This is a genomic window from Pedococcus sp. P2_F6 (assembly GCF_056403675.1).
This window is the reverse complement of sequence record NZ_JBFUEZ010000003.1, coordinates 1-55,565: the sequence shown is the minus strand read 5'-3', so window position 1 is coordinate 55,565 and position 55,565 is coordinate 1. Positions and strand designations below refer to the sequence as shown.

Below are 55,565 nucleotides of genomic sequence, written 5' to 3'. Positions count from 1 at the left end.
CCAGCTGGTCGGAGATGGTGTCCAGGTCCTCGTGAAAGGCGTTGCGCATTGCTTCCCTAGGGGTGTTGGGCACGGGTGGGCGTGGTGAGGTGTGCGAGCCGAGGCTCCCACGGGGCAGTGAACGATCGGGTGACCTCAGGTGAACATCTGGGTACGGCCGTGCGTTGGGGTGTCGTTTCGTGCTCGGAAGGGGATGTTCCGCACCGTACATTGATGGGGTGGATGCGACCAGCGCTGCCGTCTTGGCCGGGTTCGCCGGGTTGCTGACCGGCGCCCTTGCCGTCATCGCCGTGCGCTACTCAGAGCGACAGCAGACCAGTGTGCCGCCGACGGTTCCGGTCACGCCGTTGCCGTCGGGGGTGGCCGACGTCCTCGCGGTGCTGCGCTCCAGCGCCATCGTCGTCGACTCGGCCGACGAGGTCATCAACAACTCACCGTCCGCCGCGGCCTACGGCCTGGTCAAGGGCAAGGAGCTGGTCCACCGCGAGCTGCGCCACCTGGCCAGGCAGGTCCGCCGCGACGGCGTCATCCGTGAGTCCCAGCTCGAGCTGGCCCGCGGCCCGCTCGGCCAGGCCCGCTCGATCATGCACGCCCGGGTGGCCCCGCTGGGCAGCAGCCACGTGCTGCTGCTGGTCGAGGACCACACCCAGGCCCAGCGCGTCGAGGAGGTCAGGCGCGACTTCGTGGCCAACGTGAGCCACGAGCTCAAGACCCCGGTGGGCGGGCTGGGCCTGCTGGCCGAGGCGATCCAGGACGCCAAGGACGACCCCGAGGCGGTCGAGCGGTTTGCCTCGCGGATGCAGGTCGAGAGCCATCGGCTGGCCCAGCTCGTCAAGGAGATCGTCGACCTGTCGCGCCTGCAGGTGGCCGACACCCTCCACGAACCCCGGCTGGTCGACGTGACGGCAGCCGTGCACGAGGCGATCGACTACTCGCGCGTCGGCGCCGACGCCAAGCAGATCGACATCGCGGAGGCCTGCGCTGCCGACCTCAAGGTCTTCGGCGACGAGGCCCTGCTCGTCACCGCCGTCCGCAACCTCATCGGCAACGCCGTCGCCTACTCCGAGCCCGGAACCCGGGTCGCCGTCGCCGGTCGCCTCGCGGGCGAGATGGTCGAGATCACCGTCACCGACCAGGGGCAGGGCATCCCGGCGAGCGAGCAGACGCGCATCTTCGAGCGCTTCTACCGCGTCGACGACGCGCGCTCCCGCGCCACCGGCGGGACGGGTCTAGGCCTGGCCATCGTCAAGCACATCTGCGCCAACCACGGCGGCGACGTCGACGTGTGGAGCGAGGAAGGGCGCGGGTCGACCTTCACCATCCGCCTACCCGCCGCGGTCGACCGGACCGGGTCCTCGCGCCCATCGCCCAGCCCTTCAGCAGAGCAGCCGCACCCGACCCGAGGAGACACCCCGGCATGACGCGCATCCTGGTCGTCGAGGACGAGATCTCGTTCTCGGACCCCCTGTCCTACCTGCTCCGCAAGGAGGGCTACGAGGTCGCCGTCGCCGAGACCGGACCCGAGGCGCTCGCCGACTTCGACCGGGCCGGTGCCGACCTCGTGCTCCTGGACCTGATGCTCCCGGGCCTGTCCGGCACCGAGGTATGCCGCGCGATCCGGTCGCGCTCGAACGTCCCCGTCATCATGCTCACCGCCAAGGACAGTGAGATCGACAAGGTCGTGGGTCTCGAGATCGGTGCGGACGACTACGTGACCAAGCCCTACTCGTCCCGCGAGCTGTTGGCCCGGATCAAGGCTGTGCTGCGCAGGCTGTCCGAGCCCGAGGACCTGCTGCCCGCCACGATCGAGGCCGGTCCGGTGCGCATGGACGTCGAGCGGCACATCGTCACCGTCTCGGGGGAGCCGACCCAGCTCCCGTTGAAGGAGTTCGAGCTGCTCGAGATGCTGCTGCGCAACACCGGCCGCGTGCTCACGCGCATGCAGCTCATCGACCGTGTCTGGGGCAGTGACTACGTCGGCGACACCAAGACGCTGGACGTCCACGTGAAGCGCTTGCGCGCCAAGATCGAACCCGACCCGGCCGACCCCCGGCACATCGTGACGGTGCGCGGACTGGGCTACAAGTTCGAGTCCGACTGAGTCAGGGAGTCGCCGTCGCCGTGGGGGTGGCCGCGACGGGCGGGTTGGTCGGGGCGAGCGAGGCGTAGTACCCGCTGGCCGACAGCACCGGCACCACCACGACGACGGCGGGTGCGCTCGGCGACTGCACGCTGAGCGTGACGACGTCGCCGGGGCTGACCGGCACGCCCGGCAGCTGCACCTGGGTCGCGTCGGAGAGGCGACGTTCGGAGTGGGCCGGCGCCTCGGCATACACGGGCTGGCCCTGCGGCAGGGCGAACGCGATGCGCTGCGCCTCGCTGCTGTTGTTGCTGACCGACGCCGACAGCACGCCGGCCTTGTCCTTGCCGCCGCTGACGACGACGAGGTCGCGCAGCTGCACGGCGCCGAGGTCAACGGGGACACCGTCGGCCGCGACGTAGGGGACGTCGGTCTGCATCGGCGACTGCGTCTGGCAGGCCGAGAGCGCGAGGGCGGCACCGACCACCGCGACCGGGAGCAGGCGTCGCAGCAAAGGGCGCGGACTGGTGGAACGGCCTCCGGAACGGCGGGCCAGCGGGGTTCGGCGGGTCACGGGAGACAGCCTACCGGCCGGGTGCCGGCCGCGCGCCGACCCTCTGCACCCGAGTGCGCACCCGTGCGCGTTGCACGGAAGTGACCATTCTGTCAAGACCGAATTCGTTGCCCCGCAAGGCCTTTGCGCGCCCCTGACCTGCGCAAACGCATTCTGGCTGGCTTTCCCGACGTCGGCGTGGCGTGATATTCTGAGAGTCGCGAAAGGGGAAAACAGCACATGGTTTTCAAGGTCGGCGAGACGGTCGTGTACCCCCACCACGGGGCTGCACTCATCGAAGAAATCAATACCCGCACGATCAAGGGCGAGGAGAAGATCTACCTCAAGCTCAAGGTGGCCCAGGGCGACCTGACGATCGAGGTTCCCGCAGACAACTGCGAGGACATCGGCGTCCGGGACGTCGTCGGACAGGAAGGGCTCGACAAGGTCTTCGCAGTCCTTCGCGCTCCCCACACCGAAGAGCCGACCAACTGGTCGCGCCGCTACAAGGCCAACCTCGAGAAGCTCGCCTCCGGCGATGTCATCAAGGTGGCCGAGGTCGTTCGCGACCTGTGGCGTCGTGACAAGGACCGTGGCCTGTCGGCCGGCGAGAAGCGCATGCTCGCCAAGGCTCGTCAGATCCTCGTCTCCGAGCTCGCGCTCGCCGAGAAGACCAACGAGGACAAGGCCGAGGCAATCCTCGACGAGGTGCTCGCCTCCTGAGCGTTGCCGTCGTCCTCGTCGCTGGAGGGCAAGGCACCCGGCTCGGCGCCACCCAGCCCAAGGCCTTCGTGGTCGTGGCGGGTATGCCGTTGCTCGAGCACGCCGTCCAGCGCGCCCTGACGGCGCCTGAGGTTTCACACGTAGTCGTGGTCGCGCCCGCTTCCCACCTGAGGGAGGCGGGCGCGATCGCGTCCCGGAGCAGCCGGCCCGACGACGTGGACGTGGTCGCCGGTGGCGCCGAGCGCACGGACTCCGTGGCAGCAGGTCTCGCGGCGCTGCGCCCCGACGACGGCATCGTGCTGGTCCACGACGCGGCCCGCGCCCTCGCGCCGGCCAGCTTGTTCTCCCGCCTGGTGCACGAGGTGCGGTCGGGGCACCCGGCCGTCGTCCCCGGCATACCCGTCACGGACACCGTCAAGGTCGTCGACGCGGCTGGTCGCGTCACCGCAACGCCTGACCGCACCCAGCTGCGGGCGATCCAGACACCGCAGGCGTTCCTGCGTGAGGTGCTGGTGCACGCCCACTCCTCAGGTGGGCAGGCGACCGACGACGCAGCCCTGGTCGAGCGGATGGGCGGCCACGTGCGCGTGGTCGACGGAGACCGGCTCGCCTTCAAGATCACGACGCCGGACGACTTGGCCCTGGCAGAACGCCACGTCGCGGACTAGGGCGTCAGGGCCGCGACGAACTCGTCCCACGGGGTCATCGGCCCGGCAGGGGCAGGCGCGTGGAGCGTGCTGATCCAGCCGTCGACGAGCCGGCCGCGCTCGATCAACAGATCGGGCACGAAGGCCGGCACCGGGAACCCCGCGCGCCAGACCGCCTTGGCGCTGCCCCAGTTGCCGGCGTGCGCCTCCCAGCGGACGGTCTGCCAGCCGAGGGTGTCGAAGGCGTGGACGACCACGAGCCGGACCGCCTCGGACATCACGCCCCGCCCCCGGAACGCCGGGTGGGTGACGTAGCCGAGATCGCCTGCACCGTCGTCCACGGGCAGCACCCGGAGGTCGATCGTCCCGGCATAGCGGCCCTCGACCTCGATGCCCCACGAGATGAGGACGGGTGAGGGTTCGAGCAGGCCCGAGAGGTAGTCCTGCGCCATCTCGCGGGTGTACTCCAGCGGGATCGTCGTGAAGCGCTTGGTCAGCGGGTCGACGCACCGTTCGTAGATCGCGTCGAGGTCGTCCGACGAGTGCGGCCGAAGGGTCACCAAGTCGCCGGCGAGGACGGGGACGGCCAGCGCCTGCGTCGGGGTGCTCATGCGCGGCAACGCTAACGGCTCGGGCGTGCCCGGCTCACCTCGTTATCCGGGTCCCGGGAGTCCCGGGTGGTTGGATGGACGCCATGGGGACCACCGGTATGCCGCGCACGGGCGTGGGCGTGGACGTGCACGCCTTCGCGCCCGAGGGCTCGGGTCGCGAGCTGTGGCTGGGCGGCCTGCTGTGGCCGGGCCTCACCGGGCTCGAGGGGCACTCCGACGCGGACGTCGCCTGTCACGCGGCGTGCGATGCGCTGTTCTCGGCCGCCGGCCTCGGTGACCTCGGGGTGCACTTCGGCACCGACCGCCCCGAGCTCGCGGGGGCTTCGGGGTTGACCCTGTTGGGCGAGGCGGCCCGGCTCGTGCGCGAGGCGGGTTTCGAGATCGGCAACGTCGCCGTCCAGGTGATCGGCAACCGTCCGAAGATCGGGACACGCCGTGCGGAGGCGCAGGAAGCCATGACAGGGTGCGCACTGGCACCGGTGTCGCTGAGCGGGACGACCACCGATGGCCTGGGGCTCACCGGTCGCGACGAGGGAATCGCCGCGATCGCGACTGCCCTCGTCCGCCCCACCAACTGAGGAGCCCCGCATGCCGCAGACCGTCAAGGGCGTCATCGCCCGCAGCAAGGGCGCCGACGTCGAGCTCGTCGACATCGTCGTCCCCGACCCCGGACCCGGCGAGGCCGTGGTCCAGGTCCACTCCTGCGGGGTCTGCCACACCGACCTGCACTACCGCGAGGGCGGCATCAACGACGAGTTCCCGTTCCTGCTCGGGCACGAGGCGGCGGGCGTCGTGGAGTCCGTCGGCGAGGGCGTCACCGAGGTCGCGCCCGGTGACTTCGTGATCCTCAACTGGCGCGCGGTATGCGGGCAGTGCCGGGCCTGCACCAAGGGCAAGCCCTGGTACTGCTTCAACACCCACAACGCCACGCAGAAGATGACCCTCGAGGACGGCACCGAGCTCAGCCCTGCGCTCGGCATCGGCGCCTTCATCGAGAAGACCCTGGTCGCCGCCGGGCAGTGCACCAAGGTCGACGCCGAGGCCGACGCGGCGGCCGTGGGCCTGCTCGGGTGCGGGGTGATGGCCGGATTCGGTGCCGCCGTCAACACCGGTGGCGTGGGTCGCGGCGACTCGATCGCCGTCATCGGGTGCGGTGGCGTCGGCAACGCCGCCATCGCCGGGGCCTCCGTGGTCGGTGCGACGACGATCATCGCGGTGGACGTCGACGACCGAAAGCTCGAGACTGCCCGGACCTTCGGCGCCACCCACACCGTCAACGGCAGGGACGAGGACGTCGTCGAGCGGATCCGTGAGCTGACGGGCGGGTTCGGCGCGGACGTGGTCGTCGAGGCGGTCGGCCGCCCGGAGACCTACGAGCAGGCCTTCTATGCCCGCGACCTGGCCGGCACGGTGGTGCTCGTCGGCGTTCCCACCCCCGACAAACAGGTCACCCTGCCCATGATCGAGATCTTCGGCCGCGGTGGTGCGCTCAAGTCCAGCTGGTACGGCGACTGCCTGCCCAGCCGTGACTTCCCGATGCTGGTCGACCTCTACCGGCAGGGCCGGTTCGACCTCGACGCGTTCGTGTCGGAGCGGATCGGGCTGGGTGACGTGGAGGGCGCCTTCGACAAGATGGAACGCGGCGAGGTCCTCCGCTCGGTGGTGGTCCTCTGATGGCCGCGGCTGACGACCAGGACCCGGGTATGCCGGTCATCTCGCCCTCCGCGGGTGGCGTGCGCGTCGATCGGATCGTCACCTCCGGGACGTTCGAGCTGGACGGAGGCAGCTGGGAGGTGGACAACAACGTCTGGGTGGTCGGTGACGACAAGGAGTGCGTCATCATCGACGCGGCCCACGACGGCAGGAAGATCGTGAAGTCGATCGACCTCCAGCGCAGGGTCACCGCCGTCATCTCCACCCACGCCCACAACGACCACATCAACGCCGTCGCCGAGGTGTGCGACGGCACACGCGCCCCGGCATACCTGCATCCTGCGGACCGGATGCTCTGGGACCAGGTGTATCCCGTCACCCCCGACCGCGAGCTGGCTGACGGCCAGGTGATCACGGTCGGTGACGTCGACCTGCACGTGATCCACACGCCGGGCCACACTCCGGGGTCGTGCTCGCTCTACGTGCCGGCCCTGGACGTCGTCTTCACGGGGGACACGCTGTTCAACGGCGGGCCCGGCGCGACGGGGCGGTCGTACAGCGACTTCCCGACCATCATCGAGTCGATCCGCGACCGGCTCCTCACCTTGCCCGACGAGACCGTCGTGCTGACCGGACACGGCGACTCGACCGTCATCGGGGCGGAGGCTCCGCACCTGCAGGAGTGGCTCGACCGCGGTCACTGACGACGGGTGCCAGCCCGGGTGTTCCTCGCCCGACCAGGACGGCGGCCACGAGCAGTGCCAGGCCGGCCACCGAGATGAGCCACTCCGCGAGGGTGAAGATCTCCATCCGTCGAACTCGGTAGTACATCGGGAGGGAGCTGTGCAGCAGCCACTGCGTGGTGACGATCGAGCAGACCCTCTCGATGGCGAGGAGCCCGAAGCCGCGCCCGCCCCACCGGGCCCAGCGCTCGCCGCCCCCGCGCTTGCGCACGACGTAGGCCGCGCCGAGCAGGCCGACGATGGTGAGCTCCGTCAGGACACTCACCCCCTCGATGCCGAACAGTCCCAACAGCACGACCAAACCCCCTGGTGCTCGATGTGGGGGCTCAACCTAGCGTTTCGGTGGGTGGTGCTCGCGCAGGTAGCCTTGCGCCGTGAGTCTTCGCCTGTACGACACCGCCGCGCGTGAGCTGCGCGACTTCACCCCTCTGGAACCTGGTCGGGTGGGCATCTACATCTGCGGGCTCACGACCCAGGGCGCACCCCACATCGGTCACGTGCGGTTCGCTGTGGCGTTCGACGTGCTGCGCCGGTGGCTCGAGGGTCGCCACGGCTACGACGTGACGCTCGTCCGCAACGTCACGGACATCGACGACAAGATCCTCGCCAAGTCCGCCGACGCGGGGGAGCAGTGGTTCGCGCTGTCCTACCGCAACGAGGTGGCGACGGCCGCTGCGCTCGACTCGCTCGGGGTGCTGGCCCCGACCTACGAGCCGCGCGCCACCGGCCACATTCCCGAGATGGTCGCCCTGATGGAGACCCTCGTGGACAAGGGCCACGCCTACGCCGCGACGGACGACAGCGGCGACGTCTACTTCGACGTCAAGAGCTTCCCCGAGTACGGCTCCCTGACGCACCAGAAGATCGACGACATGGAGGCCGCGGAGGACGCCGACCCCCGGGGCAAGCGTGACCCCCGTGACTTCGCCCTCTGGAAGGGACGCAAGGAGTCCGAGCCGGTCACCGCGTCCTGGGCCACGCCGTTCGGCACCGGTCGGCCGGGCTGGCACCTCGAGTGCTCGGCCATGGCGCGGAAGTACCTCGGCGACTCCTTCGACATCCACGGTGGTGGCGTCGACCTCCGCTTCCCGCACCACGAGAACGAGCAGGCCCAGTCGCACGCCGCCGGCCTCGGGTTCGCGACCTACTGGCTGCACAACGCCTGGGTCACCGTGGGTGGCGAGAAGATGAGCAAGTCGCTCGGCAACAGCCTGATCGTCTCCGAGGTCACCAAGGTCGCCCGCCCGCTGGCGCTGCGCTACTACCTCACGGCGGCCCACTACCGGTCCACGATCGAGTACCACGAGGGCTCGCTGCGCGAGGCCGAGGCGGCCGTCGAGCGCATCGAGGGCTTCCTCGCCCGCGCCTTGCGCGCCCTCCCCGAGGGAACGTCCACCGCGCCGGACCACACCACCGTGCCTGAGGCGTATGCCGCGGCGATGGACGACGACCTGAACGTCTCGGGCGCGCTCGCCGTCGTCCACGACACCGTCCGGGCGGGCAACACCGCCATCGACGACGGTGACGACGAGGCGTTGGCGACCGCGTTCGGCGCCGTCGTGGCCATGACCGACCTGCTCGGCATCAACCCGCTCGACCCGCACTGGGGCGGCGGCAGCGATGCCGGTGCCGGAGACGCCCACGATGCGCTCGACGCACTGGTCCGCGTGCAGCTGGACGCCCGCGCGGCGGCCCGGGCGGCGCGCGACTTCGCCACGGCGGACGCGATCCGCGACCAGCTGGGCGCGGCCGGCATCGTCATCGAAGACACGGCGTCGGGAGCGAACTGGTCGCTCGCCCGCCGCGAGAGCTGAGAGGAACACCCATGGCTGGCAACTCCCAGCGACGTGGCGCCGTTCGCAAGGGCGCGTCGAAGAAGGGGCCCCAGGTCGGTTCCGGCGGTCAACGTCGTCGCGGCCTCGAGGGCAGGGGCCCGACGCCCAAGGCCGAGGAACGTCCCAAGCACAAGGCCAACCGGATGGCCACCGCCGCCGAGAAGCGAGCCGGCGGATCCAGGTCGGGCGGGCCCAAGCCTGGCGCTCGACCCAGCGCCAGCCGCGGTGGATCCCGCCGGGGCAAGGTCTCGAGCGAGATCGTCGCCGGGCGCAACTCGGTCGTCGAGGCGTTGCGTGCCGAGGTGCCCGTGACCACGATGTACGTCGCCGGCCGGATCGACTCCGACGACCGGGTCCGGGAAGCCCTCAAGATCGCCACCGCCAGGGGCATCGCGATCCTGGAGACCCCGCGCGGCGAGCTGGACCGGCTCACCGACGGTGCGGTCCACCAGGGCCTGGCCCTGCAGGTCCCGCCGTACGAGTACGCGCACCCCCACGACTTCATCGACCCGGAAGCACCCGGCATACCCCTCGTGGTTGCCCTCGACGGCATCACCGACCCCCGCAACCTCGGCGCCATCATCCGCTCGGTGGCGGCGTTCGGCGGCCACGGCGTGGTCGTGCCCGAGCGTCGCTCGGTCGGCATGACCGCCAGCGCCTGGAAGACGTCGGCGGGTGCCGCAGCCCGAGTCCCCGTGGCGCTGGCCGCCAACCTGACGCGCGCGCTGGAGGAGTACCGCAAGGCGGGCTTCTTCATCCTCGGGCTCGACATGGAAGGCGACGTACAGCTGCCCGACCTCGAGCTCGCGACCGAGCCGATCGTCATCGTGACCGGGTCGGAGGGCAAGGGCCTCTCCCGCCTGGTCAGGGAGAACTGCGACCAGATCGTGTCGATCCCCATGTCCTCGGCCGTCGAGTCCCTCAACGCAGGCATCGCCACGGGAGTCGCGCTGTACGAAGTCGCACGACGTCGGGCGATCTGACCACACGAAACGGGACGAATCCGCTAGCGTTTCGCCCTGTCGCGCCCATGGGGGAGCGGCGCTCGAACACTCGAAGGGACCAACCGCATGTCTGACTACGGCACCCCGCCGCCGCCTCCTCCGCCCGCGCCCGGCTTCAACCAGGCGACCGCCGGTGGCACGCCGCCGCCGAACTACCTCGTCTGGGCGATTCTGTCCACCATCTTCTGCTGCCTCCCGCTGGGCATCGCCTCGATCGTCTTCGCGGCCCAGGTCAACGGCAAGTGGCAGGCGGGCGATGCCGCCGGCGCCCGCGCCTCGTCCGAGAAGGCGAAGCGTTTCGCCATGATCGCGGCTGTCGTCGGCGTCGTCGTCAACGGCCTCTACTTCGCCTTCGTCCTGCCGAACCTGAACAAGTAGGTCTCGGTCTCCGAGGCAGCCATGACCGCCGTGGTACCGCAGCGCCCCGCACCACCCGTCGCCGCACGGGGGCTCGGGGCGCTGCGTGTGCCCGGCCTGGTCCTGGCCGCGGCCGCGGCCGTGACCACCCTCGTTGCGGTGGTCGACCCCAACCAGCCGGGTCACTACCCGACGTGCCCCTTCCTGGCGGTGACCGGCTACTACTGCCCGGGGTGCGGCTCGCTGCGCGCCCTGCACGACCTCGCCCACGGTGACGTCGCGGGCGCCTTGGCCCGCAACCCCCTGTTGGTGCTCGCTGCGGGCGGGCTCGTCGTGGCCTTCGTCCTCTGGGCGCGGCGGCTGTGGCGCGGACTGCCGCGGACCTGGGTGGCGCCTCCCCGGCTCCTGTACGCGTTGCTGACGTTGGTGCTGGCGTTCTGGGTGCTCCGCAACGTGCCCGGCTGGACCTGGCTCTCGCCCGTCTGAGCGCGCCCGCCGATCGGTCCGTTTGGCCCTTCCCTACCTGACTCCCGGCGCGAGTCGGGTTGCGTCCGCTAGCGTTTCGCCCTGTCGCGCCCATTGGGGGGAGCGGCGCCCGCACACCCCGAAGGGACGCAATCGCCATGTCTGACTACGGCAACCCGCCGCCTCCGCCGGCCGCGACCGGCTACAACCCCGCTGGAGTGGCTGGCGCCCCGCCGCCGAACTACCTGGTCTGGGCGATCCTGTCGACCATCCTGTGCTGCCTGCCGCTCGGGGTCGCGTCCATCGTCTACGCGGCCCAGGTCAACAGCAAGTGGCAGGCGGGCGATGTCGCCGGCGCAGCCGACGCCTCGGAAAAGGCCAGGAAGTTCGCGATGTGGTCGGCGATCGCTGGCGTGGCGGGCGCCCTGGTGTGGCTCTTCTTCGTCGTCGTGGTCGCCGCCATGAGCAACGGTTCCTGACCCTCAGCCAGGAGCCACCTGGTCATAGGTGCCGGTGGACTTGGTCAGTCAGCCCTTGGGCGTCTCGACCACGACGGTGCTGAGGATCTTGTCCGCGAACGTCTGTCGCTTGTCGTCCCAGAGCGGCCAGAGGTAGCCGACGTAGGCGAACCCGTCCAGCGTGTGCGCCAGGTCCCGCACGAACGACATCCCGGCGCCGATCGGCTGTCCCGTGCCCTCGTCGACCAGCCTGATGCCCATCACCTTCTTGCCCACGCTCTGTCCCGTGCGGCCCTGCTTGAAGGCGCGGTTCCAGATCTGGATGCCGAGCATCAGGAGCAGGCCCGCGAGCACGAGCAGGCCTCCGCCGACCATCAGGCCCGGGTTGCCCTCCGTGGTCGGCGCGTAGTCCGAGTACCTGCTGTCGGACCCGCCTGAGTCCGGCGCGCCGACGACGAACAGGATGAGCCCCACGACGTAGGGCACCAGGCCGAGCAGCTGGAGCAGGCTGTCAAGGAGCATGGCCGCCACCCGGGTGCCCCAGCCGGCGAGCGGCCCCCAGGGCGAGCCGACCCCGTATGCCGTCTGGCCGGCATACCCGTGGGGTGCGCCGTAGGCGGGCGCCTGAGTCCATGGCTGCGCCGGCTGGGGCGGGAGCGGTGCGGTTGGCTGGTCGGGCTGGTCGGGCACTGTTCCCCCTGCGGTCGGCGCACGTCGTGGGTCGTGCGGGCGCCGTCACCCTAGCGGTGCTAGGCCTGGTGCCGAGGCGAAGGGCGCGGGTCGTCGTCGACGGTGTCGTCGAACATCGCCACCACCGGCATCTCGACGGTGTCGACGCCCACCACGGTCGCCTCGTCGGGCTTGCTCGGAAGCACCGTCGACACGTAGTCGCGGATCGCGTCCTCGATCGGCATGTCGCGCCCGGCCCGCTCGGAGAGGTACCAGCGGTGCTCGAGGACCTCGTGGAACAGCTCAGCGGGTTCGAGCTTGCCGGCCAGGTCGCGGGGGACGGTGCGGGTGATGGGTTCATAGATCTTGGCCAGCCAGTCGTGCGCGACGATCTCCTCGTCGTCGTTCTGGCGGTCGGTGTCCGCGCGGTAGGAGTCGAGGTCGTTGAGCAGCCGACGAGCCTGGTTCTCCTCGACGTCGAGGCCGGTGAGCCGCAGCAGGCGCCGCGAGTGGTGGCCGGCGTCGACGACCTTGGGCTGGATCTGGATCGTCGTCCCCCCGATGTCGGTCGAGATCGAGAGCTCGTCGACGTCGAAGCCGAGCTCGTTGAGGCGGCGGATCCTCTCGTCGACGCGCCACCGATCACCGCTCTCGAACCGCTCGAGGCCCGTGAGCTCGGCCCACAGGTCGCCATAGCGGGTGACGATGCGGTTGGACGTGTCGACCGGGTCGACGCCGGCCTCGAGGAAGCCGCCGGCCTCGAGGTCCATCAGCTCGCCGGCGATGTTGACGCGAGCGATGTCGAGGTCGTGCTCGCGCTGCCCTGAGGTCAGCGTCTGGTGCAGCTCACCGGTCTCCGCGTCGACGAGGTATGCCGCGAACGCGCCGGCATCGCGGCGGAACAGCGTGTTGGACAACGACACGTCGCCCCACCAGAAGCCGACGAGGTGCAGCCGGACCAGCAGCACGGCCAACGCGTCGATCAGTCGGGTCGAGGTGTCCGGGCGCAGCGACTGGCTGAACAGGGCGCGGTAGGGCAGCGAGAACTGGAGGTGCCGGGTGATGAGGCAGGCGTCGAGGGGTTCGCCGTCGGTGTCCTCCCGTCCGCTGACGACGCCGAACGGCACGACACACGGCAGGTCGAGCTTCCCCAGCATCCGCAGCATCTGGTACTCGCGCGCCGCGATGTCGGCCTTGATCTCCTTGACGGCCAGGACCCGTCCCGAGAGCTTGACGAACCGCACCACGTGCCGCGAGATGCCGCGGGGAAGGGCAGCGAGGTGCTCCTCCGGCCAGGTCTCGAGGGGGAGCTCCCAGGGGAGGTCCAGCAGGGCCGGGTCAGGTCGTGCCGCGGTGATCTGTAGTGCCACGTCCTCAGCCTCGCTCTGGTGTCGTGGGCAGCGTCAACATCGTTCCACACAGGTGAGATCCACGCCTGGGGCCATGAATCGTCGGGCCATGAATCGTCGGGCCAGAAACCGAGGTGGCCGGCCCCCGCGCACGGGAGCCGGCCACCCGGCATACGAGCCGCGGGGGGCCTAGCTGAGGCGCTGGCCGTTCTCCGCGTCGAACAGGTGCAGGTGCCCCTGCTTGGGGGCCAGGTAGACCGTCTCGCCCTTCTTGGGGGGCTTGCGGCCGTCGACACGGGCGATGAACGGCTTCTCCGGTGCGTCGCTGTCCTCGTCGGCCTCGATGTGCTGGTGCACCTTGGCGGACCCGTAGATGTAGGCGTCCGCGCCGAGCTCCTCGACCACGTCGACGGTGACGGGAATGCCGCCGCCGGACTCGGTGGTCAGCTCGAGGTCCTCGGGTCGCACGCCCATCGTGATCGACTTGCCGTGCGCCTTCGCCAGGACCTCGCGGTCGACCGGCATCACGCTGCCACTGACCTTGACGCCGCCGTCAGCGACATCGACGTCGAGCAGGTTCATGGCCGGCGAGCCGATGAAGCCGGCGACGAAGACGTTGTTCGGGTGGTCGTACATGCGGCGCGGGGTGTCGCACTGCATGAGGAGGCCGTCCTTGAGGACCGCGACGCGGTCACCCATCGTCATGGCCTCGACCTGGTCGTGGGTGACGTAGACGGTGGTGACACCGAGTCGACGCTGCAGCGAGGCGATCTGGGTGCGCGTCTGGACGCGGAGCTTGGCGTCGAGGTTCGACAGCGGCTCGTCCATCAGGAACACCTGGGGGGAGCGCACGATGGCGCGACCCATCGCGACGCGCTGGCGCTGGCCACCGGAGAGGGCTTTCGGCTTGCGCTCGAGGTACTGCTCGAGGTCGAGGATCTTGGCGGCCTCTTCGACGCGCTTGCGGATCTGACCCTTGTCGACGCCGGCGATCTTGAGCGCGAAGCCCATGTTGTCGGCCACCGTCATGTGGGGGTAGAGCGCGTAGTTCTGGAACACCATCGCGACGTCGCGGTCCTTGGGGGACAGGTTGGTGACGTCACGGTCACCGATCCAGATCTTGCCGGCGTTGACCTCTTCGAGGCCCGCGAGCATGCGCAGGGAGGTGGACTTGCCACATCCGGAGGGACCGACCAGGACGAGGAACTCGCCGTCCTCGATGTCGATGTTGAGCTTGTCAACCGAGGGCTTGTCGTTGCCCGGGTAGAGCCGGGTTGCCTCGTCGAACTTGACTGTTGCCATGGCTTCGTTGCCTTTCCTTCACCGGCAGGAACGTGCCGGACGATCCGTTGTAAAGGGTGCTGCCGCCGCTGACGTCGGTGTCCGCGGTGGCCTCAGTCTGGCCCAGCAGGGGGCGTTGCGCCAGTGCTGGTCCGGCCGGCGGGCAGCGGGATGAAAACGTTTGCGCAAGCGACAGGTATGCCGCGGGGCCGCGGCGCGCACGCGGCATACCTGAAAGTTCTTGCAGGGTGTCGGCGGTCAAGCCTGCAAGTTCTTGCTACCGTCGCGGCCATGAAGGCGAGACTGGCTGACATCGCGGCGCATGCCGACGTCAGCGAGGCGACCGTCAGCAGGGTGCTCAACGGCAAGCCCGGGGTGGCCGAGTCCACCCGCGAGGCCGTCCTCACCTCGCTGGACATCCTGGGTTACGACCGCCCGTCGCGGCTGCGGCGCAAGACCGCCGACCTCGTCGGGCTGATCGTTCCGGAGCTGACCAACCCGATCTTCCCGGCGTTCGCGCAGATCATCGAGACGGCGCTCGCCCGGCACCAGTTCACGCCGGTGCTGTGCACGCAGACCCCGGGCGGGGTGCACGAGGACGAGTACGTGCAGATGCTGCTGGATCGCGGCGTCGCCGGGATCATCTACGTCTCGGGCCAGCACGCCGACGTCACGACCGATCCCGAGCGGTACATCACCCTGCGCGAGCGCGAGCTGCCGATCGTGCTGGTCAACGGCTACTGCGAGGGCATCGACGCGCCCTTCATCTCCAACGACGACGTCGCCTCGATGGAGCTCGCGCTGACCCACCTCGTCCAGCTCGGCCACACCCAGATCGGGCTGGCCGTCGGGCCGGAGCGCTTCGTCCCGGTCATCCGCAAGATCGACGGGTTCCGCGCGTCGATGAGGAACCTGCTCGGTCGCGACGACGTCGACGAGCTCATCGAGCGGACCATGTTCTCCGTCGAAGGTGGCGACACCGCCGGGGCGCGGCTGATCGAGAAGGGCTGCACGGCCGTCGTCTGCGGCTCGGACCTGATGGCCCTGGGCGCGATCCGGGCGGCACGGCGGGTTGGCAAGCAGGTGCCGGCGGACTTCTCGGTGGTGGGGTACGACGACTCGCCCCTCATCGCGTTCACCGACCCGCCGCTGACGACCGTGCGCCAGAGCGTCCAGGCGATGGCCGAGGCCGCCGTCGGAGCCCTGCTCGACGAGATCGCCGGGGAGCCCTCCCCGCGAGCCGAGTACGTGTTCCGGCCCGAGCTCGTGGTGCGCGCCTCCACCGGTGCCGCGCCCAGCCGCTGAAGCTGCTGCGACTTGTTGCGTCCTGGTGGTCACGGGAGGCCCGGGATCGGGGGTCGGTGACGATCTGCCGGCAACACGTCGGCGTGGGCTGGACTTGTTGCGTTCTGGTGGTCACGGGACCCCTGATTGCGGGGGTCGGTGACGATCTGCCGGCAACACGTCGGCGTGGGCTGGACTTGTTGCGTCCTGGTGGTCACGGGACCCCCGATTTCGGGGGTCGGTGACGATCTGCCGGCAACACGTCGGTGCGGGCGGGACTTGTTGCGTCCTGGTGGTCACGGGACCCCTGATTTCGGGGGTCGGTGACGTTCTGCCGGCAACACGTCGGCACTGGGCGCCGGTCAGCGGGTGTAGAGCCTCGCCTTGGCTGTCTTCACGTGAAGGCTCTCGGGGGTGCCCTGGATCGTCACGTCGCCAGGGATATCGATCCACTCGCCACCGTTGACGCGGAACTCGCCCGTGTACGTGGCATCGGCCCGGACCGTGAAGTCGCCGGACTTCGCGTACGACTTGGTGATGTCGCCCTCCGGATAGGGACCTCCCAGAGAGGTGGTTGGTCCGCTAGTCGTGCCATCACCGTAGACGTAGGTGATGCTCTTGGCCCGCGGCCGGATCTCCACCCGGAAGCCCGCCATCCGCGCCCGGTTCACGTGGTCGATCTCGCCCGGTTCGTAGCCGGCGTCCGGCCATCGGGTCTCGAAGTACGTCGGCAGGGTCACGAGGGTCACGTTGCCCTTGGGCTGGACCTCCAGCGTCGGCCTCGCGAACGCGGTGTCGTGGAAGGCGGCCAGGACCATCGCCATCGTCACCACCGGCCGCGCGCCAGGGGCGTCCTCGGGGAAGCACGTGATCCCGTACTGCACCCACTGCCCAGTCGCACTCGCCGCAGCGTCAACGGTGCGACGGAACAACCGCACGCTCGGCCCAAGCCCCTGCGCCGGCGTGTTGCCGGCGCAGAAGGCCGCGGCCTCGGTGCACAGGTCATCCGCGTTCGGATTGTCGGGCGAGTTCGACCCACAGTTCGAGACCGACGCGTACTCATGTCTCGTCGCTTTCGCGGCAGTTGCAGCCGCCTGAGCATGGATCGCTAACAACTCCGCGCGGTCGAACAGAGTCGTTCGGGAGCCACCACCCGTGAACAGGCCGCCCCAACCGTCCGCGGCCCAGGCGGCCGCGGGAGCCAGGACGAGGACAGAGCCAAGGCAAACAGCAGTCACTGTGCGTCGAATACTCGCCACTGTTCATCCCCCCAGATGAGTAGCACGGTCCTCGCGATTTTCATGGCAGGGTCCGTTCTCACTTCGGTCCCGGCAGCGTCCACGACCTTGACCCGGTTCTGGTTGGCGGTGAGACGGATCAGTTGGCGCGCAGCCACCGCACCGGAAACCGCTGTTGTCCGGATTTGGGTGATTGGGGCTGAGACATAGCGTTGCTTCTTGGTGACCAATTCGGAGGCCGTGGTCTCAAGTCCCTTGCACGCGATACAACCCGGATCGCTCAACGGCGGGAGTAGTCCTGCCGCGGGCTTGGTCCAAGCCACGTTGGATTGCTCGACGAAGAAGCGCACGAAAGCCTCGGCGCCTTCCGGGGTGTGCGCCGTTGCCGCCGCCGGGATGTCCACGGCAGCAGTCGTGGGAGGCGAGCTCGTCGTCGCCGACCTGCTCGGCGGTGAGCTCGTCGCACTCCTCGACGTCGTCGAACCTCCAACCGGCGGGTCGGCGCCCCCAGACGAACACCCCACCAGGGCCAGCGCCACGCCAAGGCCGGACGCGGCATACGCACGCACAGAACCCACGGTCGATCCCCCTCAGTAGCCCCCGCTACCCGATCGCACGCGACTCTACGCAAACAGATGACAACTGGCCCAGCACCATCCACAGCGCGGACACCCGCCGAGACCGCCCTACCGCCCGGAGCGTCGGTCGAACACCAGCTGCAGGACCTCGGCGGCGTCCTCGGGGGAGTCGACGTGGAACCGCGCAGCGGTCTCGCCGGGACCGACCTTGACGGTGAGGTCGTCCGGCCCCAGCGCCCGGAACGCGTCCTCGTCGGTCACGTCGTCGCCGACGTAGGCGACGACGTCCGCCCCCACCTCGTCGCGCAGGGCGACCAGCGCGGTGCCCTTGTCCGCTCGCACCACACTCACCTCCACCACGTGCTTGCCGTGCAGAACGTGCAGTCCGGTATGCCGGGTGGTCACCTCGAGCGCCGCCGCCTCGGCATCGCGCGCGGCGGACTCGTCGGCCATCCGGCGGGTGTGCAGGACCACGGCGGTCGGCTTGAACTCGAGCGAGACACCTGGGGGCAGCCCGACGCACAGGTCCTTGAGGTCGTCGGTGACCCGGTGGAGTGCCTGCGCTTCGTCGTCGCTCAGGCCGCGACCGACCTCGGAGCTGGTCTCCGCCCCGTGGCTGCCGATCCGCACCACGGCGCTGTCGGCCAGGCCGGTGAGCTGGGTCAGGGTCGAGAGGTCGCGTCCGGACACCACCGCGGCATACGTGGAGGGAAGGGCCGCCAGGCCCTCGAGGCTCTCGATCGTGCCCGGTAGGGCGCGCGATGCCATCGGGTCGTGGACGAGGGGCGCGAGCACGCCGTCGAAGTCAGACGCGACGAGCACCGTTGTCGCAGAAGCTAACTCGTCGATGGCCTCCGTCAGTCCAGGGGGCAGGCTCACGGGATGGAGTCCTCGGCGTTGTGCAGGTCGCGCGCCTTGCGGTCGGCCGTGGCGTGCTCGTCGTCGGCCTTCTGCTCCTTGGTGGTGCGCTGCGGTCGATCCGGCGCGACGGCGAGGGCTTCGAGGAACCGGGATGCCCACCGCTGCACGTCGTGGTCGGCGACGCGGCGACGCATCGACCGCATCAGGCGCCGCTTCTCCTTCTCGGGCGTCTCGATCGCCCGCATGATCGTCTGCTTCAGTCCCTCGATGTCGTGCGGGTTGCAGACGAACGCCTGGTGCAGCTCGTGGAAGGCCCCCGTGAACTCCGAGAGCACCAGCGCACCGCCCTCGTCGTGACGGCAGGTGACGTACTCCTTGGCGACGAGGTTCATGCCGTCGCGCAGCGGGGTCACGAGGACGACGTCGGCGGCGAGGTACAGCGCTGCCATCTCCTGCCGCGGGTAGGAGTGGTGGAGGTACTGGACCGCAGGCGAACCGATGCGACTGTGCTCTCCGTTGAGGCGTCCGACCTCGCCCTCGATCTCGTGCCGCAGCTCGCGGTACGCAGCCACCCTCTCGCGGCTCGGCGTGGCCACCTGCACGAAGACCTCGTTGGGCGGCGAGACCTGGCCCTCCTCGAGGAGCTCCCCGTAGGCCTTGATCCGGTGCCCGATGCCCTTGGTGTAGTCGAGTCGGTCCACGCCGAGGAGCAGCGTGCGGGGGTTGCCGAGCGACTCGCGGATCTCCTTGGCGCGCTGCTGGGTCTCGGGCTGTTTGGCGACCGCCTCGAGCCCGACGTAGTCGATGGAGATCGGGACGGCGCTGGCCCGCACCCGCCGGCTGTCGTCGGCGCGCGAGACCGAGACCGTGTCCCCCTTGGTGGGCAGCCCCAGCAACTGCCGGCAGGCACGGACGAAGTTCTGCGCGTCCGCGACCCGCTGGAACCCGAGGTAGTCCGCTCCGAGCAACCCCTCGAGCACGGCCCGGCGCCAGGGCAGCTGGGCGAACAGCTCGACCGGCGGGAAGGGGATGTGGTCGAACCAGCCGATCCGCACGTCTGGACGCAGCTCGCGAACCATCGCGGGCACCAGCTGCAGCTGGTAGTCGTGCACCCACACCGTCGCGCCCTTCGCGGCGACCTCGCAGACCGCCTCCGCGAACCGACGGTTGACCGTCTCGTAGGCGGTGAACCAGTACCGGTGGAACGTCGCCGGGACGATGACGTCGTGGTAGATCGGCCAGAGCGTGTCGTTGCTGAAGCCCTCGTAGTAGTGGGCGACCTCGTCCTCGGACAGGGGCACGGGGCGCAGGTACATGTCGTCCTCGACGAACGGCTCGGGGGACTCGCCCGCCTCTCCGTGCCACCCGACCCAGGCACCCTCGCGGCCGCGCATGACCGACTCCATGGCGGTGACCAGACCGCCCGGGCTGGTCCGCCAGGACTCCTGCCCGTCGGCGTCCACGACCCGGTCCACGGGCAATCGGTTGGCGGCGATGACCAGGTCGAACTGCTGCTGGCTGCGAGGCACAGAAAATCAACTCCACGGTGTAGTTGCAGTGGCAACCCTATGTCGCGAGCCGACCTGACGGCACACGGTGCCACGGCCGTGGGAGCTCTCCGGCGGGTATGCCGCGTGCGTGGGCTCCCCCTAGCGGTGGCCCTCCCGGCGGTCTACCGTCTGAGCATGAGGATCTCGGATGTCGTGCGTCGCAAGGGTGGCCAAGTGGTCACCATCCGCTCCGAGGAGACCGTGGAACGGCTGCTCGACCTGCTCGCCGAGCACCGCATCGGTGCCCTCGTCGTGAGCGACGACGGTGAAAGCGTGACCGGCATCGTCAGCGAGCGTGACGTCGTGCGCCACCTGCACAGTGACGGCGCAGCCGTGCTCCTGGCGCCCGTGGGCTCGATCATGACGGCCGACGTCCAGACGTGTGGGCCTGATGTCCAGATCGACGAGCTGGCCCGCACCATGACCGACCTGCGCATCCGCCACGTACCGGTCGTGGTCGATGGCAAGCTGCACGCGATCGTCAGCATCGGCGACATCGTCAAGCACCGGATCGACGAGCTCCAGTCCGAGCGTGACCAACTTGTTGGGTACATCCAGCAGTAACCTCACCCGTTTCACAGGGGTCCCTCACGTACCGTAGGGGGATGACGGCGCAGGACGCAGGGGGATGACGACCGAGGCGATGGAGGGCAGCGGCCGGTCCGTCGCGCCCGACGGCCTCCGGATCGGCCCGTACCGCCTCATCCAGCAGCTCGGCGAGGGCGGCATGGGAGTGGTCCACCTGGCGCTCGACCCCAGTGGCAGGGCCGTGGCGCTCAAGCTGTTGCGCCCGCACGTGGCGCACGACCGCGACGCCCGCACCCGCCTGGCGCGCGAGGTGCAGGTCCTGCGTCGCATCGACGACCACCGTGTCGCGGCCGTGATCGATGCCGACCTCGACGGCGACCGGCCCTACCTCGTGACCCGCTACGTCCCGGGCCCCGCCCTGGACGACGTGGTGAAGGAGTCCGGCCCGATGCGTGGCGGCGAGCTGCTCCGGCTGGGCCGTGGCCTCGCGGACGCCCTCCACGCCATCCACGCCGCCGACGTCATCCACCGCGACCTCAAGCCGGGCAACGTGCTGCTCCTCGACGGTGACCCGGTGCTGATCGACTTCGGCATCGCCCACGTCGCAGACGACGTCCGGATCACCATGACCGGGCTGGTCATGGGGACGCCCGGCTACCTGTCCCCCGAGGTCGTCGAGGGCGCCCCGGTCACCGAGGCCACCGACTGGTGGGGATGGGCCGCCACCCTGGCCTACGCCGCCAGCGGCGCCCCGCCCTTCGGCCGCGGACCGATGGACGTGGTCCTGACGCGGGTCAGCAGGGGCGAGGCCGACCTCACCGGGGTCGACCCGCGCCTCGCCCCACTCCTGTATGCCGCGCTGTCGCCGCAGCCGCGCCAGCGCCCCGACTCCGACGAGGTCGTCGACGCGCTGGAGCGCTACGCCACCGGGAAACCGGTGACCGAGGCGCTCGCGACGCCCCCGCGGCATACCCAGGTGTTGGAGAACCGTCCCACCGCACGCTGGGAACGCCCTGCGGTCGCCGCCGGGCCCGTCGCCCTGCCTGTCGAACCGGAATGGGCCCCAGAGCCGCAGTGGGTGTCTGACGGGCAGTGGGCGCCGGAACCCGAGCAGGACCTCGTGCCCTGGGACGAGCCCGAGGGCGAGCTGTCCGAGTGGCAGGCCGCCTGGGAGGGGGAGGTCGGCGAGCCGGACCCGCGCATCGGCCGCCCGGCGCGCACCGGCACCCTGCTGGCCCTGCTCACCGTCGTGGTCGCGGCAGCGGCGGGGTTCCCCGTGGTGGCCGTCGCGGTCGCGGTGCTCTGGTCCTGGGCGGCCCGCACCGCGGACCGCTCGGTGACCTCGCTCGTGCTGCGTCGCCACCACCGCGGCCGCCGCCGGTCCGACATGCCGCTGGCCGTCGTCGCGAGCCCCTGGCACCTCGTCGTGGGGGCGCTCGCGACCGTTGTCAGCGCGATCCTGCCCCTGCTTGTCGGGATCTGTGCGGTCTTCAGCGCAGCCCTGGCCGCGGTGGCGGTCAACAGCGGCTCGCCGCACCCGAACTCCTCCGCCCCGCTGGCCGTGGGCGCACTGGTTGCCGCGTTGATGGCGTGGTGGGGCCCGGGTGGGTCGGGCCTGCGCCGCGGCACCCGAAGCATCATCCGCGGAGTCAGCCCCGGCCCGCGGGCGACCCAGGTGCTGGTGGTCCTGTTGCTGCTTGCGGCTGGCGCGCTCGCCGTGTGGAGCCTGCAGAACTCCGGTGTGCCGCAGTGGTGGCCGACCGAGGCGCCGTCGGGGCTGCTGTCCGGCGTCGGCCTCACCGCATGACGGAGGGCACCGAGGGCAGGCCGGCCAGGCCACGACCGGTCAAGCGTCGTCCGGTGCTGCGCCAGAGCCGGATCTGGCGGGGGGAGGAGCTCACCGAGACGCTTCCGATGATCGAGAGCCTGCGACACACGCCCTACCGCAACCCGCGTGTGCTCCAGGCGGCCGCCGAGGAGCGTGAGGCCAGGGCGTCCCTGGACCTGGCGCTGCGGGTCGGCGAGCTGATGCTGCGTTGTGGCGCGGGCGCACCGCAGGTCGAGTCGTCCGTGGTGGCGGTGGCCGCCGCGGCCGGGTTGGACAACCTCGAGGTCGACATCACTCTCCAGTCGCTGCTGATCCAGTGCTCGACCGGTTCGGGGGTGCCGATCACCATGCTCCGGGTCGTGCGCTCGTCGACCCGCGACTTCGCCCGGCTGACGGCCGTGCACGAGTTCGTGGAGAACCTCGTCGCCGGCTCGTACGACCGGGAGGCGGCGGCAGAGCAGCTGCGCGAGATCCGGCGCGCGCCTCGGTTCTGGCCCAAGTGGACGGTTCGTGGCTCCCTCGGGCTGCTCGCCGCGGCCATCGCCGTCATGCTCGGCGCCGGTGTGGTCGCTGCCCTGGTTGCGGGGATCTCGGCCCTCCTGGTGGGGTATGCCGCCCGCGTCCTCGGCCGCGGAGGCCTCCCGGACTTCTACCAGTGCGCCATCGGCGGCTTCCTGGCGACGACGATCGCGTGGGGCGCCTTCAGCCTGGGTGCTGCGGGCTGGCTGCCCGTGTCGTCATCCGACTTCGCCTTCATCGTGGCCGGTGGGATCACGGTGCTCCTCCCGGGTCGGACGGTCGCCTCCGCGTTCGAGGACGCGATCTCGGGCTACTCGGTCACGGGTGCGGGCCGGATGTTCGCCGTCTTCCTGACGACGGCGGGGATCATCCTGGGGGTGGCCACGGGCCTGTCCCTGACGTTCGCGCTGACCAGTGCTTTCGACCTCGAGCTCGCCTCACCCTCGATCATGGCGACGCGGGCACTCGACGCCCCCGTGGTGCTGGCCGTGGTGGGAGCGTTCGTCGTGGGCGTGGCCGGCGCGGTGTCGCTGCGGAGCCGGCGGCTGCTGGTCATCCCGTGCGGGCTGCTCTGCGCCGTCGGGGTCGCCGTGTCACTCGCGGTGTCCCGGGTCGAAGGGCTCGGCCAGCTCGCGGCGGCCGGCAGCGCGGCCATCGTGCTGGGATGTGCCGGCCGACTGCTCGCCTTGCGCATGGGTGCCCCGGCCATGGTGCTCGTCGTGCCCGCGTCCTACGGACTGTTGCCGGGTCTGGCCATCTTCCGAGGGCTCTACGAGATGGTGAACGGCTCGTCGGCCAACTCCGGGAGCCTGTCCCTCCAGGGCGGGCTGACCACCCTGCTCGGGGCGATGGCGGTGCTGCTCGCGATCGCGGCCGGCAGCGTGCTGGGGGAGTTCATGGCCGCGCCGTTCGACCACCGCATGGTGCAGAAGCGGCGGGCCCGCCGGCGCTGATCAACGGCACCGGGTGACCTTCGGCGATCGACAGCCGGCGGCGGGCTGCCGTCAATGTGTCCGAATTGCTTGTCGCCGGGGTCAGTGCCCTCTACGGTGGACAACCTGCGCAAATGCGCTCTCACAACTGCACACGGCATACCCAATCAGCCATGCACATCCACCGCGCCGAGCCTCGTCAGGTGGATGTCTTGCCGGAAGATCTCCGGGCAGACGAGGACGGGGGACCCAATTCGGCCACCACGGTGGCCTTGGGGTGAAGTCGGCTCCGGCCGACCGGGCACCTGACAGCCCGAACCCGACAGCTCACCCCGCAGGCGCCGGTCAGGAGAGGAACCCCCCCGCCATGTTCTATGCCCCGAAGCACTCTGCTCGGAAGGTCAACCCCGTCCGCCGTCGAGTGACCGGTGTCGCCGTCGCCGGTGTCGCCACCGTCGCGGGAGGCATGGCGACCGCGACCTCCGCGTCGGCATCGACCGTCTGGGACCGGGTTGCCGCCTGTGAGAGCGGTGGGAACTGGGCCATCAACACGGGCAACGGCTACTACGGCGGACTGCAGTTCTCCGACCGCACCTGGGATGCCTTCGGCGGTGAGCGCTATGCCGCGACCGCGAACCGAGCCTCCAAGGCCCAGCAGATCTCGGTCGCCCAGAAGGTCCTCTCCTCCCAGGGGCCCGGTGCCTGGCCGACCTGTGGGGCCCGGGCCGGACTGACCCGCGCCAACGGCGGGGCGGTCAACGCCGGGTCGACCACGACGCAGACAGCCGCGTCGCGGTCGGTGGTGCGCAAGGCCCCCGCGACCTCCTCTGCACGGTCGTCCGCGGGCAGGCTGGTGGTCGACGGCATCCGCGGACCGAAGACGAACGCCGCCATCGAGCGCTGGGTCGGGGGCTCGGTCAACGGCACCTTGTCGCGCGCCGACGTCAAGGCGTTGCAGCGCAAGGTCGGCTCGGCGCCCGACGGCGTGATCGGCCCGAAGACGGTCGCCGCCCTGCAGGCGAAGATCGGCGCCCGGAAGAACGGCTCGCACTCGCTCGACCGCGCCACCGTGCGGACCCTGCAGAGCTACCTCAACGCCCGCTGACCCACCGCGCCGGTGAGCCGGTGAGCCGGTGAGCCGGTGAGCCCGTGCGCCGGTGCGCCGGTGCGACGTGTTGCTCCGGGATGGTCACCGACCAGCCTGAGCGGCGATTCGTGACGTCCACGTGGCAACAGGTGCTGTCCCCCTGGCACTGGTTGCCGTGTGGTGGTCAGGAATTCTCGACGAGGGCGCCCGCGCCGGTACCATCGTCGCCGTCTGCTGCGGCAGGCAGGCCGGCGTGGCGCAATTGGCAGCGCACTTGTCTTGTAAACAAGGGGTTAGGGGTTCAAGTCCCCTCGTCGGCTCTCTGACCAGCATTTTTTCCTCAGGTCCCGTCACCGTGGTGTGCCAACCCACCGCTTTGCCCACCGCTTTCAAGGGTGAAGCGGTGTGGATCGACGGCTTCCAGCGCGGCAAGGACTCGCGGGTCGACCGATCTGCGCCCGAGATAGAAGTCGAGGGACATCGACACCCGAGAGTGCCCGAGCTGGTCGGCGATCATGCGCGGTGAGGCACCTCCGCCGTCGAGGATGGTCGCCATGGTCTTGCGCCAAGTGTGCGAGGTGACCCACCCGAAGCCGAGTCGATCTCGAGCGTCAGCCAACTGCCGCGACACGTTCCGGGGATCGCGGAAGCGGCCATCAACGGTGGCGAAAATCGGTTCGTCCGGAGCGACGCCAACCTCGGACCTGCGCCGCAACATCGCCACGCACCAGGTCGGCAGTAAGAGGGCGCGCTGACCCGCCTTTGACTTCGTCGTCTTGCGCAGCAGGCCCTGTCCAGTCACCCGAATCAAGGTCGACGTCACCGTCAAGGCACCGGTGTCCAGGTCGACTTCGGTCCAAAGCACTGCCAGGGCTTCACCGATCCTCAGGCCGGTGGCAAGCAGGAATGCCGAAAAGTCCACCAAGTCCTGACGGACAGCAACCTCGTCCGCGGTCATACCCATGAACCACTTTGCCTGCTCTTCGCTGGTGAGCGCTCGGGGCTCCTTGGCCCGGATCCCCTCGAGGCGCTCCAGCTCGCGCGCTGGGTTTGCTGCGATCGCGCCTTGGCGGACCGCGAGGCTCAGGGCGCCTGACACGATCGAACGGCAGGTGCGTGCGGTAGCGGCGCCGACGTCCTGGTAGACGTCGAGCACGAAACGATCCACGACGGGCGTTGTGAGTTCCCGAAGTCTCAGGCCACCGATCCGGGGGAGCACATGACCTTCGAGTTGACGTCGGTATGTCTCCACGGTGCCCGGCGATCGTTGTCCTAGGTCGGCCAACCGCTGGATGCGGCTGAGCCAGACCTCGGCTGCCTCAGAGAGGGTCGAGGCGCCAGTGAGCTGACCGCCAGATCCGCGACGCTTCCGCTCCTCGAGCTCGGCCACCAAAGCCTGACGGGCGCCGCGAGGACTCGGCCCCCACCGCTCCACCTTTCGGACCTTGCCATCGAACCCGCGAAACCGTGCCCGCGCGACTACGGGGCTAGGCCCACCTTTCACGCGCTGGATCGACACGTCGCCCCACGCTCCCACCTCGAGCTCCCGCCGGGCCACGTCACGCCACCGCGGTGTGACGCTCGAGCCACTCCATGACGGCGCTCTCGCGGTAGCGAAGGTGACGGCCGACCTTGAACACCGGCGGGCCAGTCCCCTTGAGCCGCCAGTCGTACAGGGTCTGCACTGGAACGCCGAGATATCGCGATACGTCGTCGACGGTCCACAGCGGGTCATGTCGCATGCACATTGCTCCTCCTTGGTCGTGTCCTCCGCTGTTGTTGGGACTTCCATTGCGCGTACTCGCGTGCTCGGGCTGCAGCTGCCTTGGCCAGGGCGGCGTCGCCCGCTGTTTCCCACCCCACGCCGGCGAAGCGCCAATCTCCGATGACGAGCGTGGTTTCGTCCTCGTCGTCGGCCATGAGCTCGGCCTCGAGCCCAGCCAGGTCGATTCGCCTGCCTTCGCGGCGAGCAAGGGCGATGAGGGTCTGTGCGCGACGCCGGGCTCTGCGGAGTGCTCCTAGGGTGATGGAGTAGCGGTGGGACTTGGTTGCGAAGTGTCCGCGGAACCCCAACATGTGGACCCAGTTGGCCATCCGCTCGTAGGCAATGTCGTGCTCGTCAAGGTCCGAGAGGTTGGCGGTGCTCTGCGCGCAGTCAGCGATGGCGGCCGCAACGGCTTGGATTCGCTGGAGGTGGGGGTTGCTGCCGCCGTCGGCGCTCTCTGTGGCCGACTTGGTGGCGTACTTGGCCAGATATCCGGCCACCTGCTCGGGTTGTAGAGGCCTTTCCGGGTCGTCCGTGCGTCTGCTGGTTCGGACGCCTCGTGCGTCGACCTGGGATCCGAAGCGCAGACTTCGCTCGAGGTTGTCGTCCAAGGCTGATGGAGCGGTGAAGCTCACGGCTCGGGACGCTTCCTCGACGAGCAGGGCCAACAGTGCCGGGCCGATGGAGGGCGGGCTCGCAGCAAAGCCGGCGTCGCTCTTGGGCCCATCGAGGCGTACGAGGGCGTGGAAGTGGACGATCCCACGCAGCTGGAACTCGGCGACCTTGGCGTACTGGAGGGTTGCGTGCTCGTTCAGGTCACGCGGCTTGACCCCCAACGTCTTGGCGATGAGCCGTCGCAGGGTGATCGTGAACCGTCGCCACAACTCTGGAGCCCACCACTGCCAGACCACGTGGGAGGCGTAGTCGTAGCACTCCCAGCAGAGGGGTTGGCCGAGACCGGGGTCAGTCGGCCCGTGCCGAAGCATGCAGGACATTGAGCGACCGTGCGGGCACCTTGACTTGGCCCCTGAGCGGGGGTGGCACCGCCGTGAGCCGTCCCTCACGCCGTGGACGCTGCCGAATGATGGTGCAGTCAGCGTGGCGAAGACGAGAGGGTTCTCGGCGACCGTGTCCGGAACGCCTTTGCCACCAGTGAGTCCGCAGCGGATGAGGTGGAAGGTGTCGGCTGCGTAGACGCGCGAGCAGGAGGGGCATACGTCGGCACGGCGGTTGCCGCAGCGGAGGTGGAGCACCCCGAACGCCTCATCGAGGGTGCTGAAGGTCTGAAGGGGTTGACCGGTGTCTCGATCGAACGATGTGCTGCTCCCGCGAACTCGTATCGGGTTGGTGCAGTACCCGACCCGAGCTGCCGTGCTTGCCCAGGCGTCGAAGGATCGGTTCGTCAGCCGACGCACAATGTGCTGTTCTTCGGCGACCGACAAGCCGTTGAGGTCGAGCCCGGCAGCATCGCCGTGGCCGGGAAACCGTTCCCTGCCACGTCGTGAGGCCGGGTAGTGACCCATCACGCAACCCTGGGGTCCTGGTGCTCGAGCACGTCGTCAATGACCGCCCCGAGACGTTCTCCAGAGGCAAGCCTCAGGAGCAAGGGCCGGCGCTTGCATGCGGGAACCCCTCCCCACACTCCGAACTCCTCGGCATACACCAGGGACGCGGCAAGGCAGGTGCGCCGGACTGGACACGTCTCGCAGATCGCTTCGGCGCGACGCGTCTTGGGGCTGTTGGCGTCCTCGAACCACAGCCACGAGGAACTGCCGGCGCAAGATCCCTGCGCCTGCCAGCGACTCGCGTCGAGCTCACGGACTGATAGCTCTGGGCCGAGGTCGATCCACGGCATGGGGCGTCCGTAACCAACATCGGGGTTTGATCTCGGCGTTCGACTCATGCGACTTCTCCTCCCTCGACGGGCGCCGCGGCAGCCAGCCGAATAGGTCTAGGTCTGGGCGACCTGATGGCCAGCTCAGCGATGTCCGCGTCGGTCAGGTACGACGCGCGCACCCGCCTTTGAGCGCGGGTTCCCTCCACCCGCACGTAGGCGACCCCCGGAGTCAGCTCGCTGATGTGATCGGCGGTTGCACCGAGGTCTCGAGCGCCCTCCCCCAGGACCATGTCGACCTGAATCGGATTGTCCAAGCGCATGGCAATGCGGGTGGGGAACAGATCCCGCCAGACGACGACGTCCTTGCCGGGATCTTGAACGGCTGCCAGCACCGTGATGCCGCAGGCTCGGCCTTGCGTGAGGAGAAGTCCGAGCGCCTGGTCGATGCGCCGAACGATGGTGCGCTCAGCGAAGGCCGTCAATGTGGCCAGCTCGTCGACGAGGAGGAGAATGTGGGGCGATGCCGGAGTTGCAGCATGGGTGCGCACCCCCTGCTCCGCCAACTCCCTCGCCCGGACGTCTTTGAGGGTCACGAGGTGCTCCAGTGCCAGACACATCTGTTCGGCGCTGCCGTCTTCGAAACGCGCGAACAGAGGCAGTCCAGGACGCAGTTCCATGCCGCCCTTGGGGTCGATGGCCCAGACTTGCAATGACCCGGCCCCGATCGCAGGGGCTGCGCCGTTGAGGAGGGACCAAATTACGGATCCCTTACCGGCGCCCGTTGCCCCCGCGACAAGTACGTGGGTGCCGAGCAAGCGCAGGTACCAAACCTCCCCGTCCTCGTGTCGACCTACTGGGACTGACGCCAGGTCGACCTGCCCCTTGGGTGCCGAAGGACGGATCACCGGTGCAAGGGCATCCCGGCGGTGCAACTCGAGGAAGACCCGGCCCGGGCGGTCCTCAACGACTCTTGCTTCACGACACTTGAGGGCATGCGCGAGGCCATCGCACTGTGCGGCCACGTGCGAGGGGGTGAGCCCAGCGGGGAGGCTGAGCTGCAAGGTGTGCACTCCCGCCCTCGTGACGCGGACCCGCCGGATCCTCGGCAGCCGAGACTGGTCTGTGCGGTGGGCATTGAAATGGTGGTCATAGGCGACCAGTCCGTTGCGTGACGCGGCCTTGGGCCATCTTGAGCGGTACCAAGGTGCGGCGGCGATCGAGGCGAGTCGCGGGTGCGCAGTGTCGGCGAATGAGCTCGGTGCCGCGAGTCGCCACGTGATCAGCGCAAGCAGGACTCCGATTGCCGTCCAGATGAGGAAGTGCGATCCCAGGACGTATCCCTCGATTGCGAGCCCCACGACGATGATCGCCGGTACTGGGTTTCGGGCAGCTGCTAGCAGGATGGCGCCAACGGCGCGAACGAGCGCCCAGCCGAGCCGGACGATTCCCTCGAGAACGATCGACAGGGGGTCGTCACTGTCGAACATGGGACGAGCGGGGGTGCGGTCCATGTCAGAACCCCGTGCCCGCGACACTCGCCACAGCGTTGCCGATGAGCATCGCGGCCTCGCCCATGTGACGTTCGACCTGAAGGAGGTGTTCGTCGAGTTCTCGATCGGGGCAGCTGTGGAGCTGATCCCTCAGCCTGGACTGCCGACCGTAGAGATCCTCCTGCTCGCGCCACAGCAACTGAAGTCGTCGGTGTACCTCGTCGGGTGCGACGCCGACCGCGTTTGACCACTGCCTTGCTTGCCCGCCGCGCATCTCACCTCTCCCTTCGCATGTCAGAGAGCGCGTCGGTCAGCCAGGCAACCATGTCGATGGGGCGCACGTCAGGCCGCCTTGGTCGGGCTCTGCTGGTTGCTGGATCCGGACTTCACCGGCCCCATTGCGTCCGCGCGGTAGGACCAAGCGATGCGCGAGAATTCCTCGTTGACCTTCTCGACGTAGGGGAGGGCGGACAGGCCGTGGAACATCACAGGCGTGATCGGACCACCACTCTCGTTGGCCGGCGGTACTGGCTGCACCTTGGCCAGGAATTTCACCGTGACGGTCCGGGCACTCTTCGATGCGTCGGGGTCTAGGTCCAGCACGTCGACCTGCCAGATCGGCAGACCCGAGTCGACGTCAACCTGTTGCACCTTGTTCTCCCGTGTCGACCGGTCGAAATCCGACACCGGCGTCACGGGCGAGACGATGAAGGCCCCGTGGGGGAACACTTCGTCGTGGGAGATCTTGAACCGCTTAGCGATAGCCATGGTGGCTTCCTCCATACTCGGCAGCACGCCTTATGCAGTGCTGCATAGATGCAACTATGCATGAGTGCATGGCTCAAGTCCACTCTTTGTCGTGCAGAGAAGCACTCTTCCGGAGGGGCGCGGCGAAGGGAGGAGCCGTCCGCCACTTTGCCGGCGACTCCAGCGCGCCCCTCCGCGGCAGGGGCGGGGCTGTCGGAACGCCCCCGACGGGGCTAGTCCGGAAGGGTGAAGCGACCGTTTGAGCTGGCGATGTGTGCTCGGGCGTCCTTGGCGGCTAGGTCGCCGGCGAGGACCCTGGTTGTCAGTCTGAAGAGGTCTCGGGTGTCGATGAGGAGCCCCCCGGATTCGGCGAAGATCGCGAGATCCTCGTCCGCACCCTGCAGGAGAGGTGGTCGCTCGTTGGGCGGGAGGTGTGCGAGGTGATTGATAATTAGCCAGCATTGGGTTGGCTGCAGACCCCCGCGTGTGACGGCATAGCGAGCTATGTGCTGCATGGCTTGGGTAAGGGCAGCCCGTGCCGAACCCTTGACCTCGGCGATGAGTGAGGCTTCTGGCCGGTCGGGATCCCGAAGGTTAAGGTCGTGGGCCTTCGCACGACCTGAACCCTGCCGGTGTTCGTCCTCGTCTGTAACCTCGTAGCCGAGTTCGGTGAGGGCGGCTGCGGCTGCGACTGAGAGCGGCTCTGCCTGTGCGGTCAGCAGGCGCCGCATTCCCGCATCCGCACTGGTGACGGCGCCAAGTAGTCGGCTTTCGCGCTCGCCCTTGCTCGCTGCGTAGGCCTTTTCCCAACGCTCCCTGCGCCTCTCCAACACCACGAGGTCATCTCTGGCGTCCGACTCCTCACGAGTCGACCACGCAGGATCACTTCTCCAGGGCAGACGCTCTGGAAACGCTCTCGGGTTGGTTGCATGAAGAAGTTCCAGGGCCGCTGCCAGCCAGAGTTCGGGTCGTTCAGAGTCATGCGGCAGGATCCAGATGCGGGTCTTTTCGTCGTGGCCTTCGAAGGCGCCCGCGATCACGTGACCGTCGGCGTCGAGAACGAATGGGACGGCACTGCTTGGAAGGGCGCCAACGCCGACGAGCGAATGGCTACCGGTCCCGGGAGAGGAAAAGCACAGCACTGGGCGCGTTGCTTGGACCGTCAGCCATGGCACGAGTTCATCTCGAACGAGAGTGCGAAGTCCTTCAGGCAAGCCGTCGGGGATTGTCATCGTGAGGCTCGCCTGCTGTGCAGCATATTTCAGGCGGAATCCGCCCCCTTGCTTGTGGCGAACCAGGCCAACGGATGTGCAGCCGAACGCGACGATGGAGAGATTGGATGCCGCAATCAGGGAGTCTTGATTGCGCTGAATTGTGATGTCCCAGTCAAGTGCACGTTGCTCGGTAAGCCGGGCGTCCATAGCGATGGCGCAACCAGCAAGCAATGGCGCCATAGTCTGGAGCCTTGGGTCTTCCGCCTCGTAGCCCACAAACACGCCCTGTGGGTGCACAACGGAGCTGATGACGGTCACCGCCTCATCGTAGGGAGCGCCCAAGGGAAATATGTGCGTTTGCTGAGCGCCTGGGCTGGTTGCGAGTGTCCACAGGCAAACCCGTCCGCGACGCGAGCCGCCGCATCATTGGCTGCCAAGCACCCGACCGTCCCCTGTCGGCCGCGCTGCTGAGCATCGAGGAGTGGCCCAGTCCTTGTAGGCCCGTCGGACGAGTAGCGGGAGCGTGTTCGTCAAGAGCGAATCTGGATACGGAAGAAGGGGATCGATGCGGCGAGAGCACAGGCGAACGAAAGAACCAGGGGTGCTCCAAGTCCGGCCAGATTCCCAACGACGCCGCCCAGGAGGGCGCCGACCCCGGCTGAACCAAGGCCCAGCGTCCGCGTGCCAGCACTGACGCGGCCCAAGAGATCGTCCGGAGTGAGAGCCTGGCGCGCCGACGCACCGATAACGGTGACAGTCATGCTGGCCAGCCCAACGAGGGCGAGAGTTCCTCCAGCGAGCCACCGGTTTGGCCATAGCCACATGGCGCCCCACGCGATGCCTTGCGTAAGTAGGCCGAAGGCGTAGGCGTGAGTGCTCGTCAGGCGTTGCTGGATGCGGGCTGCCAGCCAAGCGCCCAGCAGGCCGCCAACCGCGATCATCGCGAGGAGCAGGCCAAAGCCGCGGTCTCCCAGGTGGAGGCGATCCTGTGCGAAGAGGACCAAGGGTGCGAAGGCGATGTTGTAGGTCAGGTTGAAACTGGCCATCCCCAGCGTCAGCGCCCGAAGCTCGCGATGCCGCCAGAGGAACTGAACGCCTTCGCCCACGGAGTCGCGCACTCGAGCGGGGACCGCCGACCGACTCCCGGCACGGTCGAGGCCACCCAGGCCGGCGAGTAGCAGAGCCGACGCCACGAAGGCGAGGGCGTTGGCAGCGAACGGCAGGACCATGGCTAGGGCAAAGAGAGCGGCCCCCAAGGGTGGCCCTATGAGCGACCTACCCACCAGATCGAGCGACCACAGGCGGCTGTTTGCTCGCGCGAGGACACCGGGTTCGCGTCCGACCACCTGAGGGATGGCTGCTTGGGCAGCTGGATCGAAGAAGCAGCTGGCCACGCCGATCGCGAAGACGACCAGGACGAGCATCCATAACGAGGCCACGTCGAACGCAACAGCGACCGCGAGCCCAGCCAGCAGTACGGCTCTTGCAATGTCTGCCAAGACCATGGTTCTTCGTCGCGGCCAGCGGTCCACAAGCGCTCCCGCGGGGAGGCCCACGACCAGCCAGGCGGCAAACCCAGCCGCCACGGTCAGGGATACGCCGACGGGGTTGCGGGTGATGGATGCTGCGAGCAGGGGGACGGCCGCGATGACCATGCCCTGGCCTGCGATCGAAACTCCCGTGGACGCGAGCAGCCTGCCGAGACCTCCGACTCCGGGGGTCTCGACAGGCTGTCGCATCTCCACAGGATTGCTCATCAGCTACTGCGCAGCCTGTCGTACTCGAATTCGCCAAGTGCGACGCCGCCGATGAAGGCACGCCACTCCTGCTCGTTGAACTCCAGGATCGGGCCGTTGCCCTGCGCCTTGGTGTCACGCACGCCAACGGCGCCGTCGGCGAAAGCGATTTCCACGCATCCGCCGCTGTCGCTCAGGACGCTCTTGCGCCACCGGGCTGACTTCCACTTCTCATCCATCGGATTTCCCCTCAGATGGGTTCACGACGCCAGTTGACGCCGAGTCCTTTCGATCAGGAGCCGTGAAGCATCCTTGTCGAGCGCGTCTCGTTGAAGGTCGCGGAACAGTCGTCGATACGCGGCCACGTCGGTCTCAGACGACAGGTAGAGGTCGGCCGTCTGCGCCTCTACGAGGACGACTGGAATGCCTTCGGCGAAGTCGTAGAGGACGAAGGAGCCTGCTGCGTATGCCGCTCGGTCGCCTTGGGCGGGTCGGATGCGCAGGTCCACGATCCCCTCGTCGACGACATCGAGGACGGCGCTCAGCTGCTCGTGCATCGTCGCTCGGCTGCCAGGGCTCCGCTCGAGGACGCCGTGCTCGACGACGACCTGGTACACCACTCTGCGCCGGTTCCGGAGTGCGTCCTGTCGCGCCTGTCGTCGTGCAGCGATGCCCTCAGGAGACGGGAACCGTCCGGACTTGGCAATCGCGTTCGCATACGAGGGCGACTGAAGCAGCCCCGGGAACCATAGAGCTTGGTACTGCAGGAGCCGCTTCACGCGTGCTTCGACCGCACCGATCTCAGCTTGTCGGCGCCGTGGACCACCAGCCCTGACGACCCATGCTCCCTGCGCACCATCGTCTCGAGCTACCCAACTGAGGATCTCGGCACGGATCTCTTCTGCAACGCCGTAGTAGTCCAACAGGGTCGCGATTTCGCCGATCGAGGCACCGAACCGCCCGGTCTCCACGCGAGAGACCTTGGACTGGGACCACCCGAGTTCGCGGGCCACTGCCGACCCCGACAGTCCCGCCTGCTCGCGGATGCCGCGCAGCTCGTTTCCAACGCTTGCGTTGGAAGCCAGGTCACCCATGGAGTCGTCCGATGCACATATGCATAGGACCACCATACAGACGGCGAGCATGGGATCACTCCACCCAGACGTTGGAGGCGTGCTCCCAACGCAGGCTCGGGTGAGGTTCGGCCGGGTAGTCGCGCGCCCATCGGTACCAGTCGCGCTCCGCCATGACGGTGATGGCGAGGTCGCCGTCGTTGGTCATGCGGACCGGGCTGACCGCTCGCAGATCGGTTTCGACGCTGTCCCCCGCAACGACGACGCGGGCGCCCACGGGATCGGGGTGTCCCTGCACCGAGTGAAGAGTTCGAAGCTCCGGCGTATTGGGGTCCCTGTTGAGGTTGTCCAACCAGACAACCGAACCCGGGTCTTCGGCCGGAGTGGTGGAGGAGACATATTGCTCGACCCAAACGCGTGAACGCCCGACGGCGAAGCGATTGGTGCTCTCGCAATCGCCGTAATAGTCCCGCTCCTCTTGGACCCAGACGGCGGGCTCGTCAACACCGCTGACCTTGGGGACCACTTCCGACACGATCCGCAGACTGTCTTTCCAGCCGTGGGCAAGCCAGTTGCCGTCATGGGTGTAGCTGGTCATCAGGAAACGAGCCCGTCGCCCGGTGAGAGGCTCGTTGAGGCCGAGGGCGCGGCGAATCAGAAGTGCCGGGAAGTGGTCGTTGAGGCGCCCCACCATGCCGTCACGATCGGTCATTTCAGCCTCAGCGAGATCTTCGAACTCTGCGCCGGTCATTGCTGGGATCCTGATTCAACGTCGTCCGTTGCGCCGTCAGGGCGGGCGACGAGGGCGAGTTGGGACGAGTAGTAGGGGTCCTTGAGTACGTCGTGGACGACCTCGACCGTCTTGCCGGTGCGTGGTGCGTGGACCATCCCGCCTTGACCGTCGTAGATGCCGACGTGGTGGTAGCTGCCGAGCGGGTCGCCGGGGGAGTGGAAGAACAGCAGGTCGCCAGCTCGAAGCTGAGATCCAGGAGGAACGTGGGGTAGGGCGGCGGCTTGAGCGTCGGTGACCCGGGGGAGTGTCCTTCCGGTGGCCTGGTGGTAGGCGTATTGGACCAGGGAGGAGCAGTCGAAACCAACGGTTGCGCTGCCCGGTCCGAATCCGTTCCCTGGCCCGCCGATGCCTCCACCGCCCCAGCTGTAGGGAGTGCCGAGGAACTGCAGGGCTGAGGCGACTGCGTTGGAGCCTTGGGTGCCGTCGCCGGTGTAGTCGGCAGTGGTGTAGCAGGTGGCGGACAGCACGGCCGGGTTGGCGACGATCTGTTGCGCGAGGGGTTCCCATCGGGCGTAGGCGTCGGGGAACGCACTGGCCTGTACCGCCTGGGCCGCGCTCGTGAGTGGCATGGCCTCGAAACCGTGGATCTGGACCAGCCCCTTCTGGCCGCCCTTGCCGCCTTCGTAGAACATCCGGGCGGCGGTCTCGGGGTTGAGCCGGTCGGCGTCTGAGCCCCAGCCGGCGCGTTGCTGGAACAGGCCGAGGCTGTCGAGGTGACCGTGGTCGAGGTTGGTGAGGCTGGACTCCTGCAGGGCGGTTGCGACGGCGACGACCCAGCCGTAGGCGGGCACGTTGAGCTGGCGGCCCACCGCGACGATCGTCTGGGCGTTGGCGAGCTGCTCCCCGCTCAGGTCCGGGGCCTTGGCGCCAGAAGTCGCAGCGAAGGCTGTGGTGGCGGTGGAGCAGTTCCCGGCGACCTGGGCCGTGCCTGAGCCGCTATCCCCGGTGGTGAACAGCAGCAGGACGATCAGGCCCGTCGCGAGGGCGCCGACCATGACCACGGGCAGGACAATGAGCCCTAGGCGGATGAGGCGACGCACGACGACCTTGCGGGCCATCTGCGCGGCGGCTGCGACCAGCGGGGCCGGCATGTCAGCTCCCTGAACTCGCCGTGGCTGGTGACAGCGACGGGGTCGGGGCACCGGGTGGGGCGTCGTCCGGGGCGAGCGTGTTGGCTTTCCACGTGCCGCTCTGGTTGACCAGGTCAACGGCGATGCGGCCCCCGTCGGTGGGCACGCTAACCGTGGCGGTGGCGCCCTTGATCGACTTCAGAGCGGCGTCACCGGTGACTCGGGTGGCTGGGACTTGGGCTGGGTCAGTTCCCGTCAGGGACGACAGCAGGGATGGGGTTCCCCACGGTTTCATCCCGGCCAGCCAGGAGGCGTCGCCCTGGGTAGTGGTGGACCAGGCATTGACGAAGGCAGTGGCCACCGCGACCGGGGAGCCAGCCGAGACCTCGGTTGGCGTGGTTGAACTCTGGCTTGCTATGGCCGATTCAGCTGGCGCCGTCGGGTCGCTGAGGGTGGTCGTCGCGGCGGGCGCGGTGGGCACGGACGCGGTCAGGGGTGGCCGCGGGGCAGGCGCGGCCGAGGCTCCCACTCCGTTGGTCAGGCGGCCGAGGGCGGCGAGCAGGACGAGAGCCAGAACAGCCGTCACGGTCAGGTTGCGCCATGACCACAGCGGCCATCGCACGGCGCGGCCGACTCCTCCGGCATTCATTCCTCGGCTCGCTTCTGCAGGCTGCTCAGGACCGTCTGCTTGGTGTCGGGGTCGTAGAGGCGTGGTCCCACACCGTCACGGCGGAACTGCGTGTGCGAGTCGTGAGCGAGGTTCGGGATCTCCCGGGCGTCCCCTGGGATCTGAGGGACGATCCGTCCACTGATCGGGGTCTCTCCGCTTGTGGCTCGGACGGTTACAGGATCGGGTTCCGGCTGCGTCTGCTGGACTTGGCCAGCGAGGGCGTATGCCGGGCTCTCGCGATCGGCGTCCGCCTCGGCAAAGTCGGGGGCAAAGACGGGGTCTTGGTTCGCGGTGACGGAGTGCGCGGGCCTGGGTGCCTCAACCGAGCTGAGTTGAAGGTGTTGAGGCGCCGGTAGGGCTCTTTCGGACTCGGAGACGGTGGGGAAGTAGGCGGGTCGTCCGAAGGCTTCGGCGGGAAGCCCGGTGTGTCGATAGCGACGGTGGACACCGTTGTCCTGCGCGGCTGCCTTCTCGTCGCCATCGGCCTTCTGGTTCTGGTTGGCATCCTCGTTGGCTGCGTCGACGCCGTGTTGGGTGGCCAGTCGCCTGGAGGTGTAGTTCCAGATCTCACGCCCGCCACGTTTGGCCCAGCGTGGGCCTCCTGAGTGACCGAGGATGTTGGTGAACGACAGCAGTGGGAACAGCACGATGAACGCGGCCACCGTCGCCACCATGCACAGCACGATGCCCAGGACGCCCATGCCGGTCGTGGTGGCGCGGGACAGGACTGCGGAGATGATCGTGGCGTGGACCGCCGACCCGGCAGAGAACGCGACCACGTTGACCACGGCGGCACCGCCCATGCTGAACACCCGCCTCACGATCGACGCCATCGGGGCCATGACCCCAACCACGGCGATAGCGGGGAACAGCATGACCAGGAACCGCAGCATGACCAAGCCGGCAAAGAGGAAGATGTCGGCGGCGAGCCGGAACAGCAGGCTGAAAGTTGACCCAAGTGCGACCATCACCCCGGTTCCTGCGCGACCACCCGCCTTTCCCTGCAGGTAGCCGTACGCGACCGGGTCCTGCTTCTCGATCTCGGCTGCGGTCTTCTTCCAGTTCTCGGCCTTCTTCTCGGCGATCCGTTTGCCCGCATCGGGGTCCTGCTCTGCTTGGTGGGCTTCGGCCCAGGTAAAGGCGCTGGCCTTGAACAGATCCGGACCCCACTTCTTGGCCGCGGGGGAGTCGGTGGAGCCGAGCTCGCCGCGCAGCCAGTTGTCGTACAGGACGCGGTCGACCACCAAGGCGCCCTGGGCTCGTGCTGGGTCGGACGAGGCGGGCAGGTTGGTCAGACCGCTGACGCCGCTGCTGATCGCCGCGACGCTCGACGTGACTGTGCTGTCGAAGAAGGTGGCGACCCGGGTCGGGTACTGGCCAATGCCGGCGACGATCGCTAGCACCAGCAGCGCCCACGCGGCGGCGGAGGTCACCGACGACAGTCGACCGCTCATCGAGTAGAACAGCAGCAAAGCCCCGACTCCGACGAGTGCGGTGGCGCCCCAAGGGGACCAGATCGAGTCGTGCAGCCGCTGCGTCACGCCGGCAACGACGTCGTCGAGCGGGGCCATGTACTCCTCGGGATGGGCAACCTTGTTGTGCAGCCCATTGGTGGCTGCGGCGCCCCACGTCGCGGTCGACATCAGGAAGTTGCCGGTCGCGGTGTCGATGCTGGCCTCGACGTCGCGCAAGCCACCACCGCAGCCAAGGTCGTAGGTGTGCCACCCGAGTCCGGCGTACCCGTATTGCTCGTAAACGCTGGTCGAGGGGTGGTCGGCGAACGGGTCGCGAGGTTCCGGTGGGGTCTTGGGTCCTTCGTCGAGGAACCCGGTGATCCCGGAACCGGGCAGTTGCGCCGTGGGTGCGTCCTTGCAGTCCGGCACTCCTGGGATGGTCGGTGCTGCGGAAGCCGCCCCGGCCAGGCCCACACCGACCCCGGTGAGGATCGCGCCGATGGCCAGCATGCGGCATACGACCCCCCGCAGAGCAGCCATCTCAGGCACTCTCCCTCTCGGGCTCGCCCGCGGATCTCGTTGGGGTGGCGGTGAGCTCGGAGCGGGCCACCCGGTTGCGGGCCTGGTCGGGCTGGGCGGTGGTGTTGAGTGCAGCCAGCAGGTGCGGGTGGGCGGACAGGTCCATGCGAATCCGTTCGATGCCGCCGGTGCCGTCGCTGAAGATGAACTCTCGAGACCCTCGGCGGCCTTCACGGGTCGGGCGGGACAGGGTGCCGAAGATCGACTCGTAGCCCATTCCGTCGCGGATGCCGGGCAGGAACCGCAGGGCGTCGGTCTGGGCGTCCTCACCGGTGAGGCGGCCGATGAACGCGGCCGAGATCAAGTTGGCCAGGTCCAGCTTGAGCAGGTCGGCGGGGTTCTGCGAGGCCATCAGCACGCGAGTGTTGTGCTTGCGGGAGTCGCGGGCAGCTCGGTCGATAAACCGACGACCGGTGCTGAAGGTGGACAGCGCCCACGCCTCGTCGATGAAGATTCCCTTGCGGGCGTTGACATCCCCGAGGTACATGCCGCGTTGGGTGAGCCACGCGGCGAGATAGAGCACGCACATCGACAGTCGCTCGTCGAGGTCCTCACTGTTGGCGGTGGACTCGTCCGGCAGGGCAAGCCCGCGCAGGCTGTACACGGTCAACAGCGGGTCTTCCCGCCCGTAGTCCTGCTGGTACCCGGACGGGAAGATCAACCGGCCGTGGCTGGTTTTGGCAGCCTCGGTCAGGAAGTCGGCCATGTACCCGGCGTGGCGGCGCAGGTCCGGGTCTCCGTCCAGTCGCGTCAGTGCGTCGACGACCTCGTGGGTGGATGCGGTGTGCCTGGCCGACACCGCACCGACGGCACGCATCAAGGCCACCTCGGTCAGCATGTGGTCCTGCAACTGGCGCGGCAGCATGGCCCGCAGTACGGACGAGGTGAGCAGGCGGCGTGTGTCCTCGGCCTGGTTCTGTGCGGTGCGCCAGTCCAGCTCGGAGTCGTAGTGCTCACGCCGAGGTTCAGCGATGACGCGGTAGGTGCACAGCGAGCCAGGTGGGGCGTCGAGCAGGTCGATCGCCTGGGACACCTCCGCCAGCTCCGGCAGACGACACAACGCGGTCAGTCGCCCGGAAGGGTCGAGCACAGTCCACGGGACGCCCTGCATGACGGTGCGGTAGATGATGTTGCCGCCGGCAGTGGACTTGCCCCCACCCAGGCCCGCGCACAGGACCGCGAGACCGGACTCCTCTCGGGTCTCGGTGCTCTCCCACGGCTCCCACGTCACGACACGGGCGCTGGTGCCGGACGTCTCGCCGAGGTGGATCCCGACCCGGTCGCCCACCTTTGCGGTCGCGGCAGGAACGGCGGCCGCGAGGGTGGTCACCGGCATGCGCCGCTTGTATGCCGTGGACGCCAGCTTCTCGCCGGGGATGAACTCGCGTGCGACGGCGTACTGGTCCGCGGGGCGGGCGATGGTGATCTGGGGCGTGTAGAGCTTGCGCAGCAGGCTGGCCCGCTCGAGCGCCTCCTCCTCCGATGCTCCGGAGACCGCGATGCGGTACCAGCCGGTGGTGCGGGTCGACAACCCGGACAGGCCCATCGAGATCTCGTCCTCAACGCCCAGGGCCTTGTCGGCCTGACGGTCCAGGGCGCCGGGGGCCGGCTCGTGGTGCTCGACCTCGTAGTGGTCCTTCTGGGCGCGGATCTTCTGGATGTTGCGACGCATCGCCATCCCCACCTTGGCGGAGTCCTCGATCGTGACCCGGGCGGACCACTCGACCGGGAAGCCGAGCTGGTCGGTGCGCTGCATCCACGGGATGCCGGCCGGGATCTCCAGGTCGGTCATCCGGCCCACGGACAGGACGCACACGTGCCGTTCGACGCGCTGGTCCTCGTTTTCACCGATGACGCGAAGGGTGCGGGCGTACGGTTCGGCGAACCATTGCACGTGGTCGGTGAACTCGTGCAGGTCCTCCTCTTCCCAGCGCCCGTCGTCGACAGCCCCGAGTGTCAGAGGTGCGGGCAGGCCGAGGGAGCAGGACCGGTGCAGCAGCCATTCCAGCTCGCGAGGTGTGACCGGTGCGCCGTCCATGCCCGGAGCGGCCATGATCTCGTCGGTGACGCGGAGCTCCTTGGACAGGGCCGAGACCTCTCGGTCGGAGAACGTGCCGGCCAGGCCGCCGAGCGCCTTGTAGAGACCCTTGCGTGCGGGGATCTCGACGCCGACGTAGACCTCCTTGTCGGCCATGCTGCGACCCGACAGGTGCTGCTGGTCCGTCAGAAGGTGTTTGCGCCACCCGGGCAGAGGGGCCGGGGCGTTCTCGTCGTGCGCGGCGGCCCACCGGCTGACCGGGTAGGGCCTGGTCGTGACCCGGATGTGCAGCTGACGCTTGACCAGTTGGGCGTACGCATCCGCGGCGTCGATGATCAGCTGCTCCCGCACGCTGTCCGGCCGGAACGACCATCCCTGCGGATCGAGGATGTACCAGGCCAAGATCCGGTCTGCGGTCACCGTGCAGTGGCCGCTGATCCGGCGCAGCGCGATACCGGGCTTGCTCATGAGGGAGCCTCTCTTGATGCCGCCCTGGTTTGCAGGCGGGCTGCCTTGCGTTGGGCCCGGCTCGGGTGTGTGGGGACGGCACGTACCCGAGCCGGGTGCATGAGGCCCACCGTGGGGCGGGTGCGCTCTCGCGGTGCGCCGACCTCGTGGGCAAATCCAGCGATGACCGAGCCGAGGGGCCGGTCTGCGTCGACGACGTTGAGGATGAGTCGGGTCAGCCCGACGGTAACCAACAGGGTGTACGCCAGGCTGAAGAACCCCAAGCCGATGCCTAGCCTGCGCTCGATGACCTGCAGGAGGACGAAGACCAGCGCGCCCACGGCGTACGCGACGTAGCGCGCTCGGAAGGGCAGGGTCTTGTTGGGCGGACCCAGCCAGACGGCATTGACGTTGTAGATCTCGTCATCGACGGGAAGTCGCATCGGATCAACCTGTGATGAGCCCGGCCATCCAGGCGCCGAGATTGTCAGCTTGACCACTGCTGGCGATTCCGAGCACGGCCAGGGCCACGACAACTCCGGCCACAACCTTCATGGCCTTGGCGTTGTCGCCACGCTGAGCGAGCACGAACAGCATCACCGCGATGAGCAGGAGCAGCAGTGGGATGACGTTGTCCTTGATCCAGGACTGCAGGCCTCCGGTGTTGGCGGCCGACACGAGAGTCGTGTTCAGGGTGTTCATGATCGTCCCCAATCGGTTGGTGCGAGTGGCCACTCGCGCAACCATTAACCCGTCCGATACACCCTCAGTCCACCAATTGTCCGTGTTTGAGACGAGTTCTTACCGTTTGTTGACCTTCCGTTCAGCAAGAGGCAGCGCGGACGAAGAGCCCACTTGCAACCGCACGTGAGATCAAGCTTGGGTGCCGAAGAACCTCGGCCCCGGCGACACCGGAAGCGTGGCCATCAGGTCGAGACGCAGGAATCCCTCACGAGTTGCCTTGGCGGCCGCTCCTGCAGGCGACTCTTGTCCGAGCTTCACAAGGATGCGCTCGACGTGCGTGGTGACAGTGCGTACTGAGATGGAGCGCTCGGATGCGATTCGTCGATTGGACGCCCCTTGGGCCAATCCATTCAGCACGTCGAGCTGACGAATTGAGAGTCCAGACGGCGCCTCCCACGGCGACTCGATGACCAGAAGGGCGGGGTGGCCTTCGAAGAGCGGGTCCTGCACGTGTTCGATCGTGAGCGCGAGCCAAACTTGGATGTGAGGCCAGACACCCGACACGGCACGCGATGGATAGTTCAAGCGGCGCTCCGCGAACCTGCTGAAATCGGGGTCCTCGAGGCAGCTCACCGGTTCGTACTGATCGACACACCTGGAGCAGGTGGCCGGACTCGGGAGGAACGACTCACCGCCGAATAGGGCGTGGCCGAAGACCCAGAGCGCTCCGAAGTCGGCGACGTTCATGCGGTGGATGTCCAGGATGGTCTTGGCGGCTGATCCGCAGAACATGTGGGTGCGGGCTCGCGAGGCTTGTACTCGATGACGAGCCGATGCACCTGAGGTTCGTGGCAGGGAGGGCAATCCGAACGTCCTCGAAGGCGCTTTCGCCGCTTCTGTTCCTGTGGGCGCACCGAGGGTGCCTAGCCCGTGCTGGCCGCGTCAAGGGCTGGTTTCGCAACCGCAACTCTCCCGGCTGACGAACTGGACAGGTAAGCATTCAGAGACCGATGGCGCCTCCGGATGTTCGATACGGTCGATGAGAACCCGGACCACCGTTGCGCCCATGGCCTCCATCGGCTGGCGAACGGTCGTGAGCTGGGGGCTAACTAGCCGTCCAGCAACGATTCCGTCGAAGCCTGTCACCGCGACCTGTCCCGGGACATCAATCTTGAGTTCCCTCAACGTGTCCATGAGCGCCAGTGCAACTTCGTCATTCACACATACGAATGCGTCAGGGAGTTCATTCCGCTCCATCAGGTCCGAAATGGCCTCCCGATGGTCGCCAGCTGCCGCCAGTGGCCGTCGCGCCACGGGAAGCTTGGCGGTGCGTAGCGTCTCGCGAAACGCGTCGTATCGTTCCTTTCGATCCGAGTCGTAGGTGGGGCCGACAAAACGCAGGCGGCGCAGGCCGTGGGTGTCCACGAGGTGTCTGGTCAGTGCACGCATACCAGCCGCGTTGTCCACGCGGACCGTGCTCAGAGCGTCATCGCCTGGCCCACTCAGGAGCACCACTGGCAGCCGCTCAGCCATGCGGCGGACCTCTGCATCGTCCGCCATCCCAGCAAAGAAGAGTGCAAAGCCATCGACCCGGCCGGCCATGTCTGTCAAGACTGCTTCGGCGTTGGAGGGATTGGCGCCGGCGATCATCACCGCATACCCCCGGCGCCAGCACTCCTGCTCGACGCCCCGTTGGACCTCGTCGACGAACACCGGGAACGAGCGGAAGTCATCATTCGCATCCCCCGCCCTCGAAATAGTTGCGATGTCGGGGCCGGCGACAGGCCGGTAGTCCAGCGATATCAAGCCCAAGGCACCTGTCCGGCCACCCGCCAGTCCCCGAGCGCTACCGCTTGGTATGTAACCCAGCTCTCGGGCAGCCGCATGGACCAGACGACGCGTCGCTTCTCTCACCTTTTCGGGTCGCCTAAATGTGAAGGACACCGTCGCGATCGAAACGCCAGCCCGCTCGGCGACGTCGTAAACCGTGGGACCCCTGCGCACCAGACACACCTCCTAGCGGCGAACTATATGCGCTTAGACGAACGTATGTGCCAGCCGGGTCTTGGGAGTCCGGCGTTTCCGTCAACGAACGCGCGGACGAAGGCCGGAGACGACGCACTCCAGACGCTGTTCGCCGTACTCGCCAGCGCCATGACAAGTCGACCCCGAGTCGACGGGCCCTGGCTCCCCGGGGTGGAGCTCACACCGGCGCCCGTCCGTACTAGAAACCATTCGTCCTGCGGGGCTTCCGCGCGGCGCGCGCCGACAGCCTGAAACCGGCACCGCTGGACTCTTGCCACCTCGCGTATCAATGCGCTTAACTGTTCATGGGTTTAAGCGCATTGATACGCGACGCTCGTCGGAAAGGAGCAGCGATGACGCCCACGTCCCACGAGGGCTCGCCTGTAGCCGCTTGGCGGAGCCAGGAGCGCGTCACGCCTTTGCGGCCTCGCGGGAGTGGGGCCGGCCTGAAGGCCGCGCCCTTGCGGGAAGTCGATGGCGCGACCATCCTGCGCGTGATTTCGGCGTTTGACGACCTGGTGGAACGCGGGGGGAGTTTGGACGACGTGGTGAGGACGGTCGCTCTGACGACCAAATGTGGTGCGGGCCTCAGCGGCCCCCGCGGCCAAGTGTTGGCGCACTACGACCGCCACGGGACAAGACTTGTTTCTGGCGAGCCAACGTTCAGCGTGTCTCGTGAGGCAACTTGGGACCGCGCGCCTGGCGCTCGATTGTGGATACAGCGCGACTCAGGGTTATGCGCTCTCGACGAGTTGGTACTCGCTCGTGCTACTCGCGCCGCTCGTCTCATCCTTGAGCGGATGACGCAGGTCTCGCCTGCAGCCTCCCCGAGTCCCGGTCTAATTGAACTCCTCATCGATCCCAACGTCTCAGTGATGGAGCGTTCGCGCGCATGCCGGAAGTTGGGGTACGAATCCAACCGATCGATCCGTATTGCGGTGGCCCACGTGCCCGGCGCGGAGGCGGGCGAGCTGAATGAAGTCTGCCGCCGGATCGAGTCCTCAGTCGGGGGCCGGGTCGTAAGGGCTGTCTTCGGCGACGAGGCGATTTTCGTCATGTGTGGGACCGTCGAGGCAGACCCTTGGGTCTCAGGCATGCGAGGCAGAATGGGGATCGGTCCGGCGCGTCCTGCCATCGAAGCGCCCCTCTCATACCGGGGGGCACGAGGGGCGCTGAGATTCGCCCAGGGGCCCGGCGTCCGGCCTATCGCACATTTCGACCAACTCGGCTCAGTGGTCGCCCTAGCCGCAATCGCCGGTACGGATCTGATGGATTTGCAGGATCGGGTTGCCTTAGCTGAGCTGTCCCGAACGGAGACGGGCCTTACCGCCATCCTGACCGCCGAAATCCTGATGCGCACCGGTTCGCAGCGCGAGGCTGCCGCGCACATGAATCTGCACCACAGCACCGTGGCACATCGCGTTGGCCACGTCGAGCATGCGTTGGGCTACGGCTTAGGAGAGCACGCGAACTGGTTTCGAGCCCAATTGGCAATTCACCTGTGGCGTCTTAGTTGGCCGGATCCTCTGAGCACAGCATCGTCCGCCGGGTGGCGGACGGCGCATGCGGAAGTCCCGCCGTCCGCCTGATGACTCCGGTATGCGCCCGCACCTACCGTCCAATAGACGGCCCAATGGAGTGTCCGGCTAAACCAGCCCGCGGTATGACCAGCGCGGTGCGACGACGAATGGGAGAAGTATCCATGTTCCGAATGAAAGCTATGCCCGCGGCTGCCGCCCTGGCGGTGGGTATTGCCGCCGCTATGGTCCTGACCTCCTGCGGTAGGAGCAGCGATACGGCATCCGCGCCCAAAGCCGCCAGCACCATCGCATCAGGTCCCGCCAAGGGAACCCTCACGGTGTGGGCGCAGGCCGACGAGGGTGCCGCGCTGCCCACGTTCGCGAAGGAGTTCGAGGCCGCGAACCCCGGGGTGAAGGTCAACGTCACCGCGCTGCCGTGGGATGCAGCCCACAACAAGTACCAGACCGCGATCGCCGGCGGCTCGACTCCCGACCTGGCCCAGATGGGCACCACGTGGATGGGCGACTTCGCGAATGCGTTCGTCCCGACGCCGACCTCCATCGACACGAGCGGCTTCTTCCCCGGGTCGGTGAAGTCCACCCAGGTCGGTGGCACCACCTACGGCGTCCCGTGGTACGTCGACACGCGAGTCATCTACTACCGCAAGGACCTCGCCGCGAAGGCCGGCTACACCACGTTCCCGACCAGCTGGGACGACTTCAAGGCGATGGCCAAGGCCATGCAGACCAAGGCCGGAGCCAAGTGGGGAATCAGTCTGCCGGTCGCCGGATCCGACTCCTTCCAGTCGATGCTGTCCTTCCCGTGGTCGGCCGGGGCGCAACTGACCGACGAGGGGAAGGCCAAGTGGACTCTGGACAGCCCCGAATGGGTCAAGGCGATGACCTACTACAAGAGCTTCTTCACCGACGGCATCGCAACCCCGGATCCGAACACGGGGGCGGGTGCGGCCGAGTCCGCATTCGTGAACGGCTCCATCCCCATGTTGATTGGCGGCCCGAGCGAAATCGGCGCGCTCACCAAGGCCGGCGGGTCAGGCTTCGCTGACAAGTTCGGCGTCGGAGTGGTCCCGAAGGACGCGTCAGCAACCTCGTTCGTGGGCGGCTCGGACCTGGTCGTGTTCAAGAAGAGCAAGAACCAGGACGCGGCCTGGAAGTTCATCCAGTTCCTCACCCAGCCCGAAGTCCAGGTCAGGTGGCAGAAGGCGCTAGGTGACCTCCCCGCGGTACAGAGCGCCTGGAAGGACCCGGCGCTGGCGAACGACCCGAAGCTGTCCGTCTTCGGCGAACAGCTCAAGGACACGAACTCGCCGCCGTCGCTGAAGACCTGGACTCAGGTCAGCGCCGCCGCCGACAGGACTCTCGAACAGATCATCAGGGCCGGAGTGGCACCGCAGGACGCAATGAAGAGCCTGCAGGCCACGGCCAACTCCATCGGAACCGGAACGGGCGGCTGACCGTGGCCACGATGACTCCGGTCGGCGCGGGTGAGGTCTCCCGCGCCGGCCGAGCGGGTCGGCCGGGCCGGGCGGGCCGAGGCAGCGTGACCCAGGCGCGTCGTCGCCGGCAGGGACTGGTTGCTTGGTTGTTCGCGTTGCCGTTCGTGCTCGGCTTCGGCATCTTCATGCTGCTGCCGATCGTGTCCTCGTTCCTGATGTCGTTCACGGACTTCAGCAGCAGCGACGTGCAGGATCCGCTGGCCGTGGGGTTCGTCGGCGTCAACCAGTACACCTCCCTGTTCAGCAATCCGCAGTTCCTCAAGTCGATGGCGGTCACGGCCTATTTCGTGATCGTGGGGATTCCACTCACGATGATCGTGGCACTGGCCCTGGCCGTGGCGCTGAACAGCGGCATCACCCGGTTCCGCACCGTGTTCCGGGTCGGCTTCTACACCCCCGTCGTGACCAGCATTGTCGCCGTGGCAGTGGTGTGGCGTTTCATCCTGCAGGACAACGGGCTCCTCAACGGCATGCTCGGCTTGGTCGGCATCAACGGACCCAACTGGCTGAACAGCACGACCTGGTCGATGCCGGCCATGATCCTGGTTGCGGTGTGGCGGAACATGGGCACGCTCATGATCATCTTCCTGGCCGGGCTCCAGAACATCCCCGAAGAGGTCAAGGAGGCCGCCCTGATCGACGGGGCCAACCCGTGGACAACCTTCCGACGGATCACCCTGCCGCTGCTGCGACCGACCCTGCTCCTTGGAGCGGTGCTTCTGTCGGTCGGGTACCTGCAGTTCTTCGAGGAACCGTTCGTCATGACCAAGGGCGGCCCGCTCGATTCCACCCTGTCGATCAGCTACTTCACCTACAACCAGTTCGGCTTCGGCAAGTACGGCACCGCATCCGCGGCGAGCTACATCCTGTTCGTGGCGATTGCCCTGCTGAGCCTGGTCCAGTTCCGAGCCCTCCGGTCCAAGGATTGAGAGCGTCATGACAACCTCTGAAGACACGCCGCTAGCCCTTGAACCTGGCGGCCATGGAACGCCCTTCAAACCGCGGCGTGGCGGTCGCAGGCCGACCCGGCAGTGGTTGATCTATGCGGCACTGGTCGTCGCCGGAGCTGCCACCATGCTGCCGTTCGTCTGGATGGTCCTGAGCTCCTTCAAGACGCAAGGCGAAATCCTGAGGAACCCCACCGGATTCTGGCCCGCCGACCCAACGTGGGGCAACTACGCCAAGTGGTTCAGCGAGCTGAACATCCAAGACTTCTTCGTCAACAGCCTGCTCGTCGCCGTCGTCACGGTCCTCGGCAACCTGGCTTTCTGCTCGATGGTCGGATACGCATTGGCCAAGATGGACTTTCCGGGCAAGCGCGTCCTGTTCGTGCTCGTGATGATCACCCTGATGACCCCGGGCGTCGTGACGTTCGTGCCGTTGTTCGTCCTGGTCAGCAAGATCGGACTGGTCAACACCTACCCTGCCCTGTTCCTGCCGTTTCTGACCACCCCGCTGGGGGTGTTCTTGATGCGCCAGTTCATGCAAGGGATCCCGGACTCACTGATCGAAGCAGCCCGTATCGATGGCGCGGGCGAGGTCCGCACGTTCACCCGCATCGTCCTGCCGCTGTGCGGTCCGCCACTGGCGACCCTGGGCATCCTGACGTTCCTCGGCTCGTGGAACAACTTCCTCTGGCCGCTCGTCGCCGCCCAGAGCCAAGACAAGTACACCCTGCCGGTGGCGCTGTCACTGTTCTCCACCGGACAGGACGCCACCGACTACGGGCTGCTCCTCGCCGGGTCAGTTCTGGTCATCACACCCATCGTGCTGCTGTTCGTCTCCCTCCAGCGGTTCTTCATCCAAAGCGTCGCCTCAGCCGGAATCAAGTAGCGCGCAGGCCGGTCCGAGGGCGGTTACCAGCAAGCCCATCGACTTCGGATCGGCCAAGGCGTCGGCCGCCCCACGGGCCGCCGTCAAGCCCACCGACACCAACCACCCAAGACCGGAGCCCCGCTTATGGCCTCGTCGAGCCTGTCCCGCTCGCCCATGCCCCCGACCACCGCAGAGCCGTACCGGGACTCGTCCCTCAGCATCGATGCAAGAGTCGAGGACCTGCTCACCCGCATGACCGTTCCGGAGAAGGTCGGCCAGCTTCTACAGCTCGATGCCACCGGAGACCTGCAGGACATCGTCATGACCAGGTGCGCCGGGTCCATCCTCCATGCCTCTCCCGAGCAGATGAGCGAGGCGGTGGGGCTGGCCTCCCGAACCCGGCTCGGGATCCCGCTGCTCACCGCGGAGGACTGCATCCACGGTCACTCCTTCTGGCCCGGCGCGACCATCTTTCCGACCCAGCTGGGCATGGCCGCTACCTGGGACGCCGACCTGCTCGAACGCTGCGCCCGCGTCACCGCCATCGAAGCCGCCGCAACGGGTATCCACTGGGTATTCTCCCCGGTCTTGTGCATCACCCGTGATCTGCGCTGGGGCCGCGTAGACGAGACATTCGGTGAAGACCCGCTCCTGATCTCCGAGCTCGGCGCAGCGATGATCCGCGGATACCAAGGCGAAGGGCTGGATGACCCAACAGCGGTCCTGGCGTGTGCGAAGCACTTCGCCGGCTACTCCGAGACCCAGGGAGGCCGCGACGCCAGCGAAGCAGACATCAGCCCGCGCAAGCTCCGCTCCTGGTTCCTTCCGCCATTCGAGCGGGCAGTCCAAGAAGGCTGCCGCACCTTCATGCTCGGCTACCAATCGCTGGACGGCGTCCCCATCACCGCCAACTCGTGGCTGCTCCAGGAAGTGCTGAAGAAGGAGTGGGGCTTCACGGGCACTCTGGTCACGGACTACGACAACGTCGGACGCATGGTGTGGGAACAGAAAGTCTGCGCTGACGACGCCGAGGCTGCTGCAGTGGCCGTCCGGGCCGGCAACGACATGGTCATGGCCACACCGTCGTTCTTCGAAGGTGCCCAGGAAGCCCTGTCCAGGGGCTTGCTCACCGAGGATGACATCAACGATGCGGTCCGCCGCGTGTTGCGCCTCAAGTTCGAGCTCGGGCTCTTCGAGAACCCGCGCCTGCCCGACCCCGCCCGCCAGGCCGAGGTGATCGGATGCGCCGACCACTCCGACCTCAACCTCCAGATCGCCCGCCGTTCCCTCGTGCTTTTGCGAAACGACGGCACCCTGCCGCTCGACGGCGGCCCGGCTGCCGGCATCCCTGCGAGCGCAGACGCGGACGGCTCGAGCCGGGACGGCGCCACACCTCGGACCCTGCTCGTGGTCGGGCCCAACGCTGATGACCCGCACGCCCAGCTCGGCGACTGGGCAGGCGGCTCCGGCCAGCTGGTCTGGATGGGCGAGGGCCACCCGCGCGACACGGTCGAGACCGTGCTGGACGGCTTCCGGGCGGTCGTCCCTGCCGACTGGACGGTGACTCATCATCGCGGTGCTGATATCGGGGTGCTCAAACCCAATCCGGCCGGAGCCGTGTTCCCCGATGGTCAACCGCGCTACCCGGTGCTCGAACCCGCTATGCCGGACCCGGCCATGATCGCCCAGGCGGTGGACGCCGCGCAGCAGGCGGACTACGTCATCGCCGTCGTCGGTGACAACGTCTCGCTGATCGGGGAAGGTCGCTCCACCGCCACCCTCGAGCTCCTTGGCGGCCAAGTGGCCCTGCTTGAAGCATTGGCGGAAACCGGGGTCCCCATGATTGTGGTGCTGCTCAACTCCAAGCCGGCCGTCCTCCCTCCGGCCATCCTGAAGGCCGCGGCAATCATCCAGGCCTTCAACCCAGGCATGCGCGGCGGACGGGCCATCGCCGAACTCATTCTCGGCCGGATCGAACCCTCCGGCCGCCTGCCGGTGTCGTTCGCCAAGCATGTCGGACAACAACCCGTCTACTACAACACCCTGCGAGGACAGCACGGCGACCGCTACGCCGACCTCACCCAGGAACCTCTGTTCGCCTTTGGAGAGGGCCTCAGCTACTCCACCGTGGAATACGCCAATCTCGTCGTGCACACCCCAGAGGTGACCCCGGCCGAGAACATCTGCGCCGAGGTGACGCTGACCAACACCGGCAGCCGCCCGGCGCTGGAAACGGTTCAGCTGTATGTGAGCGACGTGGTCACGACGGTCACCTGGGCAGAAAAGGAACTCAAGTCCTACAGGCAGGTCACTGTCCAACCAGGCGAGAGCGTGACCGTCGACCTGAGCCTTCCCGCTGCCTCCTGCACCGTGGTCACGGCCGACAGCCGCCGAATCGTGGAGCCAGGCGAATTTGTCCTACTCGTCGGGCCGAGCTCTCGAACGGCCGACCTGCTCAGCGCCAGCTTCCGTATCCCATGAAGTCCTCCACTGAGTCCCGACTTGGCACTAGCGATGCGGGCAGCGCGCAGGCCAAAGCCTGTCGCATGTCCTCGCAGCCGGGCTGTTCTTGGTCCTGCGAAGCAGTTGCGGAACGAGACGCGCCGTCGGGGTCGCCGACCTGCAAACAGGTGATCGAGCCGGCGCCGGGAATCGAACCCGCCCGCCCGAACACGGCTGCGCAGAGCGAGCCGCTCGTAATGGCGTCAGCCCATGGGAGTTCGCGACGGAGAGTGTTGGCCGAGGAGACGACGTCGGTGGACAAGTGCGACTGCGCACTCGACCACCCGGCCCACCGCGACCACAAGGGCAGCCTTGGCCCGACAGTGCATGGGACGGGCACGGTCGGGTCAATGACGAAAGCGCGCGAAGCCAATGGCTAGACCAACCTCGCAGCACAAGGACGGGGAACATCGGGGCCGGGGGCGGGCAGTTCCGTGAGCACCATCAGAGATGTGGCCAACGCAGCGGGTGTGTCCGTCGCCACCGTCTCCCGCGCCCTCCGAGGGATGGACAGCGTTCGACCTCAAACGCGTGACAGGATCCAGCGGTTGGCATCGGAAATGGACTTCGTGGCCTCACCCACGGCGGCATCGCTTGCCTCCGGCCGGACCAAGGTCATCGCCGTGGTCGCACCATCGCGGACCCGTTGGGATCTCGCGACCCTGGTCAGGGGCATTGACCGCAGGTTGCGCCAACACGATCACATGGTCTTTCTCGTGGACCTCGAAGATGAGGGTGGCAACCCCCGCCGGAGACTGTCACAGACGATGTTGCTCAAGCGCGTCGACGGCGTCATCGCGCTCAGCGTCCCGGTTGACGAGGGAGAGTTGACGATGCTCGACCGGCTGGACCTTCCCCTCGTGGCTGTCGGGACTCCAGTCCCGGGGCGTTCCCTGATTCGAATTGATGACGTACGCACAGCCCGCGTGGCCACGGAACATCTGATCGGGCTGGGCCATACCCGTATTGCCTTCGTGGGGATCAGGCCGGACACCATCGGTCAGACGCAAGCGTCGCAACAACGCCTGAAGGGCTTCAGGGAAGCCGTTGCGCATCATGGCCTTTCCTACCCAGCGCACTTCATCATCGATGCGGGGTGGACTGCTCTTTCGGCTTCTCTCGCCGTCAGCGAACTGCTTCGGGCCGCGGACCGTCCGACAGCAGTGATGACAGTCTCTGACGAAGTGGCGATGGGAGTCCTTCAGGCCGCGCGGCGTCTTGGATTGCGGGTTCCGCACGACCTGTCGGTCATCGGCATTGACGACCACGTGTTCTCGGACGTCATGGATCTCACCACCATGCGACAGGACCTCCAGGCTCAGGGCGAGATGGCTGCTGAGATGCTCCTCCAGCGTGTGCGTAACCCAACAATCCCGGCAGTGATCGTGACAACGCCCACCGAGTTGGTCCTCCGCGGCACCACGGGGAGGCCAAGACAGGACCCGGCTGACCTAGCCCTTCGAGTTGGCTCCTCAGGGGTCGCCCAGCGCGCCGCAACCTAGGAGTGTCCACGGGCGTTGGTTGAGAGGTCCGCACATGGTTCAACAAATGCCCGAATCGATAGAAGGTCCTGCCTGTGGTCGGGCCTAGAAGGTGGCGCAATGCCGCGGAGAGTAGGTCGCCATGGTTCGAGGAGCACGACTTCCGGGCCCGGTCGCCGACGTGTGGGGCTGGCAGTTGGAAGGCGCATGTCGGGAGGCAAACCCAGAGCTCTTCTTCCATCCCGAGGGCGAGCGGGGCGCTGAGCGTCGTTCCCGTGGGTCACAGGCCATCGCGGTTTGCAGCGCATGCCCAGTGCTCCAGTGTTGCCGCGATCATGCCCTCAATGCGGGCGAACCGTACGGAGTCTGGGGCGGAATGACCGAGGACCAACGGTGGGCCCACCAAACCACTCAGGACAACTGACGCCGCCACCCTGGACGCTTTCAGCGCTGGCTGGAAGCCAAGGTAACGAAGCTGAGGAGCTCAGGAGCTCCGGAGCTCCGGCTGTGAGGACTTTCTTTACTGGCTTAAACGCGGCTTCGCCGCGAGCCGCGCCTGCGGCGCGGCCGTGCCGGGCATGCGGCCTGGCGGCCGTTCCGGGCGCGGCCGCGCCGAGGGCGGCACAAGGAAAGTAGCGCCCTAGTCAGATCCCAGGACGCTGCTATCAACTCACGGTCGGCTCACCGTCTACTGCGCTGATGATGGACGGAGCAGGCGGGCGCATGGCTGCCGTAGGCCCCAGCCAGCACCTTCCGGCGTACTTCGGTCTTCGGACCCGTGGAGCTGGCTTCCGTACCGGCATCGCAGCCGGTCACCTTCCAGCCCACTTCCCGTTGGGTCAATGCGCAGACCCGCATGGCCGGCTCCCGCGCGCGTCGGACCCACCGCTTTGCCCACCGATTTGCCGCCGAACTGTCCGCTAGGCCAGCGATGTACGACTTCGCCTGATGCTTGACGTTTGGGCTTCGGTTGATGCCTGACAGTGTTTCGGTTGATGGTTGACACCTACTTCGGCTGATCCTTGACACTCCCTTGATGAGGGAGATGAGCGTGGCTGAGCAGCGGTACAAGGCGGTTCTGGCGGTCATCAGTGACGGCCGCACGGTGAAGGAGGTCGCGGCCGCCTGGTCGGTCTCGCGGCAAACCCTGCACGAGTGGTTGGCCAGGTACGAGCTGGGCGGTTTGGAGGAGCTGGCCGACCGGTCCCATCGGCCCGGAAGCTGTCCGCATCAGATGGATCCCGGGGTGGAGGTCGCGGTGCTCGAGCTGCGCCGGCTGCACCCGGGCTGGGGTCCGCGCCGGATTGTGTTCGAACTGGCCAGGAAGAACACCAGCGTCTCCGAGTCCGGGGTGTACCGGGCGTTACGACGGGCGAACCTGATCGACTCCACGGCCCGGCGACGGCGCCGCGAGGAGTGGAAGCGCTGGGAGCGCGGCCAGCCGATGGAGCTGTGGCAAATGGACGTCGTGGGTGGCATCGGCCTGCGGGACGGGACCACGCTGAAGTGTCTGACCGGGGTCGACGACCACTCCCGGTTCTGCGTGTGCGCGGCCCTGATGGCCCGCGAACGCACCCAGCTGGTCTGTGACGCGTTTACCGCGGCGCTGGCCACCCACGGGGTGCCCGAACAGATCCTGACCGACAACGGCAAGGTCTTCACCGGCCGGTTCAACCACCCACCGACCGAGGTGCTGTTCGACCGGATCTGCCGCGAGAACGGGATCGAGCACCTGCTGACCAAGCCCCGCTCACCCACCACCACCGGCAAGATCGAACGCTTCCACCGGACCCTGCGCGCCGAACTGCTCACCGGGACCCTGTTCACCTCAAAGGCCACCGCCCAGCAAGCCATGGACGAATGGGTCGCCTCCTACAACCAGGACCGGCCCCACCAGTCCCTGGACATGGCCACCCCGGCGGAGAGGTTCACCGTCACCACCCGCAGGACGCTGCGCGACCAGCCCGACCGAGACGGCCCCGAATGGGTCGCCCGGAAGGTCTCCACCGTCGGCGTCGTGTGCGTCTCCTGGCAACAGGTCTCCGTCGGACGCCACCGGGCCGGTGAACGCTGCGACGTCCACGTCGGCCCCGACACCCTCCAGTTCTGGATCGGCAACGAGCTGCTGCGCACCGTGCGACGCGACAGCACCGGCCCCGTCCGCAACAAACGACCCTTGGGAGGTGCACTGACCAAGACCCGCAGGACAAACTGACGTAAGGAGTGTCAAGGATCAACCGACGTAAAACCGTCAACCATCAGCCGAATGCCTACA

The 55,565-nt window shown here is 67.8% G+C and carries 56 protein-coding genes, 1 tRNA gene and 1 riboswitch (1 of these 58 running past the window's edge); of the genes, 28 read left to right on the top strand and 29 right to left on the bottom strand.

Features of this window, described 5'->3' with window-relative positions; genetic code table 11:
• On the bottom strand, positions 1–49 hold the 5' portion of the coding sequence (phoU, locus tag AC1DWP_RS08150; protein WP_477613967.1) for a phosphate signaling complex protein PhoU. 641 nt of this gene lie to the left of the window's left edge; the window shows 49 of its 690 coding nt (coding positions 1–49); its start codon is at positions 47–49; its stop codon lies beyond the left edge, outside the window.
• Between the two features lie 169 nt (positions 50–218).
• On the opposite strand from phoU, the gene AC1DWP_RS08145 reads away from it, so the two are divergent.
• Together AC1DWP_RS08145 and AC1DWP_RS08140 are read left to right on the top strand one after the other, a co-directional pair.
• Positions 219–1,421: a sensor histidine kinase gene (locus tag AC1DWP_RS08145; protein ID WP_477613966.1), complete on the top strand. Its 1,203-nt coding sequence runs from the start codon at positions 219–221 to the stop codon at positions 1,419–1,421.
• Positions 1,418–2,101 (top strand): winged helix-turn-helix domain-containing protein, encoded by a 684-nt coding sequence (locus tag AC1DWP_RS08140; RefSeq protein ID WP_477613965.1) that lies wholly within the window; start codon positions 1,418–1,420, stop codon positions 2,099–2,101. Before AC1DWP_RS08145 ends, AC1DWP_RS08140 begins: the two co-directional genes overlap by 4 nt.
• A gap of 1 nt (position 2,102) precedes the next feature.
• On the opposite strand, the gene AC1DWP_RS08135 is transcribed toward AC1DWP_RS08140, so the two are convergent.
• Positions 2,103–2,654: a hypothetical protein gene (locus AC1DWP_RS08135; protein WP_477613964.1), complete on the bottom strand. Its 552-nt coding sequence runs from the start codon at positions 2,652–2,654 to the stop codon at positions 2,103–2,105.
• Positions 2,655–2,873: 219 nt separating this feature from the next.
• Here AC1DWP_RS08135 and AC1DWP_RS08130 point away from each other — a divergent pair, with 219 nt between their 5' ends.
• Entirely contained in the window at positions 2,874–3,356 is a 483-nt protein-coding gene (locus AC1DWP_RS08130) for a CarD family transcriptional regulator (RefSeq protein ID WP_056922091.1), read from the top strand.
• A complete protein-coding gene (gene ispD, locus AC1DWP_RS08125; protein WP_477614605.1) occupies positions 3,353–4,024 on the top strand; it encodes a 2-C-methyl-D-erythritol 4-phosphate cytidylyltransferase in 672 nt (223 codons plus the stop codon). Before AC1DWP_RS08130 ends, ispD begins: the two co-directional genes overlap by 4 nt.
• Here ispD and AC1DWP_RS08120 read toward each other — a convergent pair.
• Positions 4,021–4,614, bottom strand: a complete 594-nt coding sequence (locus tag AC1DWP_RS08120; protein ID WP_477613963.1) for a GNAT family N-acetyltransferase — start codon at positions 4,612–4,614, stop codon at positions 4,021–4,023. The genes ispD and AC1DWP_RS08120 overlap by 4 nt on opposite strands.
• A gap of 74 nt (positions 4,615–4,688) precedes the next feature.
• On the opposite strand from AC1DWP_RS08120, the gene ispF reads away from it, so the two are divergent.
• The 3 genes from ispF to AC1DWP_RS08105 are packed head-to-tail and all read left to right on the top strand — an operon-like array spanning position 4,689 to position 6,971.
• Complete coding sequence (ispF, locus tag AC1DWP_RS08115; protein ID WP_477613962.1) at positions 4,689–5,192, top strand: 2-C-methyl-D-erythritol 2,4-cyclodiphosphate synthase; 504 nt, start codon at positions 4,689–4,691, stop codon at positions 5,190–5,192.
• A 10-nt stretch (positions 5,193–5,202) separates the two neighbouring features.
• Positions 5,203–6,288 carry an S-(hydroxymethyl)mycothiol dehydrogenase gene (locus tag AC1DWP_RS08110; protein WP_477613961.1) on the top strand — a complete coding sequence of 362 codons (1,086 nt, stop codon included), beginning with the start codon at positions 5,203–5,205 and terminating at the stop codon, positions 6,286–6,288.
• On the top strand, positions 6,288–6,971 hold the full coding sequence (locus AC1DWP_RS08105) for an MBL fold metallo-hydrolase (RefSeq protein ID WP_477613960.1): 684 nt from the start codon (positions 6,288–6,290) through the stop codon (positions 6,969–6,971). The genes AC1DWP_RS08110 and AC1DWP_RS08105 overlap by 1 nt, the downstream gene beginning before the upstream one ends.
• Here AC1DWP_RS08105 and AC1DWP_RS08100 read toward each other — a convergent pair.
• A complete protein-coding gene (locus AC1DWP_RS08100; protein WP_477613959.1) occupies positions 6,919–7,305 on the bottom strand; it encodes a hypothetical protein in 387 nt (128 codons plus the stop codon). The genes AC1DWP_RS08105 and AC1DWP_RS08100 overlap by 53 nt on opposite strands.
• Before the next feature lie 79 nt (positions 7,306–7,384).
• Between AC1DWP_RS08100 and cysS the strand changes: the two genes are divergently transcribed.
• From cysS to AC1DWP_RS08075, 5 genes are all read left to right on the top strand, one after another.
• Positions 7,385–8,824 carry a cysteine--tRNA ligase gene (cysS, locus tag AC1DWP_RS08095; RefSeq protein WP_477613958.1) on the top strand — a complete coding sequence of 480 codons (1,440 nt, stop codon included), beginning with the start codon at positions 7,385–7,387 and terminating at the stop codon, positions 8,822–8,824.
• Between the two features lie 11 nt (positions 8,825–8,835).
• A complete protein-coding gene (rlmB, locus tag AC1DWP_RS08090) occupies positions 8,836–9,828 on the top strand; it encodes a 23S rRNA (guanosine(2251)-2'-O)-methyltransferase RlmB (protein ID WP_477613957.1) in 993 nt (330 codons plus the stop codon).
• 87 nt (positions 9,829–9,915) lie between these two features.
• Positions 9,916–10,227 carry a CD225/dispanin family protein gene (locus AC1DWP_RS08085; RefSeq protein ID WP_477613956.1) on the top strand — a complete coding sequence of 104 codons (312 nt, stop codon included), beginning with the start codon at positions 9,916–9,918 and terminating at the stop codon, positions 10,225–10,227.
• A 21-nt stretch (positions 10,228–10,248) separates the two neighbouring features.
• On the top strand, positions 10,249–10,692 hold the full coding sequence (locus AC1DWP_RS08080) for a DUF2752 domain-containing protein (protein ID WP_477613955.1): 444 nt from the start codon (positions 10,249–10,251) through the stop codon (positions 10,690–10,692).
• Positions 10,693–10,829: 137 nt separating this feature from the next.
• Positions 10,830–11,150, top strand: coding sequence for a CD225/dispanin family protein (locus AC1DWP_RS08075; protein WP_477613954.1), 321 nt, complete (start codon positions 10,830–10,832; stop codon positions 11,148–11,150).
• A 48-nt stretch (positions 11,151–11,198) separates the two neighbouring features.
• On the opposite strand, the gene AC1DWP_RS08070 is transcribed toward AC1DWP_RS08075, so the two are convergent.
• From AC1DWP_RS08070 to AC1DWP_RS08060, 3 genes are all read right to left on the bottom strand, one after another.
• Positions 11,199–11,819 (bottom strand): RDD family protein, encoded by a 621-nt coding sequence (locus AC1DWP_RS08070; RefSeq protein ID WP_477613953.1) that lies wholly within the window; start codon positions 11,817–11,819, stop codon positions 11,199–11,201.
• 59 nt (positions 11,820–11,878) lie between these two features.
• Entirely contained in the window at positions 11,879–13,168 is a 1,290-nt protein-coding gene (locus AC1DWP_RS08065; RefSeq protein WP_477613952.1) for a DUF4032 domain-containing protein, read from the bottom strand.
• 168 nt (positions 13,169–13,336) lie between these two features.
• Positions 13,337–14,449 (bottom strand): ABC transporter ATP-binding protein, encoded by a 1,113-nt coding sequence (locus tag AC1DWP_RS08060; RefSeq protein WP_477613951.1) that lies wholly within the window; start codon positions 14,447–14,449, stop codon positions 13,337–13,339.
• A 270-nt stretch (positions 14,450–14,719) separates the two neighbouring features.
• Here AC1DWP_RS08060 and AC1DWP_RS08055 point away from each other — a divergent pair, with 270 nt between their 5' ends.
• Positions 14,720–15,733 (top strand): LacI family DNA-binding transcriptional regulator, encoded by a 1,014-nt coding sequence (locus AC1DWP_RS08055; RefSeq protein ID WP_477613950.1) that lies wholly within the window; start codon positions 14,720–14,722, stop codon positions 15,731–15,733.
• A gap of 341 nt (positions 15,734–16,074) precedes the next feature.
• Here the strand turns inward: AC1DWP_RS08055 and AC1DWP_RS08050 are convergent, their stop codons facing one another.
• Positions 16,075–16,650, bottom strand: coding sequence for a hypothetical protein (locus AC1DWP_RS08050; protein ID WP_477613949.1), 576 nt, complete (start codon positions 16,648–16,650; stop codon positions 16,075–16,077).
• 296 nt (positions 16,651–16,946) lie between these two features.
• Positions 16,947–17,354, bottom strand: coding sequence for a DUF6318 family protein (locus AC1DWP_RS08045; protein ID WP_477613948.1), 408 nt, complete (start codon positions 17,352–17,354; stop codon positions 16,947–16,949).
• Here AC1DWP_RS08045 and AC1DWP_RS08040 point away from each other — a divergent pair.
• Positions 17,347–17,547 (top strand): hypothetical protein, encoded by a 201-nt coding sequence (locus AC1DWP_RS08040; protein ID WP_477613947.1) that lies wholly within the window; start codon positions 17,347–17,349, stop codon positions 17,545–17,547. The genes AC1DWP_RS08045 and AC1DWP_RS08040 overlap by 8 nt on opposite strands.
• Before the next feature lie 89 nt (positions 17,548–17,636).
• Here the strand turns inward: AC1DWP_RS08040 and otsB are convergent, their stop codons facing one another.
• Both otsB and AC1DWP_RS08030 read right to left on the bottom strand, forming a co-directional pair.
• Positions 17,637–18,407, bottom strand: a complete 771-nt coding sequence (gene otsB / locus AC1DWP_RS08035; RefSeq protein WP_477613946.1) for a trehalose-phosphatase — start codon at positions 18,405–18,407, stop codon at positions 17,637–17,639.
• Positions 18,404–19,918 (bottom strand): alpha,alpha-trehalose-phosphate synthase (UDP-forming), encoded by a 1,515-nt coding sequence (locus AC1DWP_RS08030; protein ID WP_477613945.1) that lies wholly within the window; start codon positions 19,916–19,918, stop codon positions 18,404–18,406. The genes otsB and AC1DWP_RS08030 overlap by 4 nt, the downstream gene beginning before the upstream one ends.
• Positions 19,919–20,074: 156 nt before the next feature.
• On the opposite strand from AC1DWP_RS08030, the gene AC1DWP_RS08025 reads away from it, so the two are divergent.
• The 5 genes from AC1DWP_RS08025 (at position 20,075) to AC1DWP_RS08005 (ending at position 25,153) form a co-directional block, all read left to right on the top strand.
• A complete protein-coding gene (locus tag AC1DWP_RS08025; RefSeq protein WP_477613944.1) occupies positions 20,075–20,503 on the top strand; it encodes a CBS domain-containing protein in 429 nt (142 codons plus the stop codon).
• A gap of 64 nt (positions 20,504–20,567) precedes the next feature.
• Positions 20,568–22,274, top strand: a complete 1,707-nt coding sequence (locus tag AC1DWP_RS08020; RefSeq protein WP_477613943.1) for a serine/threonine-protein kinase — start codon at positions 20,568–20,570, stop codon at positions 22,272–22,274.
• Entirely contained in the window at positions 22,271–23,767 is a 1,497-nt protein-coding gene (locus tag AC1DWP_RS08015) for a threonine/serine exporter family protein (protein WP_477613942.1), read from the top strand. The genes AC1DWP_RS08020 and AC1DWP_RS08015 overlap by 4 nt, the downstream gene beginning before the upstream one ends.
• 182 nt (positions 23,768–23,949) lie before the next feature.
• Positions 23,950–24,102: riboswitch (cyclic di-AMP (ydaO/yuaA leader) on the top strand.
• 11 nt (positions 24,103–24,113) lie between these two features.
• Positions 24,114–24,851 carry a transglycosylase family protein gene (locus AC1DWP_RS08010; RefSeq protein ID WP_477613941.1) on the top strand — a complete coding sequence of 246 codons (738 nt, stop codon included), beginning with the start codon at positions 24,114–24,116 and terminating at the stop codon, positions 24,849–24,851.
• Positions 24,852–25,080: 229 nt separating this feature from the next.
• Positions 25,081–25,153, top strand: a tRNA-Thr gene (locus AC1DWP_RS08005).
• 20 nt (positions 25,154–25,173) lie between these two features.
• Here the strand turns inward: AC1DWP_RS08005 and AC1DWP_RS08000 are convergent.
• From AC1DWP_RS08000 to AC1DWP_RS07980, 5 genes are all read right to left on the bottom strand, one after another.
• Positions 25,174–26,223, bottom strand: a complete 1,050-nt coding sequence (locus tag AC1DWP_RS08000; RefSeq protein WP_477613940.1) for a site-specific integrase — start codon at positions 26,221–26,223, stop codon at positions 25,174–25,176.
• A 169-nt stretch (positions 26,224–26,392) separates the two neighbouring features.
• Positions 26,393–26,575 (bottom strand): helix-turn-helix domain-containing protein, encoded by a 183-nt coding sequence (locus AC1DWP_RS07995; RefSeq protein WP_056922324.1) that lies wholly within the window; start codon positions 26,573–26,575, stop codon positions 26,393–26,395.
• Entirely contained in the window at positions 26,565–28,121 is a 1,557-nt protein-coding gene (locus AC1DWP_RS07990) for a replication initiator (protein WP_477613939.1), read from the bottom strand. The genes AC1DWP_RS07995 and AC1DWP_RS07990 overlap by 11 nt, the downstream gene beginning before the upstream one ends.
• A complete protein-coding gene (locus AC1DWP_RS07985; protein ID WP_477613938.1) occupies positions 28,121–28,453 on the bottom strand; it encodes a WhiB family transcriptional regulator in 333 nt (110 codons plus the stop codon). Before AC1DWP_RS07985 ends, AC1DWP_RS07990 begins: the two co-directional genes overlap by 1 nt.
• Positions 28,454–28,497: 44 nt before the next feature.
• Entirely contained in the window at positions 28,498–29,922 is a 1,425-nt protein-coding gene (locus AC1DWP_RS07980) for an FtsK/SpoIIIE domain-containing protein (protein WP_477613937.1), read from the bottom strand.
• An 88-nt stretch (positions 29,923–30,010) separates the two neighbouring features.
• Between AC1DWP_RS07980 and AC1DWP_RS07975 the strand changes: the two genes are divergently transcribed.
• Positions 30,011–30,172: a hypothetical protein gene (locus tag AC1DWP_RS07975; RefSeq protein ID WP_477613936.1), complete on the top strand. Its 162-nt coding sequence runs from the start codon at positions 30,011–30,013 to the stop codon at positions 30,170–30,172.
• Positions 30,173–30,267: 95 nt separating this feature from the next.
• Here AC1DWP_RS07975 and AC1DWP_RS07970 read toward each other — a convergent pair whose 3' ends face one another.
• The 13 genes from AC1DWP_RS07970 to AC1DWP_RS07910 form a co-directional block, all read right to left on the bottom strand.
• A complete protein-coding gene (locus AC1DWP_RS07970) occupies positions 30,268–30,693 on the bottom strand; it encodes a plasmid replication, integration and excision activator (RefSeq protein ID WP_477613935.1) in 426 nt (141 codons plus the stop codon).
• 212 nt (positions 30,694–30,905) lie between these two features.
• A complete protein-coding gene (locus tag AC1DWP_RS07965) occupies positions 30,906–32,204 on the bottom strand; it encodes a hypothetical protein (protein ID WP_477613934.1) in 1,299 nt (432 codons plus the stop codon).
• A 212-nt stretch (positions 32,205–32,416) separates the two neighbouring features.
• Positions 32,417–33,643: an MFS transporter gene (locus AC1DWP_RS07960; protein WP_477613933.1), complete on the bottom strand. Its 1,227-nt coding sequence runs from the start codon at positions 33,641–33,643 to the stop codon at positions 32,417–32,419.
• Positions 33,643–33,861 (bottom strand): DUF397 domain-containing protein, encoded by a 219-nt coding sequence (locus AC1DWP_RS07955; RefSeq protein ID WP_477613932.1) that lies wholly within the window; start codon positions 33,859–33,861, stop codon positions 33,643–33,645. Before AC1DWP_RS07955 ends, AC1DWP_RS07960 begins: the two co-directional genes overlap by 1 nt.
• A gap of 21 nt (positions 33,862–33,882) precedes the next feature.
• The gene (locus tag AC1DWP_RS07950) at positions 33,883–34,767 is read right to left on the bottom strand and encodes a helix-turn-helix domain-containing protein (protein ID WP_477613931.1); all 885 of its coding nucleotides are present in this window, start codon (positions 34,765–34,767) and stop codon (positions 33,883–33,885) included.
• Between the two features lie 4 nt (positions 34,768–34,771).
• The gene (locus tag AC1DWP_RS07945) at positions 34,772–35,446 is read right to left on the bottom strand and encodes a hypothetical protein (RefSeq protein ID WP_477613930.1); all 675 of its coding nucleotides are present in this window, start codon (positions 35,444–35,446) and stop codon (positions 34,772–34,774) included.
• Entirely contained in the window at positions 35,443–36,579 is a 1,137-nt protein-coding gene (locus AC1DWP_RS07940; protein WP_477613929.1) for a C40 family peptidase, read from the bottom strand. Before AC1DWP_RS07940 ends, AC1DWP_RS07945 begins: the two co-directional genes overlap by 4 nt.
• 624 nt (positions 36,580–37,203) lie before the next feature.
• Complete coding sequence (locus AC1DWP_RS07935) at positions 37,204–39,222, bottom strand: hypothetical protein (protein WP_477613928.1); 2,019 nt, start codon at positions 39,220–39,222, stop codon at positions 37,204–37,206.
• A 1-nt stretch (position 39,223) separates the two neighbouring features.
• Positions 39,224–41,767: an ATP-binding protein gene (locus tag AC1DWP_RS07930; RefSeq protein WP_477613927.1), complete on the bottom strand. Its 2,544-nt coding sequence runs from the start codon at positions 41,765–41,767 to the stop codon at positions 39,224–39,226.
• Positions 41,764–42,189 (bottom strand): hypothetical protein, encoded by a 426-nt coding sequence (locus tag AC1DWP_RS07925; protein ID WP_477613926.1) that lies wholly within the window; start codon positions 42,187–42,189, stop codon positions 41,764–41,766. Before AC1DWP_RS07925 ends, AC1DWP_RS07930 begins: the two co-directional genes overlap by 4 nt.
• A 4-nt stretch (positions 42,190–42,193) precedes the next feature.
• Entirely contained in the window at positions 42,194–42,448 is a 255-nt protein-coding gene (locus tag AC1DWP_RS07920) for a hypothetical protein (RefSeq protein ID WP_056922327.1), read from the bottom strand.
• A 171-nt stretch (positions 42,449–42,619) separates the two neighbouring features.
• Entirely contained in the window at positions 42,620–43,177 is a 558-nt protein-coding gene (locus AC1DWP_RS07915; RefSeq protein ID WP_477613925.1) for a response regulator transcription factor, read from the bottom strand.
• 195 nt (positions 43,178–43,372) lie between these two features.
• Positions 43,373–44,434, bottom strand: a complete 1,062-nt coding sequence (locus tag AC1DWP_RS07910) for a LacI family DNA-binding transcriptional regulator (protein ID WP_477613924.1) — start codon at positions 44,432–44,434, stop codon at positions 43,373–43,375.
• 821 nt (positions 44,435–45,255) lie between these two features.
• Between AC1DWP_RS07910 and AC1DWP_RS07905 the strand changes: the two genes are divergently transcribed.
• From AC1DWP_RS07905 to AC1DWP_RS07870, 8 genes are all read left to right on the top strand, one after another.
• Positions 45,256–46,044 (top strand): helix-turn-helix domain-containing protein, encoded by a 789-nt coding sequence (locus AC1DWP_RS07905; protein WP_477613923.1) that lies wholly within the window; start codon positions 45,256–45,258, stop codon positions 46,042–46,044.
• A 113-nt stretch (positions 46,045–46,157) separates the two neighbouring features.
• Positions 46,158–47,450: a sugar ABC transporter substrate-binding protein gene (locus AC1DWP_RS07900; protein ID WP_477613922.1), complete on the top strand. Its 1,293-nt coding sequence runs from the start codon at positions 46,158–46,160 to the stop codon at positions 47,448–47,450.
• A gap of 11 nt (positions 47,451–47,461) precedes the next feature.
• On the top strand, positions 47,462–48,421 hold the full coding sequence (locus AC1DWP_RS07895) for a carbohydrate ABC transporter permease (protein WP_477614604.1): 960 nt from the start codon (positions 47,462–47,464) through the stop codon (positions 48,419–48,421).
• A 7-nt stretch (positions 48,422–48,428) separates the two neighbouring features.
• Positions 48,429–49,325 carry a carbohydrate ABC transporter permease gene (locus AC1DWP_RS07890; RefSeq protein ID WP_477613921.1) on the top strand — a complete coding sequence of 299 codons (897 nt, stop codon included), beginning with the start codon at positions 48,429–48,431 and terminating at the stop codon, positions 49,323–49,325.
• Between the two features lie 156 nt (positions 49,326–49,481).
• Complete coding sequence (locus AC1DWP_RS07885) at positions 49,482–51,788, top strand: exo-beta-d-1,3/1,6-glucosidase (RefSeq protein WP_477613920.1); 2,307 nt, start codon at positions 49,482–49,484, stop codon at positions 51,786–51,788.
• 455 nt (positions 51,789–52,243) lie between these two features.
• Positions 52,244–53,311, top strand: a complete 1,068-nt coding sequence (locus AC1DWP_RS07880; protein WP_477613919.1) for a LacI family DNA-binding transcriptional regulator — start codon at positions 52,244–52,246, stop codon at positions 53,309–53,311.
• A gap of 121 nt (positions 53,312–53,432) precedes the next feature.
• Positions 53,433–53,714 carry a WhiB family transcriptional regulator gene (locus tag AC1DWP_RS07875; protein WP_477613918.1) on the top strand — a complete coding sequence of 94 codons (282 nt, stop codon included), beginning with the start codon at positions 53,433–53,435 and terminating at the stop codon, positions 53,712–53,714.
• Positions 53,715–54,326: 612 nt separating this feature from the next.
• Positions 54,327–55,505: an IS481 family transposase gene (locus tag AC1DWP_RS07870; RefSeq protein ID WP_477613917.1), complete on the top strand. Its 1,179-nt coding sequence runs from the start codon at positions 54,327–54,329 to the stop codon at positions 55,503–55,505.
• Positions 55,506–55,565: the final 60 nt, after the last annotated feature.

Bases quoted from the DNA above. Each gene is read 5' to 3' on its own strand.
- AC1DWP_RS08025 (WP_477613944.1), top strand. From the start codon at position 20,075: ATGAGGATCTCGGATGTCGTGCGTCGCAAGGGTGGCCAAGTGGTCACC.
- AC1DWP_RS08105 (WP_477613960.1), top strand. From the start codon at position 6,288: ATGGCCGCGGCTGACGACCAGGACCCGGGTATGCCGGTCATCTCGCCC.
- AC1DWP_RS08110 (WP_477613961.1), top strand. From the start codon at position 5,203: ATGCCGCAGACCGTCAAGGGCGTCATCGCCCGCAGCAAGGGCGCCGAC.
- AC1DWP_RS07980 (WP_477613937.1), bottom strand. From the start codon at position 29,922: ATGTTCGACAGTGACGACCCCCTGTCGATCGTTCTCGAGGGAATCGTC.
- AC1DWP_RS07970 (WP_477613935.1), bottom strand. From the start codon at position 30,693: ATGGCTATCGCTAAGCGGTTCAAGATCTCCCACGACGAAGTGTTCCCC.
- AC1DWP_RS07945 (WP_477613930.1), bottom strand. From the start codon at position 35,446: ATGACCGGCGCAGAGTTCGAAGATCTCGCTGAGGCTGAAATGACCGAT.
- AC1DWP_RS08080 (WP_477613955.1), top strand. From the start codon at position 10,249: ATGACCGCCGTGGTACCGCAGCGCCCCGCACCACCCGTCGCCGCACGG.
- ispF (WP_477613962.1), top strand. From the start codon at position 4,689: ATGGACGCCATGGGGACCACCGGTATGCCGCGCACGGGCGTGGGCGTG.
- AC1DWP_RS08075 (WP_477613954.1), top strand. From the start codon at position 10,830: ATGTCTGACTACGGCAACCCGCCGCCTCCGCCGGCCGCGACCGGCTAC.
- AC1DWP_RS08010 (WP_477613941.1), top strand. From the start codon at position 24,114: ATGTTCTATGCCCCGAAGCACTCTGCTCGGAAGGTCAACCCCGTCCGC.
- AC1DWP_RS07950 (WP_477613931.1), bottom strand. From the start codon at position 34,767: ATGCTCGCCGTCTGTATGGTGGTCCTATGCATATGTGCATCGGACGAC.
- AC1DWP_RS07995 (WP_056922324.1), bottom strand. From the start codon at position 26,575: ATGCGACATGACCCGCTGTGGACCGTCGACGACGTATCGCGATATCTC.
- AC1DWP_RS07895 (WP_477614604.1), top strand. From the start codon at position 47,462: ATGACTCCGGTCGGCGCGGGTGAGGTCTCCCGCGCCGGCCGAGCGGGT.
- AC1DWP_RS08060 (WP_477613951.1), bottom strand. From the start codon at position 14,449: ATGGCAACAGTCAAGTTCGACGAGGCAACCCGGCTCTACCCGGGCAAC.
- AC1DWP_RS07935 (WP_477613928.1), bottom strand. From the start codon at position 39,222: ATGGCTGCTCTGCGGGGGGTCGTATGCCGCATGCTGGCCATCGGCGCG.
- AC1DWP_RS08140 (WP_477613965.1), top strand. From the start codon at position 1,418: ATGACGCGCATCCTGGTCGTCGAGGACGAGATCTCGTTCTCGGACCCC.
- AC1DWP_RS08055 (WP_477613950.1), top strand. From the start codon at position 14,720: ATGAAGGCGAGACTGGCTGACATCGCGGCGCATGCCGACGTCAGCGAG.
- AC1DWP_RS07915 (WP_477613925.1), bottom strand. From the start codon at position 43,177: ATGAACGTCGCCGACTTCGGAGCGCTCTGGGTCTTCGGCCACGCCCTA.
- AC1DWP_RS07905 (WP_477613923.1), top strand. From the start codon at position 45,256: ATGACGCAGGTCTCGCCTGCAGCCTCCCCGAGTCCCGGTCTAATTGAA.
- AC1DWP_RS07925 (WP_477613926.1), bottom strand. From the start codon at position 42,189: ATGCGACTTCCCGTCGATGACGAGATCTACAACGTCAATGCCGTCTGG.
- AC1DWP_RS08085 (WP_477613956.1), top strand. From the start codon at position 9,916: ATGTCTGACTACGGCACCCCGCCGCCGCCTCCTCCGCCCGCGCCCGGC.
- AC1DWP_RS08040 (WP_477613947.1), top strand. From the start codon at position 17,347: ATGTCCACGGCAGCAGTCGTGGGAGGCGAGCTCGTCGTCGCCGACCTG.
- AC1DWP_RS07920 (WP_056922327.1), bottom strand. From the start codon at position 42,448: ATGAACACCCTGAACACGACTCTCGTGTCGGCCGCCAACACCGGAGGC.
- AC1DWP_RS07900 (WP_477613922.1), top strand. From the start codon at position 46,158: ATGTTCCGAATGAAAGCTATGCCCGCGGCTGCCGCCCTGGCGGTGGGT.
- AC1DWP_RS07890 (WP_477613921.1), top strand. From the start codon at position 48,429: ATGACAACCTCTGAAGACACGCCGCTAGCCCTTGAACCTGGCGGCCAT.
- AC1DWP_RS08020 (WP_477613943.1), top strand. From the start codon at position 20,568: ATGACGACCGAGGCGATGGAGGGCAGCGGCCGGTCCGTCGCGCCCGAC.
- AC1DWP_RS07885 (WP_477613920.1), top strand. From the start codon at position 49,482: ATGCCCCCGACCACCGCAGAGCCGTACCGGGACTCGTCCCTCAGCATC.
- AC1DWP_RS07870 (WP_477613917.1), top strand. From the start codon at position 54,327: ATGAGGGAGATGAGCGTGGCTGAGCAGCGGTACAAGGCGGTTCTGGCG.
- rlmB (WP_477613957.1), top strand. From the start codon at position 8,836: ATGGCTGGCAACTCCCAGCGACGTGGCGCCGTTCGCAAGGGCGCGTCG.
- AC1DWP_RS08130 (WP_056922091.1), top strand. From the start codon at position 2,874: ATGGTTTTCAAGGTCGGCGAGACGGTCGTGTACCCCCACCACGGGGCT.
- AC1DWP_RS07960 (WP_477613933.1), bottom strand. From the start codon at position 33,643: ATGAGCAATCCTGTGGAGATGCGACAGCCTGTCGAGACCCCCGGAGTC.
- AC1DWP_RS07940 (WP_477613929.1), bottom strand. From the start codon at position 36,579: ATGCCGGCCCCGCTGGTCGCAGCCGCCGCGCAGATGGCCCGCAAGGTC.
- AC1DWP_RS07985 (WP_477613938.1), bottom strand. From the start codon at position 28,453: ATGCCGTGGATCGACCTCGGCCCAGAGCTATCAGTCCGTGAGCTCGAC.
- AC1DWP_RS07875 (WP_477613918.1), top strand. From the start codon at position 53,433: ATGGTTCGAGGAGCACGACTTCCGGGCCCGGTCGCCGACGTGTGGGGC.
- AC1DWP_RS08015 (WP_477613942.1), top strand. From the start codon at position 22,271: ATGACGGAGGGCACCGAGGGCAGGCCGGCCAGGCCACGACCGGTCAAG.
- AC1DWP_RS07955 (WP_477613932.1), bottom strand. From the start codon at position 33,861: ATGGATGAGAAGTGGAAGTCAGCCCGGTGGCGCAAGAGCGTCCTGAGC.
- AC1DWP_RS07930 (WP_477613927.1), bottom strand. From the start codon at position 41,767: ATGAGCAAGCCCGGTATCGCGCTGCGCCGGATCAGCGGCCACTGCACG.
- AC1DWP_RS07990 (WP_477613939.1), bottom strand. From the start codon at position 28,121: ATGGGTCACTACCCGGCCTCACGACGTGGCAGGGAACGGTTTCCCGGC.
- AC1DWP_RS08120 (WP_477613963.1), bottom strand. From the start codon at position 4,614: ATGAGCACCCCGACGCAGGCGCTGGCCGTCCCCGTCCTCGCCGGCGAC.